The sequence below is a fragment of the Streptomyces sp. NBC_00370 genome (assembly GCF_036084755.1).
Lineage (GTDB): Bacteria > Actinomycetota > Actinomycetes > Streptomycetales > Streptomycetaceae > Streptomyces.
The window spans coordinates 1-57671 of record NZ_CP107968.1 but is presented as its reverse complement, the minus strand read 5'-3'; the positions used below and the strand labels follow the sequence as shown (position 1 = coordinate 57671).

Here is a 57671-nt window from a genome sequence, read left to right as displayed (position 1 = left end):
GCCGCGCAAAGCTTGATCACGGACCTCCAGCGCCGCCATACGCGCTGGACGCAGAAGTGGCTGCCACTGCAACTCCCACGCATGGTCTGCCGCAAGCTGTTGCTCGAAGTCCTCCTCATGCCCCTCACTGAACCTGAACTGATCCTTCGGGATCTGATCGGCCTTCTCCAGAAGCATGCCCAATGCCTTCGCCAGAACAGCCACGACAGCGATGCGCTCAGCGTCCTCGCGGGCCTGCTGAGCGTCAGCGAGCTGTCGATCGGCTACGGCCTTCGAGCCGCGAAGCCCGATGCCGCCACCGATGACCACACCAACAAGTCCCGTGACGGGTGAGAGCCAATCCATGTCCCTCAGTCTGCCGCTATCCCACCTGTGGGAGGCGCTCGATGACTCCCGAAAACCTGGCCTGCCGTCTCCAGATCCACCTACACCACTACGCAGACCAGCCCCGGCATAGCCGCAGTGCCCCTGTCCCGCGGCGCGCTGATTCCACGGGCACTGTCTGCTTGGCAGCAGCTCACCAGACCGAACCTTCAACGAGGCAGCCCCAGTGGTCCACTTCGGGATGACCATCCGCACTGACGCGCCGTCATGAACAAGGGCTCTTACCACTTCTAGGACGGCGACGGGTTGTGACACATGCAGGGGCAGTCGGCTCCCGGGCATGTTCCTGCGCGATAGGCGTGATCGACCGACCCTCGCTCCTGCAAGGCGAGGAGGAGTCTGCGCCCAATTTCGCCCAACGGCTATACCGAGCACCTTTGCGCACGCAGGTACGGGCTCGCCGCACTGCGAGGAGGGGGAGTACGCGGCGCCGGCCAACTTCCGTGTACGCAATGCCACCTCGGTGGCTCGATGGCCTCGCGTCAGCATCGTGTCAGACCCTCGGTACGAGTCCCAGACTTATGGGTGATTCTGGGCGGCGTTGAGGGTTTCCTCGACGGTGATGTCGATTGTCCGGTCGCGTTCGGCAGCGCTGAGCTGGGTTGCAGCGCTCTCGTGTTCGTTGATTTGAAGCCGGACGCGGCGGGTGATGGTGTCGGTGGAGGGGTTGGCGGCACCTCGGCCGCGAATGTCGTTGTACATCGTCCAGGCCAGGGTGGCGATGCTGACGATGAGGCCGGCAAGTGCTGTGGGATCTGTGTATTGACCCGGTCCTTGAGGCGTGTCGCGCGTTGCCAAAGTGGCTTCCACGTCCTCGACCAGTGAGGCGTGCACCGGTGAGGTCATGCGCTGGGCCGTGGCCCGGGCACTCTGCTCGATCGCGTCGTCCATGTGAGTGGCCTCCGTTGGTCCAGTCAGTCGGTGGTGAGGGCGTACTCGCGTACGGCGTCGGGCAGGCGGTTGCCGGTGGCGTGATGCCAGGCGTCTTCGAGGATCTGCACACCCAGCTGTGCGGTAAGGCGACGCAGCTGACGGTGGCCCGGTCCCGTGCTCGGGTGCGGGACTTCATCAAAGAGAGAAACACACCTGATCACCCACGTCAGCGCCTGCTCAGGGGCCGACCGTTTCTCCTCCAGCAGCCCCAATTGCGCATAACTTGACGTGGAGTCCACCGACACGTCCCAGTTGGCCGCTGCTCGTCGCCGCCGTCTCGCCCCTGCTGATGTGGTGGTTGGACATGGGCTGGGACGAGGTGATGACCGCCGACTTCGCCGCATACGGCCTCTTTCCGCTCGTGCCGGTGATCCTGTACTTCTGCGTCGACGCGGTACGCACCGTCTGCAAGGAGCAGCGGGAGGTCTCCGAGCGTGCCCTGGACCTGGTGGCGGCTGCCCACTCGGGCGACCCGTCGGATCTTCGCGCTCACGCACGCGACTTCGGCAACTCGCTGCTGCAGGCCAGGAGCGCGTTCAACACGCGTGTTCTTCCGCGGCAGGCCACTTTGCGCTTCGCTCGGGGAGTCCTGGGTGAGGCCGAAGCCGCTCGGCTCAGTGCCGCGTCCCTGGAGGCCGTCCGGGAGTTGGCCCGGATGAAGGCGTAGCCGCGCCAGCCTGTTTCGAGGCATCGGCGAGCCGGCGGCGTCCGAGAGGCCCGGTCTCCCGAGGCGTGCGCACGGCGGCGCCCGTTGCCGTCGGCCAGGCGGATCCCTCGAACGGGGCCGGCGGTGCGGCGTGGGGTGCCTTGGCGGTCAGGTGCCGGCCGCCGGGTTGACGGCGTTGCGGATGGCCATGTCAACGGCACGTTCGCTCGCGAGTTCGTAGTAGTAGCGGGCGCTGCCGGGATGCTCGCGCAGTACGCCGGCGAGGATCCGCGCGGCCTGGCCGTGCAGGCGGCGCAGCCAGTCCCGCGTCGCGATCTGCTGGTCGAACTCGTTGGACGCCTCGTCCCAGGTGCACATGCCGCGGGCGGCCTCCTCCAGGAGGTCCCACTGCTCCTCCTCGGCCGCGTGGCGGGCGACGCCGCGCAGCCAGGCGATGGCCCGCTTGGACTCGTTCCAGTGGGGCCAGCCGGTGCCGTCGCCCCGGACGTGACCGGTCATTGCCTCCACCAGGGTGCGGGCCTGCTCGGGGTGGTCCAGCAGGAGCGGCGCGGCCGTGTCCATGTCGAGGCCGGGCAGGACGTCCAGGTAGAGCTCGTAGTCGTCTCCGTGGTCGGCGGCCAGGGCCAGCAGCCGGCGGGCGGCGTCGGTGTCTCCCTCCTGGGCGGCCGCCAGGACCTGGTGGGCCCGCGCGACGGGCAGGTCGATCTGCGGTGCGGTCTCCTGCTCGACCAGGTCGAGGAAGTTGGCGATCGTCTGCGGGCGCTGGAGCGGATCGCGGTAGGTGCAGCGCCGTACGACGCCGCGCCAGGGCCCGGCCGGCAGCAGTGGGACATTCACCTCCGGGGGGAGGCCGGTGAGCAGCCATCCGATGACCTTGCCCAGGCTGTAGATGTCGCTGGCCGGGGTGGCGTTGTGCGGATCGACGGACAGTTCGGGGGCGCCGAACTCGGCGGTCCCGATCGTGGTGCCGGTGCGCTTGGGGTTGGTCGTCTGCCCGCGGGGACGGCGCACGATGCCCCAGTCGCCGAGAACCCAACGGCCGTCGAGGAGGAGGATGTTGGCGGGTTTGATGTCGCGGTGCAGGTAGTCCAGGCGGTGGGCGTCGGCCAGTGCGGAGGCGACCGCGTCGACCAGGGCCCGCAGCTGCGCGTCGTCGCGCTGCAGCTCGGGCTGGAGGCCTTCGGCGGTGTTCTGGGCCATCGGCATGACGAACCACTCGGCCCGGGGGCTGGAGTCGAGGACCGGCATCACGTGGCGGTTGGCGCCGAGCTTCTGCGCCACCTCGATCTCGCGCAGCATCCTCGCGGTCAGGTTCTCGCGCAGCGAGCGCGGCTTCTTGAACGCGACGACGGTTCCCGTCTCCTTGTGCACGGCCTCGTGGACGATGCCCATGCCGCCCTTGCCGTCGGGCAGGGGGAACTTCTGAAGCGCGTAGTCCTTTTTCACCCCGCGGGCCTGGCGGCGCACCGCGTCGTACGGATCGGCGGCCGGTGGTGGCGCAAGATCGTCGGGCGTGGGTGCGTCGGCGGGGTGGTGGCCGGTGATCTTCATGAGGACGGGGTGGACGGCGTTGACGTCGTTGGTCGGCAGGGACCCCAGCAGGTACGCAGGTCCGCCCGCCGGGCTCTGGAGGAGCCCGAGTACGTCGCCGAGCTGCACCTCGGCGACCGCGTTGCTGGTGCGGCCGGCCGCGTCGAGGGCGTGCACTTCCACACCGACCCCCGAGCCGGAGCGTCCGGCCACCAGGACGGTGTCGCCGCCGCTATGGGCCAGATGTCCCGGGTAGGACACCGGAGTCAGCATCCAGTCCTCGCGCCCCCGGGCGCTGGTGCTGACGGCGATGTCGACGACGGCGCTGTGTCCGCCGGCGGCGAGGAGGAAGCGCCGCTCGCCGAGCCAGGCGGCCGAGCGGACCGCCGCGTCGAAGTCGAGGGAGAACCGCTGCTGGTCGCCCACCTGCTCGGCGAGCCTCGTGAGCGCGAGGGTTGAGCCGGTGCCGGCGCCGAGGGCCGCGCCGGATCCGGACAGGACCCACACGCTCGCGTCGGGGCCGAGCAGCAGGTTGGCGTTGGCCTCGAAACCGCCGCCGGCCGCCTGCAGTACGCCCTCGCGCCACCTCACTACCGCCGGTCCGCACAGCACCCACACCGTGCCGTCGGGCAGCACCGCCGCATCGCCGTGGACGCCGGGAAGCGGCAGCCGCCACCTGGTTCCTCCCCGCTGCATGTCCACTTCGGCCAGACCGGCTTCGGTGGTGATCAGCGCACTGTCGGCGGACGCCCAGGCCATCCCGGTCGGCCGTAGCGGCCAGGACTCGCCCGCCATGACGACACCGACGTCGATGCCCGCCGCCGGCCGGGACGGCACGGTCGCCGTCCCGGCCGGGCGGGCCGCCAGCGCCAGCTCCGGGGCCTGTTCCGGAGGCTGTTCGAGCAGAAGCTCGTGCAGCAGGGTGTACGGCGGCCGCGGCGGTCGGAAGGCCGCGCGGATCAGGGACGCGAGGGAGGCGAGGTCGCACACGGCGGCCTCGAGATGGTCACGGTCCAGGAGAACGCTCTGCGCCGGCAGGGCGCTGCTCACGGCGTCGTCCATGTCCTGGCTCGCGGCCCTCGCGCAGAGCAGGATCCATCGCACACCCGGCCCGAGGTCTCGTTCGCGGGCGCGGACCGCGGCGCGGGCCGACTCGGCCGCGGCGCCGCCGGCCGCGGCCGACACGGTGATCGCGTAGTCGCGTCCGGCGAGTTCGAAGAACACGGCCAGCTCGTCGGGCGACCGGTGGGCGAGCGTCGCCTCGGGGTCGGTGCGCCGGATCAGCGCCGCCACCACCTCGACCAGGAGCCGGTGGCGGTCGTGCTCCAGCAGTTCGTCGCTGTGGACCTGGCCGTACTCGGCCAGCAGCTCCCGTACGTCCTCCATCGCCCCGCCCGTGCATCGTGCCGGCCCCGGGCTCCGTGCCCGCCGCGGACATTGTCCCGCACGGCAGGGTGCGACGTGCGCGATCACCGGGATCATCCAGCCGCCCGGGACGATGCCGCAGACCGCTCCGGTCCCCGCTCGCCCTCAGGATCCCGCTCCCCTGGCGCCGGTGCCGGGCGGTGAGGGCGCGGACAAGCGCGAGCACGTCCTCCCGCAGGCGGGCGAGTTCCTCGTTCTCCTCTACGACAACCCCCACGCCCTGCTGCTCTGCCGCTAGAAACGCGACCTGGCCATGTGCGAGCGCCCCACCGACAGCAACATTCCAGCCCGTCGCCCCCGACGGACCGAACGAAGCAGTGGGCAACTGCTGCCACGTGCAGCCTGACGTGGCCACGAAGTTGCCGACGCCGAACGTCGTCCCCCTTCGGCCGAAACGCATGTTTGACGATCAGCTGTGACTGAGCGCTTCACTCCCCTCCCACCAACTGACCGCGACGAGGGTGCTATTGGCTCGCCGTAGGCCTTTTGGGCAGACTAGCCGGATCGGCTGAGACCATCAGCCGTCGGGATCGGTCCGGGGTCGCGCAGACGGCCTCGCTGGACAAGGGGCGCGGGCATACGGTGGCGGATATCGGGCTGGCTGTAGCGATCGAGGAGCTAAGGCAGGAGCTGTACCTGGCCCAGAGCGCGGGAGCGGGGCAGCAGCTCGCCTTCGAGATCGAGGAGGCGCAGCTTGAGCTCTTGTTGGAGCTGCGCAATGAGGGCCGTGGTGGGGGGAAGCTGACGTTTGGCGTGGCCACTGTGGACGCAAGCGGCTCGGTGGGATCGACGCGCGCTCACAAGCTGACCCTCAAACTGAAAGTCAAGGACCGCGCCACCGGAGATGGGCAGGTCGACGTCGGGGTCGAGGAAGCCGGCTCCTGGGACGAGGACTAATTCGGGCAGGCGGAAGGCTGACCAGGGGATGGGCTGAGGCAACTCCGTGGACGAGCGCAGGTTGGCTGATGTCCGCTGCGATGGCAGGGGCCGCCGTAAGGCTGGATCTGGCTATCTCGTCGCTCCGCAGCTGGTGCTGACCGCCCGCCATGTCCTCGTCGACGAAGCCGGCGAGGTCTGGCCCAGGATCACCGTTCGGGTGGGTCACCCGCAGTCCGGGAGCGTGTACCGCCGGAAAGCCTCCGTCTGCTGGACCGGCTCCGACGGCCTGGATGTAGCCCTGCTGCGCTTGGACGCGCCCGTGCATATCCCGGGAACGGTGCGCTGGGGCCGACCGGTGGGCAGCGACGCCCTCCCGTATGCGGGTCTGGGGTACCCGCTTCAGACTAGGGCCACAGACGGGCACCGCCGGGTCGAGCACCTGCGTGGCATGCTCTCCCCCCTGGCTGGGGGCGAAGGCAGGCATGACCTGCACACCCTTGACCAGGATGCCGCCCCACGTCTGAGGACGGACCAGCGGCAAGCGTGGAGCGGGGTCTCCGGGGCAGCGGTCTTCTGTCAGGGCCACCTCGTGGGCGTCGTTCTGCAGGACGACGAGGAGCACGAGAACCGCCGCCTGCACGCGCTGCCAGTCCGCAAGTTCGCCACAGACTCTGCCTTCGTCGAACTGCTGAATTGTCACGGGGGCGTGGCGCCCGCTCTTGTGGGGGTAGGGGGACAGCCTGCGGTACCGAGCTCCGGATACCTTCTGGAGGTTCGTGAACTCGCCGCAGAGCGCTTCGAGGGCCGTGCGCAGGAGCTGGCCGCGATGGCTGCATTCTGCGCCGAGCCCCTTGAGTCGCCAAAGGGTGAAAGTGCCTACTGGCGGTGGCTGGCCGAGCCGTGGTCGGGCAAGACGGCGCTGATGGCCCAATTCGCGCTGCAGCCACCACCGGGTGTGAGCGTGCTCGCCTTCTTCATCACCCATCGCCACGGCGGAAATTCCGACCGCACTGCCTTCCTCTCCGCCATGGAGCGGCAACTGCGTGAATACCTGCACGACCGCGAGCTTGAGTGCAGGACCCAGGGACAGTTCCTGGTCGGGTTGCGGCGGGCGGCCAAGCATGCCGAGGAGAACGGCCACTGTTTGGTTCTGCTTGTCGACGGACTGGACGAGGACACCGGGGTCGTCAGCGCTGTATCCGGCCACAGTATTGCGGCCTTGCTGCCCCGACAGGTGCCCTCCGAGCTAAGGGTTCTCGTGGCGGGACGGCCCAACCCCCCGGTACCAGGTGACGTCTCGGCGGGCCATCCACTGCGGAGCCACGCGATCGACCACTGGCTGGAAAAGTCGTCAGTGGCCCAGGCTGTCCAAGAGGAGGCGGAGCGAAGCCTCGACGCACTGCTGGCTGGCGGGGGGCTCGGCGAGGAACTGGTTGCATTGACGGCGGCCGCCAGCGGAGGCCTGAGCGCTGCCGACCTCGCCGAACTCACGGGGATGTCAGCACGCAAGGTCGAGCTGGAACTCGGAGGGATTGCCGGCCGGGTGTTCCAACGTCGTGTCGCCCCCACGCCCGGCCTGGACAACGGCCTCTTCTCCTTCGCACACCAGCAGCTTCTCGCCAGCGCCCTTGAGTTGCTGGCCCCGGATGCCCTCAACGCTGCCCGAGACCGCATCCACGCTTTCGTCGCCCGCCATCGCCAGGATGGCTGGCCACTTCGCACGCCGGATTACGCGCTGCGCGGCTACTCTCAGATGCTGCGCGTACAAGGTGATACGGCTCGGCTGGTCGAGCTGGCTACCGATCCTCGGCGGCACGAGCGCCTGTGGCAGCGTAGCGGAGGACACCAGGCGGCACTGGAGGAGATTTCCTCAGCCTTCGACCTCCTGCTCGCGTCGGATGAGCAGACCACGGCGGTCGGGGCGGATGGCCCCGATCTGGCCGCCGCGCTACGCCTGGCAATGTGCCGGAACACCCTCCACGACAAGATCACAGAGGTGCCGTCGGGACTGCTGGATGTGTGGGCCAGGCTCGGGGCAACGGAGAAGGCTGTAGCGCTGGCGCAGAGCCACCCTGATCCAAAGACCAGAGCTAGGCAGCTGGCCGAACTCGCGGAGACCCTGATGTCCCACGGTCACGCAGGTGCGGCGCACCCCGTGCTGGTCGAAGCCGAAAAGGCAGCTAGGGAGGTTCCGGGCGACGATCTCCACTCCCACATGGCGCGCTTGTTCGCCCGCATTGGCGATGACGACCGTGCAATCGCTCTCGCGCAAGGCATCACCGATCCTGAGGCGCGGTCGTGGGCACTGTGCGGCGTCGCCCAGGCCTGGGCCATGATTGAGCGCTACCGGGAAGCGACCGACCTCGCTGGCATCATCCCCGACCGGGAGTCGCAAGATCATGCCCTGACCGGAGTTACGGAGGCACTCGCTTCCGCAGGCAGGCACCGGGAAGCGGCGGCCACTGCACAGCTCATAGGCATCCCCACGACACGTGCAGATGCGCTGGCCAACGTGGCGGGGAGCCTGACCAAGGCAGGTTGTCAACCGGACGCCCTGAACCTGCTGGCCAGCGTTACCGGCCCCGAGGAGCAGGTGCCGATACTGGCGGCCATGCTCCTGAGCTCGGTCGAGGCGGGCTGGTGTCAGCAGGCAGTCAACCTCGCAGGCCGACTCGCCGACGTGGCAGACACGACCTGTGACTTGAAGTGGGCGGATACCGCACTGCTCGAGGCTTCCCTCGGACTGGCACGCGCGAGCGACTACGCGCTCGCCGCTGAGATGGCCCGCCGCATTTCCGATCTCTTCCTCAGGGCCTCGGCCCTGGCCGATCTCGCTGATCATCTGGCTCACATGGGCGAGGGCCGAGCCTGTCTGGCCCACTCGGGCGAAAATCAATTCGCAACCCAGATCGCCACTGAGGCAGCAGAGGCCGCCCGTGATGTAGGCCCTCTCGGGCAGCGGGTGCGGATGCTCGCCGAGACCGCCCGTACTGCCGCCTGTACAGGCCAGGACGATCTGGCCGCCACCCTGGCCAAGGAGGCGGCTCTCGCGGTACAGGAGAGTACCGGTCGCCTCGAGGCAACCGACGTTTCCTCAGCAGTCGAGCACCTGGTCGAAGCTGGCCAGTACAAGCAGGCCCGTGCCATGGCCAGTGCTGAGCTGGCTGTCGAGAATCCGACTCTGCTGAAAACGCACCTCGTGCACGCCTTGGCCGCGGCAAGGCAAGAACACCTAGCAGTCGATCTGACGTTGACGATGGCCGCTCCCGAGGAGCGGGACGGCGCATTCGTGGGCATCATCGACATTTTGGCCATTGCCGGGCAGTTCGAGCTGGCGCTGGAGCTGGCCAGCAAGATCACGGACCCAGTGCGGCAGGCCAAGGCTCAGGGCTCCATCGCCAAGTTCGTGGCGGAAGCAGGTGAACACCGGCGGGCCGCCGACCTGGCCCTCACCATCACCGACCAAGAGGAGCAGGCCAATGCCCTCACCCACATCGCCGCCGCCTGGGCAGCCAGCGGAGCGTTTGAACCGGCTCTGGAGTTGGTCAGTAGCATCACGGACCCGGCAAGACAGGCCTGGGCACAGGCCTCCATCGCGGAGTCCATGGCAGAGGCAGGTGAACATCAACAGGCTGCCGACCTGGCCCTCACCATCACCGACCAAAAGGAACGGGCCGATGCCCTAGCCACCATCGCGGACGTCACAGTCCAGTCTGGTAAGCCGCAGCTCGGCGCCGACCTTGCCCAAGCCGCCGCAGCGGCCTCGCTGGGCATCACGAACACGGACCGACGCAGCGGCGAGCTAATGGCCCTGGCCGGCGCCTTGGCCGAAGCCGGAATGAGCGGATTGGCAGTCAGGATCGCCCAGATCGTTCCAGGCTCCTTCAACGAGCTGGGGGCGGAGCAGGTGGTGCAAGCGCTCGCCCGGGACCGGCACGAGACGCAGGCCCTTCACCTCGTACGCGATTCTGGCGCAGGCGAGCGGGAAATCGTCGAGGCAATGATCATCATCGCGGATATCATGGCCGAGGAGGGCAGACTTCCCGAAGCGAGCGAGGTGGCCCTGCAGGCCGTCGACCGGGCGCGTGCCTTCACCGACGCACGAGAGCGGGACCGTTCGCTGATCGAAATCGCGGAAGTTCTCACCTACGCACAGAAGGACCAGCAGGCAATCGAGCTCGCGCTGTCCATCGCCGACCCCGGCGAGCAGGAGGCTGCACTGGCCAAGGTGGCCGTATCCCTGACGCGGTCAGACCAGTACCAGAAGGCGGTCGACCTGGCGCACACTATCTCCTTTCCTGACCTCAGGGCGTGGATCTTCGCCTACCTCGCCCGTACCGTGGCTGAGCGGGGCCAGCTTCCCGAAGCGGCCGAGTTCAGCGCGCAAGCCCTCGAGGTGGTCGGCGCCGTCACCAGCGCCGATGAACGGGACAACGTTCTTGGGCAAGTGGCGATGGCGTGGTCTCACATTGGACGCCATCAGGAAGCCGCGGACCTCACTAGGAAGATCACCGATGTCGGCCACCGCCTGTGGGTAACGGCCGAGATCGCCGACATCCTCGCGCTGCAGGGCCAGCATGGCGAGGCCATCGGCCTGGCAGAACAGATCACTGATCTGGTGTCTACGGTTGTCGAGCCATACGACCGTGAACGTGTGCTTACCGCTCTGGCTCAAGTCTGGGTCCGTGCCGACCGCTGCCAGGAGGCCAAAAACATCACCACCACTATGTCTGACACGCACTCCCAGAAGTGGTTGGGACAGCGACAGGTCATTGGCTTTCTAACCGCTGCGGCCAAATACGAGGAGGCCGTCGACTTCGCCGCCTCCTTCAACGAGGAGCACCAGGCCGAGGCCCTGAGCGACATCGCACGCGCCCTAGCCCAGGCAGGACGGCACGAGCAAGCAGTCACTCTTGCCCGCACCATCACCAAACCGGAAGAGCGCGCCGGGGCCCTGGCCTCCATAGCCACCCGCGACGGGCTGTCGGAAAGCAAGCGTCGGCTGTTGCTCACCGAAGCCCTGACCGCCCCTACTTGGTTTCGTCCGGTACCCAGGTTCGGCGTAACGCCACTACTCAAGGCCGTCGGGCGCGTCGCGCCGCGTGCCCTTTCCGAGGCCGCGCAGCGAGTCCTCGGAGAACTCGTGTAGAAAATGCGACAGCGGCCCCCTGGAGCCGCCGTAAGGTCACCTGCCACTCAGCTCCGGCATACCGACTCAACACGCTGACTTGCCAAGGAAGATGAACGCGGCCGGGTAGAGCCGGTCTTCGGACGGGTCGTCGATGCCGGCAATGTGCAGACCGCGATAAGTGACGAATCCGCTGTCCGCCGCATCGTGCGTGCTGGGGATCCAGATCTGTTCGGCGGGGTGCATGGTGCCGTCGTCACCCTCGTGGGTCTCGATCTCGTACAGGGAAGTGGTGATCATGCGGCAGTCGCTCCTTGAAGCGTGCTTGGGGCTGTGCGGGACACGGTGATGCCGATCTCGAAATTTCCTCAGTGTCGCTCTTCGTCCCAGTTGGTTCACGAAGTGAATCAACTGGGGAATGTGGGGAGCGGAAAGCACAAGGACTCACCGATCGCCTGTCGGTGAGTCCTTGAGTGCGGGTGCGTCAGTGGGACGAGACGAACCCTGCTGACTGGTCGAGGTGGAAGGGTGAGCCGGGGCTTTCGGCCGTCCAGCCCTGGGTGAGAGCGGTGCGGATGGCGGCAGCCACCTGGGATGGCAGGACTGGGCTGCTTGGGGTTCCTAACCAGTTGCTCGGATGCGGCTGGTTGGTGGTGATCACCAGTGTGGTGCCTGGGTTGTCCGCATGCTCGACCGCGTAGGTGAGAGGCCAGTGGACGAGTCCCTGGTCGTAGGTCGGCCGTCCGCGCAGGCGCCATCGGTAGGTTGCGATCTCTCGGGTTTGGGGCAGTGGTGGTGAGAGACAGTTGGTTGTGGGGTTGTTGTTGCTGTTCAGAGGCTTCTTCGTGGACTGGTGGTGACTGTCTTTGTGAGTGAGAGGTTGGGGGTGGGGTGCTGTCTGGGGTGCGTTATCTGATGGGGGGTGATGCTGTCTCAGGTTCGAGGGTTCTCATGCGGTGGCAGTGGTGGCCGGGGGTGTGATGGGGGGATGGGCGAGCGGGTTCTGGGCACGGGGCGGGTGGGGTTGCCGAGGGGGTTGGTGGTGCGGCGTCTGCTGGAGCGGCAGCGGGCGGGGGAGTTGTCGACTCGGCATGTGGTTGCGGTTGCTGAGACGGTGGGTGTGTCCGAGCGGACGGTGTGGCGCTGGCTGGAGCAGGCGAAGGCGACCGGGCGGGTGGAGCCGGGGGGCCGGCAGGGGTACGCGGTGTCGGACGAGGTGTGGGAGGTGCTGGGCGAGGCGGGGGGAAACGTCTCGGAGTTGCGGCGCCGGCTGCTGGCCGGTGCGGGCGGGGACGGTTCGGTGCCGTCGATGTCGACGCTGAGCCGGGTGGTTGTTGGACGACTCTCTGCATGAACACGTGGGTGGGGGTTCGCGACGTTCGTGATGGACATGAGTGTTGATCTTGGTGGGCAGGGTGATCTCTGTTCGTGCACGACGACAGCGTGTGCACGGGGCGGAGGTGGGTGTGCTCGTCGTGGACACCGATGTCGTACGGGTGGAACAGCAGCTACTTCGGGGGGACTTGGAGTGTCCGGGGTGCGGGGCGGTGCTGGCGCCGTGGGGGCACGGGCGGCCTCGGGAGGTACGGGGTGATCTCGGGGCGAGGCTGTTTCTGCGGCCCCGCCGCAGCAGGTGTTCGGGGTGCCGGGTGACGCATGTCCTGCTCGCGCAGGCGGTGTTGCCGAGGCGGCTCGACGCGGCCTCGGTGATCCAGGCGGGGCTGGAGATAGCGGCCCGCGGGATGGGGCACCGCCCGATCGCGGGGGTGCTGGGGCTTGCGGAGGGGACGGTTCGCGGCTGGATTCGCCGGTTCGCCTTGCGGGCGGAGGACGTACGGCGGCATTTCACCGTGGTGCTGGTCGCGCTCGCCGACGAGCCGGTGGTCCCGGAGGCGTCCCGCTCGCCGCTGGCGGACGCGGTGAGCGCGGTGGTGGCCGCGCATCGGGCGGCCGGGATGAAGTGGGCGGGCGTGAACACCGTGTCGCGGTGGGAGTTCGCTGGCCGGGCGATAGGGGGGGGCCTTCTGGCCTGCGCTTGTGCACCGGGTTGAGCAACACGGGCCGCCCCTGGGCCCGGGAAAGGAGGACCGCGAATCTTGATCGTGTCGGCCGCACCGGTGCGGGCCGTTGATCGAGAGGCGAGGTGGAGTGCCGCATGTCATCGAGTGAGGACGAGGACCGCCGGCGGGCGGACAAGGCCCGGCAGGTGGGCCTATTCCGCTACGGCCTGATTCAGGACCTGATCGATTCGAAACTGACGACCCGCGAGCGCGGACGCCTGGCACGGGAGGTCGCGACGCGCGAGCACACCGACCCGTTCGGCCGGCAGGTGAAGGTCTCGCGGGGCACGATCGACCGCTGGACACGGGCCTACCGCCAGGGCGGTTTTGCCGCTCTGGCGCCCGAGCCGCGGCAGGTCGCCCCGCGCACGCCGGTGGAGGTGCTGGAGCTGGCCGCCGCGCTGAAGAGGGAGAACCCGGCGCGGACGGCCGCGCAGATCCAGCGGATCCTGCGCACGACGCAGGGCTGGTCACCGAGCGACCGCACCTTGCAGCGGCACTTCGTGAACGCCGGGCTCACCGGCGCCGGGGAGAACGGCCAGCGCAGTGTGTTCGGGCGGTTCGAGGCGGTCCGCGGCAACGAGCTGTGGACCGGGGACGCGCTGCACGGGCCGAAGATCGGCGGCCGGAAGACGTACCTGTTCGCGTTCATCGACGATCATTCGCGGGCGATCGTGGGGCACCGTTTCGGGTTCGCGGAGGACACCGTCCGCCTGGCTGTGGCCCTGCGGCCGGCGCTCGCCTCGCGCGGGGTTCCCGAGTCGGTCTATGTCGACAACGGGTCCGCGTTTGTGGACGCCTGGTTGCTGCGGGCCTGCGCGAGTCTGGCGATCAAGCTGACGCATTCGCGGCCCGGACGCCCGCAGGGCCGGGGCAAGATCGAGAGGTTCTTCCGCACGGTCCGTGACCAGTTCCTCGTCGAGCTCGACGAGGAGGGCGCCGGCCGGATCGAGTCGCTGGGTGAGCTGAACAGGCTGTTCACCGCCTGGGTGGAGACGGTATATCACCGCACGGTGCACTCCGAGACGGGGCAGCCGCCGATCGAGCGGTGGCTGGCGGCGATTCCCCAGCCGCTGCCGCTGCCTTCCCCGGCCGACCTGCGTGAAGCGTTCTTGTGGTCGGAGAAGCGCACGGTGACCAAGACCAGGACGGTCAGCCTGCACGGCAACACCTACGAGGTCGACCCGATGCTGGTCGGTATGCGCGTCGAGCTGGTCTTCGATCCGTTCGACCTCTCCGAGATCGAAGTACGCGCGCACAACCGGGTGCTGGGCAAGGCCCTGCCGCACCACGTCGGCCGCCACACCCACCCCAAGGCGAAGCCCGAGACCCCGGCCGAGCCCGCCCCGCGGACCGGCATCGACTACCTGAAGATTCTGGAGGTCAGCACGTGTCGGCGTACAAGTGAACGTGCACCACTTCGTACGGAGGAATGTGCACCGTTTTCGGTGTGGTGATGGGGTGGGAGCCGTGAGTCTGCTGCTGTCGGTTCGAGGTGGCAGGGAGGCGTCTGACGGTGGTGTTGGATCCACTTCGGTGGTTGGAGTTGAGGCGGTTTCGTCCGCTGTATGAGACCGGAGCGATCAGCCTGCGGGAGATCGCCAAGGAGACCGGTCTGAACCGTTGGACGGTCGGCAAGTAGTTGAAGAACCCCGCTTCGGCCGCACCGCCGGAACGGGGAGTGGCCGCTCAGCGGCAGAGGCGGGTGGTGGACGAGGTCGCGCCGTTGATCGACGCGATGCTCAGGTCCGAGGTCTTGCTCAAGGCGTCGGTGATCCATGAGCGCCTGGTCCAGGATTACGCGGTCGCCATCAACTATCAGCGGGTGAAGCTCTATCTGCAGGAAACCCGGCCACGGATCGCGGAGGAACTGGGCAGCGCTCCCGGCGAGCTGGCGGGTCTGCACCGGCGGTTCGAAGTCGTTCCAGGTGCTCAGGCCCAGTGTGACTGGGGTGACGAGGGGAAGATCCTCGCTCATGTCGGTGTCCCGAAGGTCTACTCGTTCCACATGACGCTGTCGTACTCGCGCGATCCGTTCTGCTGTTTCACCACCGGCCAGGATCTGGCGACTTTCTTCGAGTGCCACCGCCGCGCGTTCGCGCACTTCGGCGGGGTGCCGATGAGCGTCGTCTATGACCGGACCAAGACGGTCGTGCGCCGGCACGTCGCTCCGGGCGAGGCCGTTCCGTTGCACCCGGAGGCGGTCGCCTTCGCCGGGCACTACGACTTCGACATCGACGTGCTGGCCGCCTATCGTCCGCAGGGCAAGGGGCGTGTCGAGCGCCAGGTCGGCATCGTCCGGGACCATGTGCTCGCCGGACGGGCGTTCTCCTCCGTCGAGGAGCTGAACGCCGCCTTCACCGCGTGGGTGCCACTGCGCAGGGCGAAGGTCCATGGCACACACGGCGAGGTCATCGGGCACCGGGCCGCACGCGATCACGCGGCTCTCCGTCCGCTGCCCACGACTGCGTATGTGGTCTCCCAGCGGCATCTGCGGCATGTCGGCAAGGACTGCCTGGTCGCCTTCGACGCGAACCTCTACTCGGTTCCCGCCCGCAAGGTCCGCCCTCGCCAGCTGGTCGAGGTCCGCGCGACGAAGTCGCAGATCACACTCCATGCCACCGTCGCCGACGCGAGCGGCCAGACGTTGTTGGCCGCCCATCCGCGGGCGGTCGGCCGGGGCGCCCGCATCGTTGACGAGAAGCACTGGGACGGTCTGCCCACCGGCGCCGGCCGCCGCGTCACCACCGGCGACGATCTTCCCGCGATCCGCCGCAGCGAGCCTCTCGGGGCGGCGAACGGACCGCTGCAGGCTCTGCTGAACCGGGCCGCCGCCGCGAGCGTCGAGGTCGGCCGCAGGCCGCTGTCGGTCTATGACGAGCTGACCGGCACCCGCCCCTTCACGACCAACGCACCGAAGAGGGAAGCCCGTTGAGCGAGCTGACCAGCACCCGCATCCGCACCACCGCCGTCAAACTCGGCCTGCCGCATCTGGCCGAGGCTCTGAACCAGTACGTCCAGCGGGCCGACGAGGCCAAGATGGGCTACCTCGACCTGCTCGACCTGGTGCTCTCCGAGGAACTCGCGGTCCGCGAGGACCGGCGCTTCCGCAACGGGCTGCGACTGTCGAAGCTGCCGCATCACAAGGCGCTGGAGGACTACGACTTCTCCTTCCAGCCCGAGCTCGACCCACGCAAGGTCAAGGATCTGGCCACCCTCTCCTTCGTCGAGGACAAGGCCAACGTCGCTCTGCTCGGGCCGCCCGGAGTCGGCAAGATGCATCTCGCCGTCGCCCTGGCCGTCGCGGCCTGCCGGTCCGGCTACTCGATCTACTTCACCAGCCTCGACGACATGGTCCGCCACCTCAAAGCCGCCGAGGACCAGGGCCGACTGATGAGCAAGCTGACCAGCTACCTCCGTCCCGGCGTCCTCGTGGTCGACGAGGTGGGCTACCAGCCGCTGGAGCGGGCGGAGGCCAACCTGGTCTTCCAGGTCATCTCCAGGCGCTACGAGGAAGGCTCCATCATTCTGACCTCGAACAAGATCTTCAGCGAGTGGGGCCAGGTGTTCGGCGACGAGGTGCTGGCCACCGCGATCCTCGACCGTCTCCTGCACCACTGTGAAGTCGTCTCGATCAACGGCAACAGCTACCGGCTCAAGAACCGTCTCCAGGCGATCGAGCGGGACACCGACGTGGCCTAGGCAGTGGTGCACACAACTTCGTACGCGGTGGTGCACTCAAGCGAGTACGCGGACAGTTCATCTCGTTGACGACCGGACGTTGCGACTGCTCCTGCCGCTTCCGCGTCCACGGAATGGCTTCGATAAAGGGGTGCGCGGCATCCAGGAGCTCGGCCTGCCTCTCGGGCTCCCAGCCATTGCGCTCCCAGCGGTCCTCGTCACCATCCGGGACGGGAACGACAAGGCGGTCGTAGAGGACGAGATCCGCTACCAACGCGTTGGCCACGAGGTGATCGGCCACCGAGTAACAGCCCCACAGACGAGGTGGCACCACTTACCTCCACTCTCCAAGCCGGCTACCGAATACAGCCGGAAGCTGACGCTATCGCCCCCAATCTGCCGCACGTCGAAGGCGAAGCCGGCTCCGCGCCTGGGCGGATTGAAGGGTTGGGCACGACTGCCCCCCGGTACCTGACGAGCTTCGGTGCCTGGCCTGCCCTCCCCCGGGGAGGCGGGGAGGCGGGGAGGGACGGCCGGGGGTGACGGCAGCGCACTGGTTGCCGCGCCCCCGAACCTAGACCTGAAAGTCAGGGCGGGCGGCTACTTTCGACGACGCACCCCCGCGCGGGAGATCCCGAACGGGGGTGTGGAGTCGGCGGAGCGTCGGCTTCGAGGTGATGGGCCCCCGACATCATCCAGGATGGCAGCTGACCGTCCGTTGTCCTCGGAGCGGTCACGGACGCTGACCAAGGGTTCGCCGAGTCAGCAGGGTTTCACCCACCAGACGGGGGTCCAGTCGAGATATCCGTGCTGTCCTGAGTCAGCGAAACCGGAAGAACCACCGTCAGCTCCGTACCACCATGCCCGGGTTCCAGGAGTCTGGTTGTTGAAGAACTCTCCCGGTCCGGAGAGACCGATGGGCACCATGACGCCGCACTTGGAGACGTCGAAGCTGTGGCCGTAACCATCCACTCCGCAGAAGTGCCCATAAGCGCACGGGATGGTCGAGGGTTTCGCTTCGGATATTTGCGCCGTTCCGAGTGTCACCCCCGCGGTCATGAGGATCGTGGCGAGTACGAGGTTGATTTTTCTGCTGAGCTTCACGGCGACCTTTCGTCTTGATCTTGTCGGCGGAGTTGTTGACTGGGCAATCGCAGCCCGGGTTTCGATGAGCATCGATGAACCGTTACCGAGCCCGCGATCACCGCGCGACGTCCATCCGACGTCCTGTTCGCCCGGTTGGCTGCCGGCCCTGGACAGGTCTAGCAGCTGCGTGTTGTTTGCCTTCTGAAGCTGGCACTGAACAAACAGACACTGAACAATGACCCTGGACGTGAGAGGAATGCCCCCGTGGATCTCCACAGGACGAGGGCTGATCAAGGCAGAGGTTTCACCCAGGGAGCCAGACGTTCGCCGACCGCGAGACTCTCGCGCCAGTAGCGGAAGACGGTTCCCCGGACGATGTCGAGTTGCCCTGCCGCGACCAGGCCGGAAGCAGGACTCGTCCCGCCCGCATCGGCCTCGAAGGCAACGAGTACGCGAGGTGTCTCGCCGATCTGACGGCCAATGAGTCGCACCTCGTCAGGTGTCGGCGCACGAAACACTGGGTCCTGGAAGGCGGCCGGGCACGTGACAAAGACCGGGTCGCTGAACACCAGCTCCAGGCCGTGGGCGTAGGAGATGTCGTGCCCGGCTCCCAGACGCAACTGCCCGGGGGTCCAGGCGACAATGTCCCAGTCCCACCAAGACCCCTCAGGAAGCTCGATCATGTTTCGCTGACATCTCCTCAGCCGTTGGGGCGCCTCAGCAGCCCTGCGTGTGCGTCGAGCGCGTGCCCACGCCCTTCTGGGGAAGGGCGACCCCGACCGCTGAGAGTGTCACGTTCGACGCCCTGTGGCGCCCGGTATAACCTCGTCGGACCTCCCCAGAGGAGTGTGTACCTGAGGCAAGGGGCATCCGTTCAAAGCGACGGAGTCTAAGCACCTGCACTGGCACGTCACATGCCGGGGCGAGAGCTAAGCGGAGATTCGCGGCATGAACGGCGATGACGCCCCGGCCGCGATACGCCTGACGTCCTCCGTGACCGTCACGCCCAACGACCTCCCGAACGCCCGCCGCCTGACCCAGGCCCTCCGCGCCGAACAGCTCGGCCTGTACGGCTTCGCCGACGACCCGGACACCACCCCCGAGGCGGACTTCGACCCGCCCGGGCTGTTCCTCATCGCCCACTTCGGCGAAGACGCGGTCGGGTGCGGAGGCGTACGCTTCCTCGACGAGCACACCGCAGAGATCAAACACATGTACGTCTCCAGTGACGCCCGCAGCCATGGAATCGGCGGGTACCTCCTCGAACAACTCGAACGGCACGCCGTCGGCCGCGGGGCAACGCGGATCGTGCTGGAGACCGGGCGGCGCAACACCGCCGCCCTGGCCCTCTACCACCGCACCGGTTACCTGCCCCGCCCCTCTTACGTCGCCGGACGCGACCCCCGAGTCAACCGGGCCATGGCCAAGCCTCTGGGCAGCACCTCACCATGACTGCTGGAGGACCGCCCCGTATGACGCCGGCCTCCTGCCGAGGAGGCTGAAGTACTCCGTCGCGATGATCGGCTCCCGCTTCGCTGCGGGAAGCCGGGAGAGGATTCCGGGAAGAGACCGCTCCCGCGCGGCTTCGCTGCGGTGCGCCAAGATCGCGGCCAGCTTCCGGCCCATGCAGTCGCTCACGTCGACCGTCTCGGTGACGTGCTCGTCAGGCACGCTGAGCACCTTCTTGCCGACCCGCACCAACAGCACACCCAGTTCGCCCACCCCCGAATCCGGGTGCGTCGCGGCGTACAACGCATCGGGCTGCCACGGAGCCCCGGCCCGCGGGTAAAGGTGTTCCAGGCCCGCGGCGTGGAACGCCAGCACGGCCGCCTGGTGGGTGCGGAGGTGGTCCGGGTGGCCTGTGAGCTGGCCGTAGCCGTCGTGGGTGACGACGACCTGAGGCCGTACGGCGCGGATGTGTTCGACAATCAGTCCCACCACCTCCTCCAGCGGGGCGTCGCAGAGCCGGGGCCGGCCGGGCGCGGAGTCGGGAATGTGGGCATCGGCGAATCCCAGCATCCGCGGTTTCCCAGCCCCCAGGATGTCCAGGGCGTCCGCGAGTTCATCGGCACGGTTTCTGTCGGGCGACCAGGTGGCAGTGACCACGGCGGTCGCGGCGCCCGCGGCGGCATGCTGCGCGAGGACACCGCCAGCCAAGAGGGACTCGTCGTCCGGATGGCCGAAGACGCCCAGCAGGGACGGCCGGGACGCAGTAGAGGACAGAGGCACGGGTAAGGCCCTTTCTGTTGAGCGCCGTAGCGGAAGGTGGTCCGCGGCCGGGTTACCGGCTGGAGGCGGTGTACGGCTGGAAGTTGGCGGGCGGGTGATCGATTGGGAGGCTGGGTTTCCAGGCGGTCAGGCACTGGGCGCTAGGGACGAACAGTGGTTGGGGCAGCGCGTGCAGGGGCCAGAACCTCCATGACCCGATGGTTTCCTCCCGCTGATGCGGCGTGCCGGACCAGGTGGTCACGAGGACGGGTACCGTCACGCGGACGACGTCGCCCACCTGGTCGAGGAGCGTTCCCAGTACCCGCACGTCGCCGGGGTCCGCCAGCAGGCCGGCTTCCTCATTGAGCTCGCGGACGGCGGCCTCGGCGAAGGACTCGCCCGGCTCCACGGTCCCGCCGGCCAGTTCCCAGACACCACGCCGGTGACGGCCGAGAAGGACACCGTCGGCACCCTGGACGATCACCCCGACCCCCAGCGCCGCGTTAGGTGGCGGCAGCGAACTGCTGCGAGGCCGGCTCGGCACCCGCTCAGGACGGCACGCCTCGTACAGCCGGTAGGAGACGGCGTTGTCCGACTGAGGGAATTCAATGACCGTGACGGACTGCAGGACGAAGCCGTGCTCGCCGAGCAGGGTTGCCCACCGCTCCGGCGCAAGCACCCACATGTGCACGGTGTGGTCCTCGTTGGTACCGGGAAGTCGCAGAACCTCGGGCCGTGCGGCCATTTCGTCGGAGGGTCCGTGGCCGTCGGAGTTGGTGTGCAGTGCGGAGAAGATGAGTCGGCCGCCGGGCCGGATGCCGTTGGCCAGAGCGGGCAGCAGCCGCCGCGGGTCGTTGAACGGGAGCGCGCTGACGGAGTAGACCAGGTCATACGGCTCGGCGGAGCGCAGATGGTCCGCCGCGTCGGCGCACTCCAGGCGCAGACCGCGGGTGGCCGGGTAGCGGGCGGCGGCGCGCGCGTGTTGCGCGGGGGAAGAGTCCACGGCGGTGACCCGAGCGCCCAGGGCGGCCATGTACGCGGCGTGCCTGCCGAGCCCGCTGCCAAGGTCGAGCACGCGCATCCCCGACACGTCGCCGAATACCTTGATGCCGGGGCCTGCATCGGGGATGTCCCAGGTCCACCTGTCCAGCTCGGGCAGCTCGATGGCTCGGGCGAGTTGGTGGGCGCCGTACGTGGTCCATGCGGCTGTGTTCTGTGCGTTGACATCCGGCATGCAGTGTCCTTTCGTAGCGAGAGTGGTTGGTCAGGGGTGGAGCAGCGCATGACGTCGAGGTCGGCGGTGCAGACAGTGGACTGACCGGCCGTGAGGAGCCTGGCGTCCGCGGAGATGATGGTGCGCTCCGGGCAAGGTGGACGTGGCCGCAGTGGTGCTGTTCCAGCACCGCCAGGCTGGGAGCCGGGACTGTGCTGTTGTCGTGGGCAGTGGTGATCATGATGAGCATGGCGAATGTGGGGGCCGAGGGCCGGCGGGGCCACATCGGTTGGTGGCCCCGCCGGCGGTCGGTTGGCTGATCAGCGGTCCTGGGCGAGGGCGTGCAGCTCACCCAGGAGGCTTCCCTCGGTGGCGACGAGGGCGTTGAAGGTGCCTTCTTCGCGGATGCGTCCGTGATCAAGGACGATGACACGGTCGGCCATCCGCACATTGTCCAGGCGGTGGGTGACGACTACCGTGATCCGGCCGGGAGCCAGCTCGCGGAGCTTGCGGAAGATCAAGTGCTCACCGCGGGCGTCCATTTCGCTGGTGGGCTCGTCCAGGACGAGGACGGCCGGCTGCCGGTACATCGCTCGTGCGCAGGCCACGCGCTGCCACTGTCCGCCGGAGAGTTCGTGTCCGCCCCACACAGATCGGGCCAGCAGAGTGTCGAGATGGTCTGGGAGCCCTTGCAGTACTTCGCGCATGCCGACGTCGTCTGCGGCGTCCCAGATGCGTTGGTCGGTGTGCTCGTGGGGTTGGCCGAGGGTGATGTTCTCCCGGGCGCGCAGCGGCCAGTGGCCGTTTTTCTGTGGAACGAGTCCGACGTGTCTCCATACCGTTTCCGCGTCGGCGGTGGCGAGGTCGGTGTCGTCCCAGTGGACGGTTCCGCCGGTGGGTACGGTCAGGCCGGTGAGCATGCGGATCAGGGTCGACTTGCCGGCGCCGTTCTCGCCGACCAGGGCGACTACCTCGCCGCGGTTGAGGGTGAGGTTGATTGGGTGCAGGGCGGGGGCGTCCTTGTTGGGGTAGGTGAACTCGGCTTCGCGCAGGTGGATTTGCTGTGGCGCGTTGACTTGGGTGATGCCGCGGGCGGTGGTCGTGGCGCGGACTTCGTCGATGAAGGTGTAGTAGTCGCTGAGGTAGAGGCCGTGGTGGAACATGACCGCGCCGTAGCGCACGATCGAGTTCAGGGCGCGGCCGGCTGTCTGTGAGGCGACGATGGCGGTGCCGGCGATCGCGGTGGACATAGCACCGGAGAGGGCGAGTGCGGCCAGCGCTGCCCACATGCCGAGCGTGAACAGGCCTGCGAGGGAGGCCGCGAGGAGCGTCACGAACAGGTACGGGCGGGCTCCCTCGAGCTCACGTCCTTCGACCCGGTCGCACATCGCCCGGTACCAGGAGTACAGGTAGGGGCGCATGGTGTTGGCGCGAAGCTCGTCGGCGAGCTCGGGCGTGGTGAGCCACCATCGCATCATGCCGCGCACCGTTCGAGCGGAGACGGTGCGGTCATGGACCCGGTAGTCGATGCGCGCGGCGATCACTCCGCCCAGGCCCCGGGGGAGGACCGACAGGAGCAGCACGCCCAGGAGCAGGGGGTGGAGCGAGGTGAGGACGGTAGCGGCGGACGCCAGCTGGAGGAATCCGTTGGTAAGGGTCTTGGCGTCATCAGCCAGGTCGACCGCGCGCAGGGCTCCGATCTCCGCTGCCTGGCTGCGGTCGGTGAAGCCCTCGGTGTCGTATGCGGTCAGTTCGGCCTTCATATGGAGATCGACCAGGGTGAGGTCGGCGGCGGAGGCGATCTTGGGATTCAGGCGACGGGTGGCCCAGTCTGCGAGGATCCACAGGCCGGAGCCCAGCGACATCGCGATGACCGCGACGCTCAGCGCCGGCCAGGCCTGCCCGAGCCCCGTACGGGCGTCGGAGGTGGCGAGGTGAGGTAGGGCCTTGGAAACCGCGGTGAGCATGACGGCCGTGCCGAGCCCGGACAGTACCTGGCACAGAAGGATCGTGATCGTCATGCGCCGGTCGACGGACCAGGCCAGCTTGGCCGACTGGGCGAGCGCCGTCGGGATCCGACGGGCCATGTCCCACAAGCTGGCGTCGTCCATGGCCCGACGATGCGTGCGCCCGTTGTAGTCGAGTTCGGGCGGGGCAGTGGGTTGAGGGTCCGCCGAGCGCGCAGCAGGGACTGCGGCCGCGCCTTCCGAGCCGGACAGGGACGGCGAAGTGGTGGGCGCCCGCCGTTGGGCGGTGAGGCGGCGGGGGCGCTTCACGCGAACACCCCCGCCATGAGCCGGTCCAGGGTGCGCCGCCCACGCGCGGCGACGAGCGGGTCGTTGTGCGACTCGCCCCAGACCAGTGCGCTCACCGCGTCCAGGCCTGCGAGGCACATCAACGCGTGAGACTCCTCGGATGTCAGCTCACGTCCGTACCCGCTGAAACAGGCGGCGCGCAGCTGTGGTCTGTCAGCCCAGACTTCGCAGGCCAGTTGGACGAATTCCTGGGCCACGGGCGCGAACCGCGACCGTTCGAAGTCGAGCCACGCGGAGTGTCCCGACCAGATCAGATTCCTTGGCCAGGCGTCGCCATGGATGAACCCGAGCGGCAGCGGCCCGATCATGCACAGCTCGGCTGCCAGTCGGCCCACCAGCGTGCGCTCCGCGGGAGTCAGCCGGTCCCCGGCCTCCCGCAGGTGCCTCTCCGCGCCGTGTGCTGCCGCGCGCAGCGCGCCCTGCGCCTCGGTGCGCCAGTGGCCGGTCAGGTCGCCGGCCGCGTGCAGCCGGGCCAGGAGGAGACCTGCCTGCCGGTGCGCCTCATACTCCTCTGCCGCGCTGAGAGCGAGGCTCTTCACCGGGCGGCCGGGGACGGCTGTCGTGAGCAGCGACAGGTGCTCGGCGCTGGACGCGCGCAGCTGCGGTGCCCGGCCGGCTCCCAGCGCGGGTGCCGCGTGCCGCAGGGCGAACGTCTCCCTCTGGTACATCCGCGCGTTGGGCGAGATCTTCAGGTAGTACCGGCAGCCGTCGGCACGCACGAGCTCCCAGACCCGGGAGTTCTCCCGCGGATGTGAGGCGTCCCGGATGCTCTTGACGGGTCCGGTCTCTCGCTCGGCCCAGCCGCGCAGGGTGTCCGGAAGGGCTCTCGTGCCGCTCATGCACCCCACCTCGGTGACGGTCGTGACGCGGATGCGAACGGGGCACGGCGCGCGTCTGCGGGGCGCCAGAGCATGGTGGGCATGACGGGCTGCGCGGGAGGATTTTCGAATGCAGGGTGAGTGGCGTAAAGGGGACGCACAGGATTCACGGAAGTCTCCTCGGTAGGGGTTGGGCAGAGCAGCATCCGGACAACGTCGCTGATCACGGGGTCGATACGGGGCGGACCGGGCGACTGGTCGCGCGTAAGTTCTAACGGCTGGGCCGAGGGCAAGTGGCGTCGGCGCACCTGCCTGTTCGATTCAGTCGTCAAGGTGACAACGGCCATGAAGTAACCCGGGCGGGGGATTGCGCGGGGGCATCGAGAGCACCGGTCTCCTCGGTGGGACGTGGATGGGCTGAGGTACGAAACCTTCGGCCATGCCACTGACAATCAGGCGGGTGCGGTACAGGGATCCGGACATTCCCAGCGGCCCTTCCGGCCGCGCGTACCGGCCTCGGCGCGGCCTGCTGTCCTGGGACGAAGTCAGAAGGAAGGTTTCTCGAAGCGGAGTACAGATCCCCGAAGTTGAGCGGGCGACGAGATGGCTTGAACTGCTCACCCCCCGCTTTCGAAGGAAGCAGAGTCCGGAGAGGTTGCCGCGATCACACGACCTGGCGGCTAACATCGACGCCAGGATGTTCACGAGGGCGGACCTCCGCCCGACCCAGCGACGAAAATGTCGCGGAATCGAGCGGGGCGTGCGTCCGTGCCTGCCAACTGTGCTGGGCAGACCGCGCTGCTCATCGCCTGGGTGTCGTGCATTTCGTTCATCAACTGACAGAGGCAATCAGACGGGTGCGCCGCGTTCGGACGCATGCTGGCTCATTGCTGGATGGCCTGGTGAGCCAGATGACGAGCGACTGACGCGTCCTCCCGGAGACGCTCGCCGCCGCCGCGGGTATCGGCGAGTTCGGCCTGTCCGCCCTTCTCGCCAAGGGAGAATGTGCCTCCGTGGCCGCCCACGACCACTTCTTTGAGCGTCACTGATTGCCGTTCAGTGGGTCACCGCAGCCCCCGAGCGCACAGCGAAGCTCCCACAATGAGGCGAGCACCAATGTCCGAGCACGTCCCCCTCGGTGCTGCCGCGTTGGCGTTGTCACGGGGCCGGCGGAGGTTGGGTCTGGCCAGCGGCGTTCGTGGCCGTTCGGGCGCCGAGGGACACCGCTTTCGTATCGTCGGCGTCGCTTGGTGACCGCGTGGATGTGCGAGCGGCTGGGCGACACGTCATCGCCTCGGGGGTGCGCAGGATGGTGGAGGAAGTGGTTGGGATTCGGCGGTGGGTTGCTGAGTTGTGTGGTGCTCAGTCACGTTGGTGCTGGCCGTGACCGCGTCCAGGAGGTCTCTTCCCAGGAGCGCAGGGATGTGGCCTTGGGCGAGGCCGGCCGAGGCGACTGCGGTCGACAAGGACCGGCGCTCGTCGTGGCTCATCTCCTGACGGCACACGGGATGAGCCAGGAGATCACGCGCGACGTATCCGTCCCCGGACGTCGTTGCCTCGTGGGTGAGTCGGAGCAACGCTTCGGCCTGCCGCGCTTGTGGGGAGAGGTCGAGGACGGCCAGCCCGAGGCGGGAGCGGAAGACGGCTAGCTCGGGAGCCTCGTCGAGTTCCAGGTAGTGCTTGAGCATCTTCTGGACGGGGCCGACCGGGCGTCTTCCGGCGGCGGTGAGGCAGAGCACGGCGAGGCAGGCGGCGACCGGGTGTTCCCAGCGTTCTGCCAGGGTGGTCTTGTTCAGGAACTCCAGTGCTTCGAGGGGTTGGCCGCCGAGACAGCGGGCGAGCACTTCCACCTGACGCCCGTCGAGGAGACGTTGCCCCACGCCGCGGTGCTGCTCGGTGTGCGCTCGCGCACGGTCCCATTGGCCTGCTGCGACGAGCGCGCGAGTTCCCTCGCCGAGGAGGACGGCCCACAGCCACTGGCATACCTGTTGGTGATCTGCTGCCGATGTCGTGAGGTTCTGGAAGGAGGTGGTGCGGCCGTCGATGACCGCTTCCGTCTGGGATCTCACCGCCTGGTTCAAGGAGTCGAGCAGTTGATATGCGCCGGGCCCGTCGCCGTCGCGGATGCGTAGCCGGGCCAGGTTTACCAGGGGTTCCAGGGCGTATCGGGCTTCCTGCGCGCCCAGAGGTTGAGCGCGCAGGAAGACCTCGGCGTGACGCCAGCACAGTGCGCGAGCCAGGTCCGGCATGCCGCAGTCACTTGCGATCAGCGCCGCCTTGTTGAGGGCGACCGTCGCGGAGGTCACGTTGCCGTCGCGTTCGGCGGCGGCTGCGAGGTCGGTGATCTCGCGGACTCGTTCAGCGAGGGGCGGGCACGCTGGACGTGGACGGGCAACGAGCGGAAACCGCTTCGCTATCTGGCTGGCGTCCATGTCACTGCCATTCGATGACGATGCGGTTCAGCGAGTTGTCGAAGGCGAAACGGCCGGGCTTCGATGCGAGTGGGGCCGCGTCGAGCGGCTGGATTTCGAACCCGACGTCGAGCGCGCGGAAGTCTTGGTCCCAGGTGCGGATCTGGTCCGCGATGTCTCCGGCGAGGGCTTTGGCGTCGGGACCGTGGCCGATGACACCGAACTCGTACAGGGTGGCCCCGTCGGGGGCCTTCTTCGCGTACGGGCGCCGGGTGAGGTAGGTGAGCGTGCCGTCCTTGACGACCGCGGTCGAGGATGGGTAGGGCGCGGTGACCAGCCCCTTCTTGATGGCCTCGTCCGTGGCGGGCATCTGGCTCAGGCCGTTCGGCATGGCGCAGGTGAGCCACAGTTCCAGGTACTCCGCCGACTCCGGGCCGCGGAAGGTGATGTCCGTCCACGCCTCGGCGCGCGGCTGGCGGAAGATGTCGCTCAGGGCGTCCGGGTCGACCTTCTGGTCTGCGTTGGTGACGAGGGTGACGGTGTTGTCGGGGTCCAGGGGAACGAAAACGCGCGGGTCGTCGGCGATGCCCTGGCGCAACGGCATGAAGGTGTTCATCTGGCTGCCGACGCTGCGCCAGACTCCGTCCTGGTTCTCGAACGCGATGGAGCGGGAGACGCTGCCGCGCAGGCGTAGCGGTGTGAGGAGCCGTCCGCCGGGGACGAGCTGTTCGAGCCAGGCGTGCGGAACGCCGTGGGCGCCGACGGTGGCTTCGATCCGGTCGTACGGCGCGTTGGGGGCGTGGCCTACCGCTCCGTCTCCGAGGATCACTTCCACGTTGTGGATGTCGGCTGCGGCCAGTCCGGCACGGGCGCCGTCCACGATGTCCTCGTCCACGTCGATCGTGGTGACGTGCCCCTTCTCGCCGACGAGGTAGCCGAGGAGCCCGGCGTTGAAGCCGGTGCCGGCCCCCAGCTCCAAGATCTTCTGGCCAGGCTGGACGTCGAGCTGTTCCAGCATCATGCCGACGATGTCGGGCTGCGAGGCGCAGCTGATGGAAGCGCCGCTCTCGTCGAACTTGGTGTTCACGGGGGCGTTCCCGTACGCCTTCACCAGCGGGGCGTTCGGGACGAAGAGGTGGCGGGGCACCGTCCGCATGGCTTTCTCCACGTGGGGCGTGCGCACGGATCCCTCTTGGACGAGATGGTCGATCAGCTGGGCGCGCAGTCGGTCGGCTGAACTGGCTTCGATGGTGTCCCTGTTCACCCCGCTGACCGTAGTGCTCGACGCCCCCTCGGTTCGGGTGGACGCGGCGTTGTCGCTCGTTCCCATGACTACCTTTTTCGCGAGTGTTGACAAGGTGTGCTGGTCCTCCGCGGGGAGGCCCAAACGGTTCCAGTGGAAGATGCCGTGGTGGGCGATCACGGCCCGCAGTCCTCGCTCTAGGATGCCCTGGCGGTTGAGGTCTGCGAGCTGCTGGCCGACCCACTCGAAGGTGGCTATCCACTCGGCCAGCGGCGCGAGTCGGCCCTGGGTGACGCTGCGGCTGGTGGTGCTGATGTCGACCGTCATCAACCGGTGGACGGCGGCTCTGTGCCGTTGCGGATTGCGGATCTCGTCGCCGGGGCGTTCGGCCGCGATCCTCGCCCAGACGTCGCCCTGCTCGTACCGGTCGAGTCCCGCTGCACGCATCGCCACGCTCGGCAGGAGAACCGCCAGCTCGCGGCGCCCGAGCCCGGGGGCGCTCTCAGCCTGCTCGCGGGCCAACTCGTCCATCAGGTGGCGGCTGTCGTAGTGGAACAGGGTGTGCGCGATCCTCATGGCGGCCGGACCGCCGAAGGCGGTCTCTTCCGGCTCGTAGATGCCCCGCGTCCAGGAGGCGAGGACGCCGGCTTCGACCAGCTCGTCCAGGGCAGCGTCCAGGACCTTCGCGGAGTCCGGGCCCGCCGGGCGGTACCGCAAACGCCACCAGGGGAACTTCCGCAGGAACGACCACTGGGCCAGTTCCGACTCCTGGGCGGTCAGTACCGGGAGCAGATGCTCCACGGCGGCGGCCTCCGCACAGCTCCAGTCGGTGAACTGGATGAGGCGTTGCGGCCATTCGTCCGCTGCCATTTTCCCTCACTTCAAGGCTAGTTGGTCAAGAAACAGGTGTCCCACCCGGACACGGACGGTGTTCCGGTGTGGAAGGAGTGGAGGGCAAGGGCGGTGCCTGCGGCACCTTCGAGGAGCCCGATGTCCCCGCCGCCGGGAGGGCCGATCAGGGAGTCCGCCAGCGTGCCGGGCGCGGTGTTGGTGATTGGGGTTAGGAGCAGGGGCAGGCACTCGGTGAGGCCGGGGGTGAGGGCGTCGGCGGCGGCGAGTTGCGTGATGTGCGCCAGGCCCGCGAAGCCGTGGCACAGAGAGACGTCCACGGTCGCGTCGAGTTGGCCGGGGTCGGTCATGGCGCGCAGGAGGGCAAATTCGGCGGCTTGCTGGCGCGCCGGGTCCTTGATGGCCAGCGCGGCGAGCTGCTGGGCGCGGGCGAATCCTGCGGTGCCGTAGCACCAGGACGGCCGGGAGGGGCCGGGGCCGGTCGTGCCGGATCGTAGCTGCTCGCGGGTGATCCAGTACGGCCACCACGGTCCTTCGGGGCCGTCCTGCTGCCAGTGGTCGAGCCAGGTCAGGATGCGGGTGATCGCGTCGCGGTGGCCGTCGACGCTGATGCCGCGGCGGGCCGCGCGGGAGAGCACAGCGAGGGGGCCGCCGATGCCGTGGGCGACGCCGTTGTTGGCGTGCCCTTCCGGATACTGCGGGGAGGTCGTGCCAGAGGGGGTGAGGTGGCTCCACCAGCCGGGCAGGAGTTCCCCGTCGTGCTTGACCGGCTCGGTCAGCCGGACCAGGTAGGTCAGGATTTCCCGGAGGACGTCGGTGTGGGCGTCGCGGTGCAGCAGGAGCGCGCCCATCCCGCTCAGGCCGCGGACAGCGTCGAATTCGGCCAGCGCGGGCGTCTCGCCCCGGTCCATGCGCGCGTGGGCGTCCGCGAGCCGGTCCCGGATCGCCGTCGTGACGTACTGGTCGAGGGTGTCCAAGGCGCGGGCGTAGCGTCCGGGGCGGTCGGCGGCGGCGTGCAGGGCATAGGCGAGTGAGGGGGCGCCGTAGTAGAGGTGGCTGTCCGGGCCGCCGACGGCGGGTTCGGCTGCGGCGCAGGCGAGCCAGTCGTGGGCGCGCTGCCACGGCCCCTGATCGGTACGGGCCCGCTCGATGTGCAGCAGTGCGACACCGACCGCGCCGTGTGCGAGCGACTGCGGCCACCAGCCCTGACGGTGATGCAGCCCCTGTACGTTCTGCGGTGTGGCCAGCCGCTCGGCGATGGTGTCGGCGGCGGCTCGTGCGCTGTCACGCAGGTTCATGGTGATCTCCTCGGTGGGTCCAGGCCATTGCGGCGGCGTGGGCCAGCCGTACGCACATCCGCTCGTCGTCCTTGTCGATGCCGGCGGCGCGGATGTGGTGGGCGTGCAGCAGCGAGTCGAGGACGAGGTTCGGGTCGATGCCGCCGGACGCGTCCAGCTTCTGCCGGTAGCGGGCCAGGGTGTCGTCGCGCTCGCTCCAGGCGGCGGCGATGGCCGCGCCGCCGGGGGCTGCGCGCAGGGCCGCCCAGTTGTTGGTCGGATCGGCCAGGCGTACCGCCTGGCCGAGCACCGTCCGGTCTAGGGGGCGCGGGTCGCTGATCCGGCCGTGGGCGATCAGCCAGTTCATGCCGGCCGCGGTACTGCCGGTGAAGGCGGCAGTGAGGGAGACGAAGTTCGCTGCGGCGAGAGCCTGTCGGTGGGGGTGGGTGCTCTGGGCGAACTGGACGACCAGGGCTCGGGAGTCGGCGCCGAAGACGTCTTCGGCCAGGCTCATCAGTGGCCCGGCACCCCATCGGCCGGTCTCTGGGTAGGAGGTCGCGAACTGCATGTCGGTGAGGAGCCCGGCATGGCGCAGTCCGTTCGCCCAGGCACTGACGCGTTGCGCGGTGACCGTGAAGTCCTGTTCGCTGGGGACCGCGATGCGCAGGCGTAGGTGCCATCGAGGGTCGCGGTACCGCATGTACCACCAGGTCGGCTGCTCGGTCCACTGGCCGAGAAACGCGGGAAGGTGGTCGGCAAGGATCTCGGGCTGTCGTTCGACGTGCCCGTACAGCTTGATCAGCAGCCAGGAGGCGGTGCCCGGAAGGTGACCGTGGTCGCGCGTGACGATCTGGTCGGCGGTCACGGGCGGGACGGTCGGCCACTGCGGCGAGCGGACGGCCGTCATCGGGGCGATGACCTCGTGGGCCCGTCCGTCGAACCAGCCCCCGTCGGATTCCGCTTCGGTCAGGGCGGCCGATTCGTGGGTGTCCAGGTGGGCGCGCAGCAGCGCGAGGTGCGCGCGCTCGGAGAGGTCCAGCGGCAGGAGCTGGTCGCCTTCGGCCAGCGCGACTTCGTCCGGAACTCGGCGGCGGGTGCGCCACGCATCGGCGGCCTTGTGCCACTCCTCCCAGGAGACGCGGCGGTCGGGCAGTTCCGACCGGTCCAGTCGCCACCTCGCCGGGGAGAGGATCGCGCGCCCGTATCGCACGCGCGGCAGGTATGGCAGGGCTGTGGCAGACGCCCAGGGGAAGACGGTCAGGACGGCGGTTTGGGAGCGGCTGATCTCGGTGAGGAAGCGCGCGAGCGGCGGCGTGTGGCCGCGCAGGTCCAGAGCGTGCAGCGTCATGGGGTCCAGCGGGCACGCGCGGGAGATGGATACGAGGTAGAGCCTGCGGCGGTCGCAGCCTACGGCGAGGTCGTCGAGCGTGATGGTGCGCGCATCCACCGGGCGGTGCTCCGCCAGGCTGATGACGGCCGGCAGGAGTTCGGCAACACGGGTGACGTTGGTGTCGCCCCTGTCGAGTGGAGCGAAGGAGACCTGCGTGGGCACCGAGCCGGTCGCGTTGACCGGTAGCCCCTCCAGCATGACGGCCGCGCGGGCCTGATCGTCGGGTGTGAGCAGACAGAGGCTTCGGCCGATCGTGGTACCGATCCCGCGGGAGGGGGCGATGCCGTGGAGGGCGAAGTCTCCTCTTTCCAGGGCTTCTTGTGACGTGGCGCGGATCTGGAAGCGCAGCTCCGTGTGGGCCGGTACCTGCGGGGCCTCTCGGTCTCCGACCGTCAGTGTGCGGATCAGGTCCTCGTCCAGGCTGATTTCGTCGCGGCCGTCAAGGACAGCCGCTTGGGCGAGGGAGAGCAACCGCTGTTCACGGGAGGTCAGGGCCTCACGCAGTTCAGGTTCCGCGTCGCGGTAACCAACCGGGAACCCGAGTCCGATGTCCGGGTCCACCAAGTCCCGAAGCGGGACGAGCGAGTTGATGCCGTACCGCTCGAAGAACCGATTGTGGAAGTCCTTCCACGCGGGAGTGCCGAAAGGATACGCACTCAGCCGGGCCAGCACCGTGGCGGCCTCCTCCGCCTCGCGCGCAACTTGCGGGGGCAGAGTGAGGGAGCAGTCCATGCGCAGGTCCAGCGTGAGCGGCTGGGCCTTGACGGTGCTCAAGGTGGTCATCTTCTGACGCAAGGCGGTGCGCAGGCGCCGACCGTCCGCCGGGGCGAGTACCTGGTTGTGCTGGGCGATGGCGTCGCGGACCGCCCGTAGGTCGGCCACGAGGTCGGCAGTCGACGGCGCGCCGACAGCTTCGGCCTGCGCGACCAGGTGGCCCAGGGCATCGAGGGTGGCAGACGGCGCGTGCAGACTGCTGATGAGCACACCGCGCTCGACCAGGCTGCTGACGAGCCCTTCCACCCGGTCAGCGGGAACGTCGGGGAACTCGGTTCTCATCAGTTCGACCACCGCGTGGCCGGGGACGGGCGAGGCGGCGGCGTCGACGGCGATACGTACGGCACCGGTGTACCGGAGGGACACTTCGGCAGCCGGATTGTCCCCCGTGCGACGTGAGCGGGGCGGATAGGGCACGATCAGCCGATCACCCCGTACGAAGACGGTGTTGTTGGCCATCACATCCAGGTGTCGCAGGAGTTCAGGGTCTGCTTCCAGGAGGGCAATCAGGTCCGCGATCCAGTCGCCATCGGCACGTACGGCGGGACGGTGCCACTCACCCCAGGACCATCCCGGCCGCTCCCCAAACGAGGCGTGCGCGATGCCGGCGAACAGACCGTTCGGGGTCGCTCGGCCTGTCATCCGCAGCATGTACCGCATGACCGAGACCACTGCGCGGCGGAGCTGACGGGGCTCGGGGCTGGCCGCCGAGCACAGGGTCTCGACCTGCTGCGCGAGCAGGGGGCTGGCCTGCTCGATGGAGTCGGCGGCCTCGGGCAGCGACCAGATGGCGCGCAGCCACGTCTGCCACCGCAGCTTTTGGGCCGGGGTGTCGTCGGTGAGGTCCGGCCACGCGGGAAGCGGCAGCCTGGAGTAACGGGCGGCGCGCACCAGCGCAGCGTCCGCACACCGGTACAGCGGGCCGTCCTTCCTGGAATCCATGCACCCTCCCTGGTTGTGGCGTGTTTGGGGGCCAGCCCGCGCGGCGGAAGGCCGCGCGGGCTGGCAGATCGGCGCGCCGGGGTCAGGCCACGTTGGTGGCGCAGGACCCCTGGCAGCTCGGCTTGCAGCCGTCGTCCGTCAGGTTGATCACCGTGGCGGACCCGTCGCCGGACTCCAGGACGCTGATGTCCAGGTCGAATGCGTCACCGTCCGCCATGGCGTTCGGGGGCTGCATCTGGCTCTTGATGGTGTTAGCGCTCATGCGGATCTCTCCCTACTCGTGTTGGGGGGAAGATGTTCAGGCCACGTTGGTGGCGCACGGGCTGGAGCAGGTGCTGCCGCAGCCGTCGTCGGTGAGGTTGATCAGCGTGGCCTGTCCGTCGCCGGACTCCAGGACGCTGATGTCCAGGTCGAACTCGTCGTTTTCCATCTGCTGTCTTCCTCCATAGGTGTGCGCGGCTCCGGTCGAGCCGCGGGGTACGTGCCGCGTGGGCGGCGCCGGCACGGCATGGGCGCCGTGCTGGTGGTCTGGTGTGGTCAGGAGCCGTTGGATATGCAGGTGTTGCCGCCGCACGTAGACCCGCAGCCGCCATCGGACGCGATGCTCGTTACGAGCATCCCGCCGGACTCGATGATGGTGATGTCGAGGTCGAACGGGTCCTGCCGGGCCTTGGCTACGGTGGTGCTCGCGAGCTGTTCGGTCACCCTGGGAGTCACGGCCGTACCTCCAGATGGCTGAGGTGTTACCTGCTTGGTGTTGCTGGCGGCCGAGACATTCCGGGGCGGACCATAGGCAGCCACCCCTCTCAGCTCGTTCTCTACGATTCCCCAGTCCGGTTAGACAGGCTGGGCGTTGTACGGCTCGTGGTGCCGGGACCTCGGTCGACCGGCCTCCTAAGCGCCCTCGTCGAGGTCGGTTCTGCGGTGTATGGCGGCGGGCGCCCGCCGTCGCCTCAGCGCAGTGACGGCGGCTCGAACACGCTCCTGCAGGCGCTGCCGTCCGGCGCTGGTGCGCTTCGGCTCCCCGTCGAGGTGCGGAGCCGTCGCCTGCCGGCACCAGGCGGCAGGGCATCGGGGCGACGAGTGCGGCCCGACGTTCGTGGAGTAGGGGCGCCTCATGCCTCCGCCGCCTCTCCCATGAGGTCGAGCAAGGTGAGAACCGCGTTCGCGAAACGCACGAGATGGCCGGGTCCGGCTGTTCAGGTAGGGGGACGGTCGGCGTGGTCGTTGACTGCGTTCATGAGCGCGGCGGCCAGTACGCGGGTGTCGGTGTGCAGGTGGCCGGAGTTGGGGGTGATGAGCCAGTACGGTCCGGGCGGGGACTGTTTGCTGTGCGGGGGGAGGATGACGAAGGTGCTCTCGCTGAGTGGTGAGGACTGCGGGCAGGTCCAGTGTGCGGTGCTGCCTGGGGGGACAAGGAAGTACAGGGCCCGGTCGGTGGGCTCGACCATGACGGCGCCGGGTTTCGGCAGGGCGTGCAGGACCTGCAGGCCGACGAATCGTGGGATTTTGACCGCGTCCCATTCGAGGCCGGCGGCTGCGATTCGGGTGTGGCCGGCCGGCGCGTGGTGGGGCCTGTCCATGGTCCGCCTCTTCCGTGTGCCGGGTAGATGCGAGGACAGTACGGCTGCACAGAGGTCAGGACCCGGACTGAGAGACCGGGTGGTCCCCCAGTACGGGTATCGGTGTGAGGGCCGCCAGGCTGGTTGAACCAGCCGGGGTCACAGAAGATGGAGCCGTTCGGCCAGCTCGGTTGCCTGACGCCGGTAGGTGGGGCGTCCTCGTTCCACCAAGGACACGACCAGCGTGCGGGCGAGCGGACTGCGCTGAAGGTCCTCCGGCGCGAACTCCTCGAGTTCCAGGAGGTGGATCAGCACCGCCGCGTCCTCACGGCGCAGGCTGTAACACTGGGCAACCGACAACGCGAACGTGAACTGCCGCTCCCTCGACGGAAGCCGAGCGGTCTCGACCTTGTCCGCTACGCGCAGCGCCTCCACGGCGTTGCCGTCGAGCATTTCCGCCGAGACGGCGTGCAGGAAGGCGTTGGTGGGGCCGAACGCCCTCCGCGCATCGCGCTGCTCCCCGCGCTCGCAGGGACGGACCCTCGATGGCGCCAACCTGCGTCAGGGTGAACGGCTGCTCCCGCATGACGCGGGTCGCAGAGTCGTGGTTGCCGTCCTTGCTCAGCGGCGGGGCGGACGGCCGGCACCGCCGAACGGGGGCTGCTCATTCAGTCCGCGCGCCGCCCGCGTCGCTTCCCGGCCCCACGCCTGGTAACGCCTGTTATCATGAGGGTATGGCGAAGACACAGCTAGGCGCGCGCGTCGACAGCGAGATCAAGCAACTGGCGGAGGCCCGGGCCAGGGACCGCGGCCTGAGCCTCGGCGAATACATCGCTGTCCTCGTGCACGAAGACAGCGAAGGGCTACGGCAGCGGGGCTTGGCCGCCGCAGAGCGGTTCCTCGCCGAGCACCAGAACGTCTTCGACGAAGCCGAAGACGTTGACTGCCGCCCCCCCGGAGCGCACGCCGCCTGATGGACCTGCACATTGATGTTCCCTGGATCTTGCAGGTCGCGGAGATCGCGGGGGCGGCTGATCCCGCCCCCGACGACTATGGGGTTCCGGTGGCTGCCGTCGCCGCTCACCGGGCCGAGTTGCTGGATCAGCCCATTTACGGCGGCCCCTACGCCTGCGCTGCCGCCCTGATTCACATCCTCGGCCGCTGCCGGTGGCTGGAGCGCTCCAACTTGGCCGTGGCCGCTGCAACGGGCGTGATGTATCTGGAGGCTGCCGGGATCCCCGTCAAGCCCGCTAAGGAGGACGCCATCGCCCTGCGCGACCTGCTGCGAGACCCCGCCTGCACCGCAGCGAGGATCGCCGCCCTGCTGCGCGACTGGCCTAGGCCCACCTGATCTCCCAGCCGGGCTCACCTACTGGCCAGGCCGGTTGCAGGGAGAGCGTGTTGTTGGTCGGCCTTGCCCGGTTGGCCGCTCTCGAAGGAAGCCGAGGCACGCCGCCCCGGTCAATCCTGCTGACGGGCTGGACTAGAAGAGGAACGGGTCGTCTTGGTCCCCGTGCTCCTGGTCCTCGCCGAACAGGCCGATCTGCCGGGCGCGTGCAGCGGCACGAGGTCCAACGATCAGGGGCAGGACACCAAAGAGCCGGGGTGCTCCCGGCGCATCCCTGGCTCGTCATGTCGAAAAACCCGCCCCATGCCCAGCCGTCCGGCAACCGGACCCGCGGCGATGAGCCGGTGACAGAACGGGCATTCCACGCGCGGCATCATGCCCACCAGTCACCCCGCTGCTGGCGGGCCGTTGCCGAGCCGGGTTGGGTTTTGCCTCCCCATGCCCACGCCACGAGGGCGGCACACAAGCGCAGTCGTCTGCCGCACGGTTCATTCATCTCCGCGGATGACCGGAACCTGTCGGGCCGCACAACCCCTCGGAACGCAGTCGCTGACCCACTCTTCGTGTCGGCCGCCGGGCGCGACGCCGGGTTCTTCGGATCGGCACGCCGATTCCTGGCCTTCATCTGCTTCTTCGCGGCTCGCTCGACGGCGCCTCCTGCGGGTTCGGTCAGGAGCGTTCGACCGGCGGAGGTGAACCGGTGAGTGAGAACTCGCTGCTGGACGCCGGAGCGTTCTCTCCGCGCGGGTGAGGTTGAACCGGCCCCGGTGCGATGGCTGGCGGGTCATCTGGGCGTGGGATGGGGATGGGATCCTCGCGTAGCTGCGTTCGTCGGTCGGGGGTTTCGTTCTCAGGGGCGTGGTGTGTACTGTCCGCGTCGCGACGGCGGTGCCCGGGGCCGACCATTGCGGCCCGACCGCGAGTCCGACCATGGCCGTCACCGCCCCGACCGTGGAGTGGTGACCGGTCAAGGTGCTGCGGATGATGTCTTGGGCGGTGTCGTGGAGCGAGGGTGCCGGGAGGACGGAATCGCGGATGTGTGTGGTTCACGGCGGAGCTCGGTCCGGCTGGCTGTTCTGGCTGAGAAGGCAGGCGCGCGGGGGTGTCGTGTCTTTGCGTACGTGGGCAAGGCCGCATTCTGCGTACCGACCGCTCAGTACCGGCAGCCCGCCCCGGCCAATGGGCGGCCAGGGGGTCTCGCGGGAAGAGACTGCGCGTCGATCGATGACCGTTGCGCATCGTGCTGGCGTGACTCCGGCCTGTGCGCAGTCGGGATATGGGCGGCTGACCTGGGATGCGCAATCGATGCGCAGGGAGGGATTGTCAGTGCGCACCGACGGGCAGTGCGCACCGACGGGCAGTGCGCATCGTGCTGGCGTGACTCCGGCGGCCTGTGCGCAGTCGGGATGCGGGCGTCTGACCTGGGATGCGCAATCGATGCGCAGCTCCCATACCGGGTGTGTGCATCCGGTTGCATCAGGGTGCGTGCACCGCACCTTGTAATCTGCGCACCACCGTATGGCCGGTGTGCCGGCTGCGCAGGGCACGGGGCCCCGGGAGCGGACGGGGAGCCATTCGTGGGGCCTCTGCTACGGAGACTGCGCAGCGAGTGCCACGTGTCCGGGATGGCCCCGAGCAGTTCGGCGGCCAGGCGTGAGCCGATGTCCTGCGACTGCCTGGACGGCCTGACGGCGAGTTCGCACAGTCCCATGAGGCGGACACCGTCGGCACGAGCGGGACCGGGGGTGTCCAACAGTAGGTCGGGGCCCTACCAGTACTCGGGTGTGCAGAGGACGTGTAGCCGAAGCCGCTCATCGTGCCGCATGGGTACCCGGCGACCAGCGTGAAGCCTCCGAATCGGAGGCGGTTGGTCATCTGCGGGCCCGGCCGCACTTCCTCTGCCTGACCAGGGTGGGGCGCTCGTGCAGCGGCGCCAGTACTGTGCCGGATACTCGACCGGCTGAGCGCGTAGCGAGTCGGGACCAGCGACGCCCGCACTTCGTGGGACTGGTCGCTGACCGAGACGACGGCGGCCGTCGGGTCCGGATCAGATCCGTCACACCGCCGACTTCGCCCGGCCCGCCCGGTGTTGGGTGGCCGGCAGTGACGGGAAGCCGCCGCGGGCGTCGACCGCGTACGAGCGGGCCCGGGTCGCGTGCCGCGCCGTCCGGGACGCGATCCGCACGGTCCGCGCAGCGGTGACCGTGCCCGACACCGTCGACGATCCCGACCATGAGTCCGACCACGGGGCCGACCACAGCCGTCACCACCCCGACCATGAGTCCGACCACGGGCCCGACCACAGCCGTCACCACCCCGACCAAGAGTCCGACCACGGCCAGGGCCAAGATGTGGTGCCGGGGCAAAGGGATGCGCCCGCCGCGTAGAGCGCCGCAGAAGCCTCGGACGATGCCGTGGTACGTGGCGCGGGGGAGGACAGGGCGACGGATCCCGCGACGTGGATGCGCTCCCGGAGAGCCTTGCCCGGTTGGCCGCTTTCGCGAAGGAAGCCGACGCGCGTCGCGGCGCGCGGGCAGCAGAGCCCACCCGGCGCACCGACGGATCCCCAGCAACGCCAGCCCAGCCCCGGCCAAGGGTCCGCACCAGGAGTGCGCAGGTAGGGGGTGCCGGTGCGCACCGACGACCGTGCGCACCGGCAGGGATGACCCGGGCAGAACGTGCGCATTCGAGACTTCGGTGTCTGACCCGGGATGCGCACCCAGGTGCGCAGTCACCGCACCGGGGTGCGCGCGCCGCCCCTCCTGATGCGCGCACCACCGCATCGCCGTGCGCACCGGCGGTGCACGGCGCGGAGCTTCTGGAAGGGCGGCGCCATGGAACGAGGTGCCGGGGGGAGTACACGCCGTGTTCCTCAACTCCGTTTCTCGCGGGCTGGTTTGTACCTAGAGTCGTTGAGAGCTGTGCTGACCGAGTTGTCCGATCTCATCACCCGGGGGAAATGCTCATGCGTACTATCGTTCGTGTGTCCGCTGGCCTGCTGGCTGCCGCCGCGCTCACGGTTGGGTTCATGCCCGGCGCTTCCGCTGCAGAGTCCACCGGTACCACCCAGTTCACCACCCTCTGCGTGGGCGGCTGCGCCCAGTAGGACGCTCCGCACCGAATAGTCACCTGAGGGAACTGAGGGGCCCGGGTTCGCTGCAGCACCGCGCGCACTGGATATTTCCGGCCACCGCCTGCCGCTCTCGCCGTGCCGGCGGTGGCGCCATAGCCTGATGAGTCTCGGGGCCTGACGTGGAGGTCAGCTATGCCCCTCACCGTCACGGACAGCTCGATCAGCCGCTCCCAAAATCGCGCGATCTCCGCCTTCGGTTCCTCGGTGTAGCGGGGGCTGTCGGGGAATTCGGGCCGGTAGTGGTCGCTGTAGAGCTTCTTGTCGCCGCTCCAGCCGGGGGCGGGGTTCGTCCGAAGAACACCCCGGGGTTCATCGTGCTGCCCCGGCGCCCGGGTATTTCCAGCGCGGGACGTTAAGGTCCTGGCTGTGCCCACAGGTGGAGGCGTGCACCGACAGGTTAGGCCGTATTGAGGTGAGAAAGCCTTGCTAAGCTGGGGGGCGACGGAGAACGTATCGTGAGGAGTCATAGACGTGGTGGGTGACGACGACATCTCCGGGTGAGACCCGGATCTGACGGCCACCGGCTGGCGCTTGGAAGCGTTGCTGAGGTGGTCGGCTTCGTCGTACCCCCTTTTCCACGTCTGCCCGAGGCAGAGGTCTCTCGCTCTGTTCTCAGTACCTTTGAGGTCACTCCTATGTCTGACGCCGCTCTCGTCTGCTCGAATGTCTCTTTCGCCTGGCCCGACGACACCTCCGTTTTCCACGAGCTGTCCTTCTCCATGCTGCCCGGCCGTACGGGTCTGGTCGCGCCCAACGGCTCGGGCAAGAGCACCCTGCTCAAGCTGATCGCCGGTGAGCTGAAGCCCGCCACTGGCTCGGTGTCGGTGAACGGCACACTCGGTTACCTCCCGCAGACCCTGCCCTTGACCAGCGACCTCACCGTCGCCGAGGTGCTCGGCGTCGCCGCGATCATCCGGGCCATCGACGCGGTGGAGTCCGGCGATGTCGACGAGAAGCATTTCGTGACCATCGGTGAGGACTGGGACATCGAGGAGCGCACCCGCGCTCAGCTCGAGCGCCTGGGCCTGGCGGACCTCGCCCTGGACCGCAACCTGGGCACGCTCAGCGGCGGCCAGGTGGTCTCCCTGGGCCTGGCTGCCCAGTTGCTCAAGCTCCCCGACGTCCTCCTGCTCGACGAGCCGACCAACAACCTCGACGTCCAGGCCCGCCACAGGCTCTACGACGTACTGTCGGACTTCAATGGCTGTCTGCTCCTGGTCAGCCACGACCGTGCGCTGCTTGACCGCATGGGGCGCATCGCCGAACTCGGCAGCGACGAACTGCGCCTGCACGGCGGTAACTTCACCGAGTACGAGGAGGCCGTCCGCGCCGAGCAGGAGGTCGCCGAGAAGAACGTCCGCAACGCCGAGCAGGAACTGAAGCGGGAAAAGCGCGAGTTGCAGCAGGCCCGCGAGCGCGCCGAGCGGCGCGCGAGCAATGCGGCCAAGAACTTGAAGAACGCAGGGCTACCCAAGATTTTCGCCGGCACCATGAAGCGCGGCGCGCAGGAGGCCGCAGGCAGGTCGGGCACGGTGCACGCCTCCCGGGTCACTGATGCCAAGGCCCGTCTCGACGAAGCGGGCCGGGCCATGCGCGAGGAGCTTCGGCTCACGCTGGAGCTGCCCGACACTCAGGTGCCCGGCGGCCGCAACCTGGTTTTCGGTGAGGGCATGCAGGTCCGCCTCGGGGGCAAGGACGTGTTCGCGCCCGGCGGCGTCGACCTGAGCATCCGGGGCCCCGAGCGCATCGCGCTGACCGGGCCCAACGGCGCCGGCAAGTCCACCCTGATGCGGCTGGTCAGCGGCGAACTCGCTCCCAGCAGCGGGGAGATCACGCGCAATGAGGGGAGGATCGCGTACCTCTCGCAGCGTCTGGACCTGCTGCATCTGGACTGCACGGTGGCGGAGAACTTCGCCGCGTTCGCGCCCGAGCGGCCCGAGGCGGAGCGGATGAACCTGCTTGCCCGGTTCCTCTTCCGGGGCGCGCGGGCCCATCTGCCGGTGGGTGTGCTTTCCGGCGGCGAGCGGCTGCGCGCCACTCTCGCCTGCGTGCTGTGCGGGGAGCCGGCTCCGCATCTGCTGCTGCTCGATGAGCCCACCAACAACCTCGACCTGGTCAGCGCCGGCCAGTTGGAGAGCGCGCTCAACTCCTACCAAGGCGCTTTCATGGTGGTCAGCCACGACGAGCGGTTCCTCGCCGAGATCGGGATCGGCCGGTGGCTGCGGCTGGCTGAAGGAGTACTGAAGGAGACGGCCGCGCCGGCGGAGTGAACCGCCGACGTGTGACCTGGCCCGCGCACGAGGCCATGCGCCCGGCGGGCCCACCACCGATTAGGCCAGGACGGTATCCCGTGCCCCAGCCCGCTCTGCTCGCCCACGACCTTGTCCGCGTCCTCGGCGGACGTCGCGTCATCGACGGCGTCTCGCTCACCGCATCCCCGGGTCACCGCATCGGCCTGATCGGGGAGAACGGCGTCGGCAAGTCCACCCTCCTGCGGTTGCTCGCAGGCTTGGACGAACCCGACGCGGGAAGCGTCACCCGCCCCCGCGAGCTCGGCTTCCTCCACCAGGAAATGGCGTTCGACGCGAACTTGACCCTCGCCGCCGTACTGGACGAGGCGCTGCGCGAGACACGTGAGGATCTCGCCGAGCTGGACCGGCTCGGCGAGGAGTTGGCCGGCGTCCCCGAGGACGACCCCGGCCACCAGGAACTCCTCGATTCCTACGGCAGATGTCTCGAACGAGCCCAGGACCGGGAGTCATGGGACGCCGACCGCCGTGCCGCGCTTGTCCTGGACGGCCTCGGCCTCGGCGCCTTCGGCCACGACCGGCGCCTCGGCTCGCTGTCCGGGGGGCAGCGCGGCCGGCTGGCCCTGGCCGCGCTGCTGGTCCGGCGGCCCTTCGCGCTGCTCCTGGACGAGCCGACCAACCACCTCGACGACGAGGCCGCCGCCTTTCTTGAGGGGCAGGTCCGGTCACTGCCCGGCACCGTGGTGCTCGCGAGCCACGACCGGGCGTTTCTCGACGCCGTCAGCACCGACCTGATCGACCTCGACCCGGCATTGGACGGACCTGTCCGCTACGGCGGCAACTACAGCGCGTACCTGTCCGCGAAGCACGCCGAGCGGCAGCGCTGGGAGCGGCGGTACGCCGAGGAGCAGGAGGAACTTGAAAAACTGCGCGAGTCGGCAGGAGTGTCCGCCCACCGGGTGGCCCCGGACCGGGGCCGCGTCGACAACGAGAAGATGGGGTACGGCCACCGTGCCGGCCGAGTGCAGCAGACGGTCTCCCGCCGGGTGCGCAACGCTGTCCGGCGGTTGGAGGAGCTGGAGCGCACCCGGGTCGCCGAGCCGCCTCGCCCCCTGCGATTCGTCGCCGGGGACCTCGCGAGGGGAGCCGAGGAAAGCACAGAACCGCTGGTGGGACTGCGAAACGTACGGGTGCCGGGCCGGTTGGCGCTGGACAGCCTCAATGTGATGGCGGCCGATCGGCTCTTGGTCACCGGCGGCAACGGGGCTGGCAAATCGACGCTGCTCGCCGTCCTCGCCGGACGGCTCCCCGCCGAGGGCGAGGTGTACATGCGGCGGTTCCTGACGGTGGGGCTCCTCACCCAGGACACGGTGTTCGAACGGCCGGGGCGTACGGTTCGCGACACCTACGAACTGTCGCTCGGGCAGGCGCGGGCGCAGAGCGTGCCGCTGGCTTCGCTCGGCCTGATGCAGGAGACGGACCTGGACAAGCCGGTCGGCCAGTTGTCCGTGGGGCAGCGGCGCCGCTTGGCGCTGTCGCTCCTGGTGGCCCACCCGCCCCACGTGCTGTTGCTCGACGAGCCCACGAACCACCTCTCCCCCCGCCTGTGCGACGAACTGGAAGAAGCGCTCGGCACCGGACCAGGCGCCATTGTGGTCGCCAGCCACGACCGCTGGCTGCGCCGGCGGTGGCAGGGCCGAGAAGTACGACTGGATTCTGAGCCGGGCCGGCGGACGAGCAACGTCCGAACTCGCTGACGGTCGATGCGGACAACAACGGCTGCAACACCCAGGCACTTAGCGCAGCGGCATCAGATCTGGGCGAGGCCGCCGTCGACGGGCAGGTCGGAGCCGGTTGTGTAGGCGGAGTCGGGACCGGCGAGGTAGAGGGCGGCGCGGGCGGCTTCGTCGGCGGTGCCCATACGGCGCATCGGCACGGTGGCGGTGACGTAGTCCTCCATGGCTTGGGCCATGGCGGGATCAGCCATCGTCGTCAGCGGGGTGCGGATGGGCCCGGGGCTGAGGGAGTTGACGCGGATACCGCGGGCGAGGAGGTCGGGGTCCGCCGCGAAGGTGCGGGCCATGCTGGTCACGGCCGCCTTGGTCAGGGTGTAGAGGGGGTCGCCGAGGGTGCCGCGGCTGTGGGCGGCGGATGAGGTGAGAACGACCGAGGCGTTGTCGTGGAGCAGATCCAGGAACCTGGCGACGGTGAAGAAGGTGCTCTTGACGTTCGTGTTGATGTACTGGTCGAAGGCTTTCTCGTCGGTCTCGCGTAGCTCGGGAGTGTGCGCGGCGCCGGCGTTGGCGAAGACCACGTCGAGGTAGCCGTGCCGGTCCTCGACCGCCTGCACGAGGCGGTCGATGCCGTTGAGTGTGGACAGGTCAGCGGTCACCGTCAGGGCGCCGGGCAGAGCGGCCGCCGCCCGCTGGAGTTTTGCGCTGTCGCGGGCAGCCAGGACGAGCTGGGCACCGTGCCGGTGGAAGAGGTGGGCGGTCGCGAGGCCGATGCCGCTGCTGCCGCCGGTGATGAGAGCGACCTTGCCGTCGAGTTTGCGCTGCTCGTTCATGAGGAGCCTCCTACTGGTGTCGCGGATGGATGATTGGCTGTGGTGGAGGGCGCTCGGCGGCCCCGCACGAAGGCCGGCCGGCGAAAACGGATTCGGCGCTACCGCCGCCGCCGATGATGCGGGTCGCATCGATCAGGCCTTGTTTCTCTTGGCACGGGTGGATCCGCCGCTCGTGTCGGGCAGTTGCTGTGCGCGCCGCAGGGCGTCAGTCGGAGTCCGGCCTCGGGGGTGCGGCGGCGTAGGCGGTACGGAGGTGGGCAGCGATCAGCTCCAGGGAGCGCCGTGCCACGTCGGCCGGTTTGCCGTGGGTGAATCCGTGGTCGCTCTCGGGGAAGCTCTCGTGGGTGACGGCGACTCCACTGGCGGCCAATCGCCGGGCGAAGCAGTCGCTCTCCGGGGCCATCGCGTCGAGCGTGCCCGTCATGACGAGGGTCGGGGGAAAGCCGGCCAGGTCGTCGTCAAGGGCGGGAGAGGCCAGTGGTTCGCGTCGGGCGGCCGGATCGGCGAAGTAGGTGTTGTACATGAGCCGGATGAGCCAGGGGGCCACGGCCGGGTGCTTGGCCGGCGAGGTGCGGTGGCCGGGAGGCAGGGTCATGTCGGTGGCGCCGTAACCGCTGACCAGGGCCACCGGCAGGGGAGTGCCCGCATCCCGGGCCTGCTGGCAGATGTTGACGGCGAGTTTCGAGCCGGCGCTCAGGCCCCCGACGGCCAGGCGTGCGCTGTCCCAGCCGAAGTCCTTGCCGTGCAGGCGAATCCACTCCGCGATGTCGTAGGCCTGGTGTTCGGCGACCGGATACCGGACGGCGGGCGCCGTGTCGTAGTTGACGCTGACCACGACGGCATGCGCGGCGTCGGCGACGAAGCGGCACACGTGGTCGTCCTGCTCCGGTGCGCGCACGATGAACGCGCCGCCGTGGAAGTGCACGTACACCGGTGGCGGGACGAGCTGGTCCGCGGTGGGGGGCCGGTAGACCAGGCACGTTACGGAGCCGTGCCGGCTGGGGACCTGGATCTGAGTGGGTGCGCCGCCCGCGGGCGCGAGGGCCTGGATTTCCCTCGGTGCGGCTCCGAACAGCGGGAAGGCTGTCCGGAGCAGGCGGGCTCCGGCTCGGGCGCCGGGTGTGACCGGGACGGTGGGCATGGGCGGTTCTCCTTCGTGAGCGGATGGCGCCGACGGGTGGTCCCGGAGGGCTGAGGGCGGGGCGTCGGTGCCGGGGGGCGTCCGCAAGGTCGTTTCTCCCGCCCGGAGGGCCGGGCGCGGCCTCGCGGATACGGCCTCTAGTACTCGGGGGCCTCGATCGTGCCTTCGGCGACTTGGACCATCTCTTCGGACAGCGGCTTCTCGTGCATCGCGATGGAGAGGACGAAGGCCAGTGCCATGAAGGGGACGGTCCACAGGAAGACGGTGTGGAAGGCGTGGACCGTATGGGCGAGGCCGGTGCCGTGGCTGAGCTGGGCGGTGAGGATCGCGCCGAAGAGCGCTCCGCCGAAGGCTCCGCCGATGCTTTTGAAGAAGTTCAGCGCGCCGGTGGCGACGCCGAGGTACTTGTAGTCGACGGCGTTCTGGCCGGCGAGCAGGGACACCTGGACGAAGAGGCCGATGCCGGCGCCGGCGAAGAACAGCGGGACGATCAGAGCCAGTGCGCCGGTGTTCTGGTCGGCTCCGCTGATGAACCACATCGCGACGCCGGTCAGTACGGCTCCGATGACGGGGTAGATCTTGTAGCGCCCGGTCTTGGAGATGGCGGGGCCGGAGACCATGGCTGCGATGACGAGGCCCACGAGCAGCGGGATCACGAACAGGCCGGCGGTGAAGGCGGACCGGTGCTGGACGGACTGCAGGAACATGGGCACGTAGAGCATGCCGACGAAGAGCACCAGCGTGGCGATGAGGAACTGCGCCGAGGCGAGGTTGAAGACGCTGGAGCGGAAGAGGTGCAGCGGCGTGATGGGCTCGGCGGCCCGGCGCTCGACGAGCACGTACACGGCCAGGGACACCACGCTCAGCGCGATCAGGCCGATGATCGTCGGCGAGCCCCATGCGTACTGGCTGCCACCCCAGTTGGTGAAGAGCAGCACAGCGGTGGTGAAGACAGCGGCGAGAAGGCCGCCCACGATGTCGACGCGGCCGGTGGACCGGGGCCGGGGCAGGTGGAGCTTGGCGGCGACCGCGGCGAACGCGGCCACCCCGATCGGCAGGTTGATGTAGAAGATCCATCGCCACGACAGGGCGTCGGAGAAGAGGCCGCCGAGCAGGGGGCCGGCGATCAGGGCCAGGGTGGCGACCATGCCCGTCACGGCCTGGTACTTGGCGCGCTGCCGTGCCGGCACCAGGTCGCCGGTGATCGCCATGACCAGCGAGTTGAGGCCGCCGCCACCGATGCCCTGCAGCGCGCGGAAGAAGATCAGCAAGGTCAGGTTCCCGGCGGCGCCGCACAGCAGTGAGCCGATGAGGAACACCGCGATGGAGAACTGGAAGATTTTCTTGCGGCCGTACATGTCGCCGAGCTTGCCGAAGATCAGCGTGGTGATCGCGCTGGTCAGCAGATAGGCGGTGACGATCCACGAGGAGCCCGACAGGTTGTGCAGGTCCCGGCCGATGCTGGGCAGCGCGGTCGCCACGATCGTCTGGTCCAGGTTCGAGATGAAGAGGACCAGCATCAGCGGAACCATCAGCAGCAGCACACCGCGGCCGGCCTTGCCGGTCCTGGTCCGGGTGCCATCGGCGTCCTTGGGAGCAGTCCTGAGGGACATGACCCACCTCCTGGAATGAGTAGTAAGTTACTCGCAAAGGTAAGTCAGTCACTTTATCGAGTCAAGTGCAGAGGTGCGTGATGCGCTTTTTAGGGTCGCGTTCGGATCTGTTCCTGTCGGCGCCACCGGCCGGCCGACTGCTGCGTACCCGGGAGCGGTCCACCGACTGGGAAGTGAGGAGAGGGTGCCGGTTGAGCTGACTGCTGAGCCGCAGGCGCGGCGGCTTAGCGTGCGCGAGGCCCCTTCGACGGCGATGCCGTTCCGCGGTGCTCGTACGGAGGTGCCTTCCGCCGATGCGGCGCAAGAGCGGATGCCCGGTCCACCGGTGTGGGCGGGGCGAGGAGGCTGGCGTCCGCGCTCGCAGTCGCGGTCTCCGGATCAGCCGGATCGGTGGGCGGCACAACGCCCTGTACGGCCGGGGGGTTGCGGCACGGGGGAGGCCGCAGGCGAAGGCTTGCCCAGCGCGGACAGTGCGGCACCTGGGGGAGGGGTGCGACGCGTGAGTCTCACCTGCGCCGCCGTTCGTACGGGGCAAAGAGGTGCGACGCAACCGGACGGGGCGCCCCCTCCTCAATGGGCGGGGCCTTCCGACGTCTCCCTGAGGGCTTCTTCGAGATCGATCCGCCTCATGACCGTGCGCACCGCCTGACCGTCCGCGTGCCCTTTTGCTATCGCATCCACGAGGCTCGAGCGCTGGGCGTCGAGATCGCGGCGTGGGCCGGCCGCCGTGTCCGCGGCGTGCGCGATGGCCAGCGCCCGGTCGACGGCCTCGGCCTCCTGCCGCTCGTCCGCCGTGGTGTCGATGCGGAGGAGCCGCGTCATCACGCGCAAGGTGGAGCCCTGGAGCAGAAGCGTCCCCGTGACGACGATGAACGCGACGAACTGGATCACGGCCCGGTGGGGGAACGGGCTTCCGTCGTGCGTGGTGAGCGGAATGCCGGACGCTGCCGCGAGAGTGACGATCCCTCTCATGCCCGTCCAGCCTACGAGCAGGGTCTCCCGGGCACCGAGGGCCTCAGTGCTTTGGAGGGGCTCCCGTTTCTGCCGGTGCCGCCGACCGCGCATGCGCGGAAAGAGATGGCCGGTGATGTCCCGGCCGATTCGCTGTACGCGTACTTCCAGCGCCCAGCGTGCGAAGAGCAGCGACACCCAGACCAGACGTACGGCGATGACGACGAACAGCAGCGCCAGGCCGAGCACGGCAACGCTGGACATGGACTGACCCGAATGATCCAGGTCCTCCAAGGTGAAACGCAGCCGGAACCCGATGTATCCGAAGACGAGGGCTTCCAGCAGCGTGTCCAACACCGGCCAGACGTCGTGCTCCAGCAAGCGCACATGATGGGCGATGTTGGTTCCGGAGTTGCGGAGCGCGTAGTCGGTGCGGGCGCTGACTGTGAAGCCGGCGAAGACGACGGCCAGAACGCCGGAAGCGTGGAACTGCTCGGCCGCTGCGTAAGCGGCGAACGGCAGGGTGACCCCAAAGGCCGCAGACAGGGTCGAGTCCAACAGTCGGGCTCTGATCCAGCTCATAGCCAGGCCGAGCAGGATGCCGGTGGAGACTCCCGCCACGACCGCGTAGCCGAAGAGCAGGACGGGATTACTGATGAAAGTCTCGTCGTGCCCCACCGCAGCGACGGCGCTCGCCAGGACCGCCAGGGAAGCAGCGTCATTGATCAGGCTCTCACCGGTGAGGATGTCGATCACCCGTCGGGGCAGCCCCATCGCGCGCCCGTGGGCGACGGCCGTGACCGTGTCGGGCGGGGAAACGACGGCTGCGAGGACCAAGGCGGACGCAAGGCCCAGGGAGGGGAGCAGCCACGAGGCGGTGACGCCCGCGACGAGCGTAGTGACGGCCACGAGACCGACTCCCAGTCCCAGGATCGGACGCAGGTTGCGGACAAAGGTGAAGAAGGAAAACCTGACGGACGCCGAGTACAGCAGCGGCGGCACGACCAGGCCCAGGATCAGTTCAGGCGCCAGGTCGACCTCGGGAATGCCGGGCAGGAACGAGGCGCCGCCGGCCACCGCCACGACCACGAGGTTGGCTTGGAAGTCGCGTCCCCGGGTGACGCTCGACATCACCAGGAGGGCGCCCATGGCCAGCAGAACGATGTCAATGCCACTCATCAAGGACCTTTGTGGTTGACCCGGGGATGAGCGGTCCGGGTCGCGGCAGCGGGCGGCGGCGGGGTACTCAGTCTCCCGTGGGCTCTGGGCGTATCGCGTAGTCGGCAAGACCCTGGCCGAGATGCTCGGCGGCTTCGCCGATCCAGCGGATTAGTGTGTCGGTGCGTTCGGCTTCAGGACTCGCCTTCACGCGTTCGAGGATCTCGGGTGAGGTGATCAGACGCAGCAGGCCGATGAGCTGCGTGGCTGCGAGCCGTGCCCGCGGGTCGCCCGGTGCCACGCCGGTCTCCTCCGCGAGGACCGGGGCCAGCGCGATCTCGTACCGCTCGAAGAGTAGGAGCAGGCGGGCGTGGAGCGACGCGACCCGCCCGACGGCCTGGTGGTAGCCCTCCAGCCCCGAGCCGCCGTCCTGTCGGGCGAGATCCTGGAGGAAGTCACGTACGGCCGCCAGGGCCGACTGGCCGGGCAGCCGCACGCGGATCGCGTCGATGAGCGCGTCGCGCAGCAGATGCTCGTCCGCGAAGACAAGATCTTCTTTGGAGTCGAAATACGTGAAGAGGGTCTTGACCGACACGTTGGCCGCATCTGCGATCTGGGCCACGGTCACACCGTCGAATCCGCGCTCCTCGAACAGTCGTTCAGACGCGTCGAGGATCGCCTGTCGCGTGAGCCGCTTCTTCCGCTCACGCAGACCGACCTGCGGGGGAGTGGTTGCGTGCTGCATACCAATACCTTATTGCAAGCGAGGCAAAAAGCAACTTACTTACGATTTATAGTCGGGAGAATCCTACATAGCAACCCGAGACCGCGGACGAGCCTGCGCAGTCGTGGCACACCAGGGACGGGTGAGAGCGAATCCTGCGCCGTCGAGCACCGCACGGCCATGTCGAGACCTTCCCCGCGTGGGCGGGAACTGGTCGACTACCAGGGTGCTGGGGGACAAGAGGAGGGAGATAGCCGGCGTCAACTCCGAGCTGATCAGCTGGTCGCCCACTCGCCGCGAGCGGATCGTCGCGGCGGGTGGAGGGCATAACCGACGCCTACGCGACCAAGCACGGGCACCTGCCCGGCGAGTAGGCCAAGCCCATATTCGAACAGACATACTATCCGGGTGTGGCGACGAACGACATCCCTCAAGACCTCCTGGACGCGCAGCGCGAGGAGCCGAGGCGCCACCCGCGTCAATCGGGTGACCTGTGGCGCAGAGCCCGGAGCTGGCATGGTGGGGTGGGACGGAGGCGGATGTTCCGCCAAGGGGTGGCGGGGCCTGGGGGCGGTGGGGATGGGTATGCGAGTAGCTGTTCGCACGCTGTCCCGTACTGACCGGGGGTCCAGGGGGCGGACAGGATTCGTGGAGCAGATGCCGGTGGAGGAGCCCGAGGGACAGTGCCCGACCTTCATCCTGTCCCTGTGCATCAGGCGGGCCTAGCTCTCGATGGGGAACCCGGGATGATCGCGGCGGCCCGCCATTTCACCGCCGATTTCCTGGCGCAGCTGCTCGTGGGAGGGCCTGTGGTGTCCGCCAGGGTGAGTGGGGCGGCGGCGCTGGTGGTGAGTGATGTATGCGTTTCATGAGCGGGTATCGGCGTGCCCGCTCTCACGGCGCGGACAGCTCGGCGGAGGGAAACGATCAGGTGATGGGGCGGGTCAGGGCAGTTGGGCTAGGAGCTCGGCCGTGGTGCCGGTTTCGCCCAGGTGGGGGAAGACGTGGGTGAGGCTGTGGTCATGGTGGGCGGCGTCGCGGTCGGCCATGGCGTCGGTGATCAGGCTGACGTGGTAGCCGTGGGCGTGGGCGGTGCGTGCGGTTGATTCCACGCCCATCGTGGTGGCTATGCCAGTGAATACGAGCTGGGTGATGCCGAGATCGCGCAGGAGCGTGTGTAGGCCGGTCTCGGCGAAGGCGTCCCAGGACTGCTTGGTGATGAGGTGGTGGGCATCCGCAGTGAGGGCCGCGTCCAGAGTGTCCCATCCTTCGGGTGGGGTGCCGTGGCTGTTTTGGTTGCGGTTGTGCTCGGTGCGTCCGTGGGGCTGGCCGGTGGTGCGTACGAGGATGACGGGCAGTTCGCGGGCGCGGAAGGCATCGGCTACGTGTGTGGTGCGGGCCAGGACTTCGCCGGTCGTATGGGGCTGGGTGCCGATGCTCATGACGAGCTGCTGGAGGTCGATGACGACCAGGGCGGCGCGGGCATCGAGGGTGGTGAGGCTCATGCGGTGGGGGCCTTTCGGGCGTGGGGCTTTCGCAGGTTGGGGTCGAGCAAGGTAAGCGCGGCGAAGACGACGGCCAATGTCAACAGGACCAGGGCGATGTCGTGCATGCCGGTGGTGGAGGCCCTGTCGCCGAGCAGGGCTCCGTTGGCGGCGGAGGAGATGATGGCGCCGAAGTAGAGGAAGGTGCGCAGCAGTCCGGCGGAGCTGGCGGTGCGGTCGGCGGGTGCGGTCTGGTAAAGGGCGTTCTGGTTGGCGAGGTTGATCAGGCCGTTGGGTATGCCGACGGCGAGGGAGACCACGATGAGAAGCCAGATCGAGCTGTCAGGTCCGCACAGCAGCATCAGCCCCGCGGCCACCAGTTGGGTGACGCCGCCGACAGCGAGCTTGCCGCGGATCTGTGGGGACCTGCCGGTGAGCAGCGTCAGTGCCAGGGCGAGGACGGACATGGGCATCAGCAGCAGCCCGGCGTGGGAGGCGGACAGCTGCGCGCCTTCCTGGAGCCACTGGGTGAACCCGTACAGGAACGAGTACTGGAAGATGCCGGAGATCAGCGCGCGGGCGTAGACGAGTGACAAGCCCGGGGTGGCGTGGAGCAGCCGCACGTCGATGAACGGATCGTGCGCGCGCAGCTCCCGGAGGGTAAACGCGGTCGCGGCGACGGCGGCAACTGCCGGCAGGTAGGCGCGACTGGTGCTGGGCTCGACGAAGAACCACAGGAGGGTCACGACGGTGACGGCGAAGCTGGCGATGCCGACGAGATCGAGGTCCAGCGCCCTGCTGCGGGTGGTGTTCTCCTTGGGCAAGATGAGCGCGCCCAGGATGAGGCAGGCCAGTGCCAGGGGGACGTTGATGGCGAAGACCGCACGCCAGCCGCCCAGGCCGACCAGGAGTCCACCGATGGTGGGGCCCAGCACGACGGTGGTCTGCCCCGCGAGGGACAACACGGAAAGTGCTGCGGCGGGGGTTTCCAGGCCCTTGCGGTCGGCCTCGTAGCGGATCAGGTGCATGGAGGCCGGATAGCCCGCGCACGTGGCCAGGCCCAGGACGATGCGGACGGCGATCAGCATGCCGAGGTTCGGAGCGAATGCGCCCAGCAGTCCGGCCAGGCCAGCGAGCGAGGTCGCGATCAAGAAGACGCGGCGAGCCCCGAAAGTGTCGACCAGGCGGCCCACGACAGGCTGGCCGATCGAGGTGGCCAGGTACAGGCCGGATACCAGCCAGGCCGTGGCTGATGGGCCGACACCGAAGTAGCGGCCGATCGGCGCCAGCGTCACGGCGATCATCGTCGACGTGATCGGATTCAGGACTGAGCCGAGCACCAGGGGCGCGTACAGACGACGGTTGAAACGAGCCTGATCAGCCCTGGGGGGAGTGGTGGCGGGGGCAGACATGTATAGGGGCCGCCTCCTTTCCTGAAGAAGGGGCGTATTCAGTCCTCGAAGAGGCGGTCAAGGAGGGCGAATGCCTCGCGCAGGCGGGTGCGCTCCTCGTCGCTGTAGCGGTCCTGGAGGGCCTCGGCCAGCCACTCGCGGCGCGCAGATCGGTCCCCCTCAACCTGTTGGCGGCCCGTCTCGGTCAGATCGATGACCCGACGGCGCCCGTCCGTAGGATGCGGCCGACGCTCGATCAGACCCTGCTCCTCCAGCGCCGACAGCTTCGTCGCCATTGACTGAGTGCGGATCTTCTCCGCAGCCGCCAGGGCCGACGCCGTAGTCGGGCCTTCCCTTTCCAGGCGCAGCATCACCGACAGCAGGCCGGGCGCGATGTCCTCGGCCGAGCGCAACTCACGCAACCGGCGCCGCAGACGACCGACCAGGCTACGCAACTCACTGGAGGCCCGGACCGCGTCCAGCGAAGTCCCTGAAGTCATGTCATGACTGTAGATCTAGTCAGCTAAAACTTGCAAGTTTTAGCTGACTAGATCTACAGTCATGTGCACTCTTCGACCGCCTTGATCGGGGAGACATGCCCTAGCTGAGGCTGCCCCGGGCCCCTGGCCGACCTGCGGCAGCGGGTTGCACCATGCGGTGCACCACCGGTTTCATCATGCGTTGCACCCCGCGACCGGCCGGTCCTGCATTCCCGCAGGTCACCACACGGTTTTCTGTGGTGAGGTCGCAGACTTCCCCCGTAGCGACCGCTTTTTTCCTCTGTGAGTTGAGGAGAGGGAGGGATGTGGTTGGCGGGCGCGGCCGGGGAACGAAGCCGCTCGCCGCTGGGGCTCCCCTGGGGCGAGCCGCCGCGCTGAGCCGGCGACGAAACGGTGGGGCATGGTCAGGGGGGCGGGGGCGTGGTCGAAGCCGCGCACCCCCCGCCATCCGCTGTCCAGGACGTCGGCCCGCCATGATTCTCGCGTCGCCGAGAGGCAGACCGTCTGCGGCTTTCCTGTTGTGCACGAGGTTGCGCTGGAAGTTGCGCCAAGGTGTTGCGGCTTGAAGTTGCACGAGGGGTTGCGCTGGGAGTTGCGCGCCGCTGCGTGCTCTCTGGATGTCCGCGGAGGTCAGCACGTGTTCTGGGTGTGGTCGGGGTGCTGACATTCCCGTTGCGGCCGCTTGTGCCCATGTACCTGTGTGAGTAGAGGAAGAGAAGGGCGGGGTGGGCGGGGCGAACCGCTGCCGGGAACCGGGCCGCACAGCGTTGTTGCGCGGCGGCGGGGCCGCCGCGCCGTCGCCGGGCGCCGATCCCCGGCAGCAGCGGGGCGGTGGGAAAAGTGTGGCCCAGTGGGCCACACGTTTGCGCCGGCAGCACGGAGCCCCGGACGCCGTCGTCCGGGGCGTCATGCACTTCGCCTGACGCCAGGTCCAACGACCAACGGCGAGCAGCGTCACGCCCAGTCCATGCCGAGTTCGGCGAGGGCGGCGAGCTGTTCGGCGGTGAGTTTGTCCCGTCTCTGTTTGGCGTTGCTCAGAAATACGCCCAGTCGTACGGGCACCGGTTCCGTCTCGCCGTCGACCGTGATCTCCAGGACGGTTCCGCGGGGTACGGGCCGCCTGCCCTCCCGTTCGACCCACTGGGCAAGGGCTGCCAGACCCCGCTGGAACGCAGCCTGCGCCTTGCTCTGGCCCTTGCCCGACCCTTTGGCAGCAGAGGTGCCTGTCGGTGCGGGAGGCGGCGCCTGGGCGGGCCTCACGCCCAGGCCGGTCAGTCGTTCCTGCTGCTCGGTCGACAACTGGGCCCAGGTGCCCGGCTTTTCCTGTCGGGCGAGCCAGCGTCCGAGGTCGTCGCCCTCGAAGCGCACGCCCGGCTCGATAGCCGGCAGGACACCGTCGGCGTCGACCAGATCCGCGAGGACCCGATAGTGGCGTTGCCAGTCCAGCGGCCAGGGGCAGCACCAGTCCGGGTCGATCGCCGCCAGCTGCTCCGCGCGCGCCGCTGCCCGCTCCGGGTCCTTTCCGAGGCCGCCTTTGCGGCGGAGGTTCGCCAGGTGCTGCCCTACCGGTACCCCCACCTCACCCGCGCTCTCACTCCCACCGTCACTCCCGCGCTCGCCCCAGACGGCGTCCTGACGGGGGGCAAGGTGTCCCATGGCCCGCCGGTAGGACCGCAGCGCGGCCAGTTTGTTCTCCCAAGCTTCGTCGCCCGGCTCCCAAACCATGCCGGCTTCCGGGGCGTCCAGCAGTTCCTTGCGCCGCGCCTCGAGCTCCCCGGCCCGCAGCGCCTTGCGCTGTGTGTGCACCCATCTGCCGAGCGGGAAATTCTTCGTCACGCCGACCTGGGTCTCGGTGTCGTAGGGGACGGCGTGAAGCCCGGTGATCTCGTTCTGTGCACGCCAGCGCAGGAGTGCCTGGTAGCCCTCCAGCCACACCAGAGACTCCGGCCGGTAGACCCGGGTGCGCAGAAAAGCCGCGATGGTCGCCGCGTCGCGGGGGCTGGAGAAGTGCAGCAGCGCCGACTCGGCAGCAGCCTGAGTGTCGTCCTGCTCCTGGTCCTCGCCGTCGCCCTCCCCGGCGACGCCGACGACCTGTCCGTCCGAGTCCCGCTTCAGGTGCGCCGTGCGCTGCCGGCTGCTACGGGACAGGGCACGGGAGGCGAGCTGCTCGACAAGGCGTTCATCATGACTGCGCAGCCCGTTCAATACAGCTACAAGGGGTGCATACGCGGCACTGGCGACCATGTCGGTGGGGTCTTCGTCGGGCTCGAGGAAGACGGGCACGATGATCCTGGCGGTCTTCTGCGTGCCGTCCGGGTTGGGCCGGAGCGCCCGGCCGATGTTCTGCACGATCTCCACCTGGGACCCACGGGTGTCGGCGAAACAGATGGCCTCCACACCTCGCTCGCCGACGATGTCGACGCCCTCGCCCAGGACTCGAACCGACGCGAGGAACGCCCGGTGCACCCGCTTGCCGTTGGCGTCGATGCCGTTGGCGAACTGGCGGATCGTCTCCCGGCGTTCGGACACGAGGTGGTCGCCGCACAGCCACGCGGACCACACCCGCTCCGGGGGCACGTGCCGGCCGGCTTCTAGTTCGTACAGTTCCGCGTCGATCGACGACGCAGGGAGCGCCTCCGCTTTCGTCAGGTCGTCGTCGGACGCCTCGGTGACGTACAGCTCCGCGGCCGTCTGAGGCAGCTTCTCCGAGAACGCGGCCGCCTCTTCAACTCTCTGGTGGAACGTCATGATTGTTTTCAGGTTCCGCGCGGCCGCGTGCTCCAGGAGTGCGGTCTGCAACAGCGCCAGGCGCCGGCCGCGCCGGGCCTCTTCCGACTCCCCGAGAACGGGGGAGGGGTCGCGGATCTCCAGGACGTCGATCTCGAACCCGGCGAGGATCTCGCGCTCGATCGCCTCGCTCAGGCCGAGTTCGGCCAGCCATGCGCCGTACGTGCCCTCCGTGTCGTCGGCCATGGTCGCGATCTCCAGCGGCTGGCCGTCCTTGCCTCTCTGCGGCCGGGGTGCGGCGAGGATGCGTGGGGTGGCGGTGAGGTAGAGCCGGAAGTCCGCCGGGATGCGGGTGTTGTCGTGAATTGCTGCCCACGGCCGCCCAAGATCACCGGCGGTTCCGTGGGCCTCATCCACGACTGCGAGGTCGAAGCCGGCCATCCGCTGCCCGTACAGCCGCTCCCCGCCCGCCAGGGCGGTCTCCAGCGGCCCGCGAACCCTCTGCTGACCCAGTGATGCATCGGGGTCTTCGCGGTCCACGAGCGAGGCGTACGTGGCGAACACGACCACTGGTCCCGATCCTGCCCACAGTGCGAGCTGGATCGGGTTGGTAGTGGTGCGCACTCCGAGCTCGTTCAGGACCGTGTCGTTCTCCAGCGAGCACACAGCGGCCATGGGAGAGCGGTGCCCCACCCACCGCCATACCTGGGCTGTTTGTACGAGCAGGTCCAGAGTCGGGACCGTCACGAGGATCCGGCCGCTCGGGAAGCATTCCAGTGCGCTGGCGGCAGCCGTGATCGTCTTACCGGACCCGGTCGCGGACACAATCGTGCCCCGTGCGCCCCGGGAGCCCGCAGTAGATCTTGCAGGGAATCCTGTCCACCTACGAATGCTCGACTTTTGGTCCAGTTGATGTGGCCGAAGAGTGATCCGGTCGTGCCCGGTATTAAACATCGCCGTTTCCTTCCTGCCGGAAAACTCCCCCTGCTTGCCACGACGGCGCATTTGAGGAGAGACCTGGGGTGGTTACGAGTTTCGCCAAAACTACATGTAGCCCCCACCGAGAGGCACCTGCAAGGACGCCGTCAGAAAATCTCAGACGACTTTCAAAGTGTCCCCCAGTCGATCACCCCAGAACATTTTTCGATTTGCTACAGAGGCCGTTCTATCCGCTACAGAGCGTGTTGACAGCGTCCTGAACTGGACCTTAAGATAATGAGAGTAAGGGCGAGCGACAACCGAGTCTCTCGCAAGCTCAAGAACCCAAGAAGAGGTGCTTGAATTATGGAATTTATTAGAGAGAGAGAAATAAATAAATGCTTGACAAGTCTTATGCAATTACTGCCGCAATCTTCACGGTCGTAGGACTGGTGTTCAATATTGTAGGTGTTTCTGGTTCAATTCCAGTTTGTTTTGATGTAATTTCGCTTGCTTTGGATGTATACCTTTTCTTTCGTATGACCAAGAAAAAGTAAAGGACTCGGAGATGGTATCACCGCGACAGGGTGGCACCATCTCCGGGACGATTGTGAGGGTGCCCCACATTTTCGCCAATGATACATGTGCATCAGATCGGTGTACGCAAGATGCCGAAACTGACACGACCAGGCAACCTCCCCTCCTAGCCAGCCTGGCCCGCGTCAGCGGGGCCCAAGACCCTGGAGACGTAATCGGAAAGGCCGTCAGGCGGGGGAGCGAAGCGGACTCGCCCAACCAGGCCGGAGCGAAGCGGAAGCCTGGTAGCGGGACGAAGTCCCGCCAGTCCGAGAGCGAAGCGAACGGACTGTCAACCGTGGTGCGCAGCACCAGGGTTGCGCGGGTGGCGAAGCCACCCGTAAGCGCTCTCGCGGAGCGGGAGCGCAACCCCCGCGCGCAGCGCGGGGGTTCGCTTGCACATCGCGCAGCGATGTG

At 68.4% G+C, this 57671-nt stretch carries 43 protein-coding genes (1 of these 43 running past the window's edge); 14 read left to right on the top strand and 29 right to left on the bottom strand.

Annotated features, from left to right (window positions below; all coding sequences use genetic code 11):
• The 3 genes from OHS57_RS00215 to OHS57_RS00205 all read right to left on the bottom strand — a co-directional run.
• Nucleotides 1-345: the 5' portion of a hypothetical protein gene (locus OHS57_RS00215; RefSeq protein WP_328580462.1), read on the bottom strand. 294 nt of this gene lie to the left of the window's left edge; only the first 345 of its 639 coding nucleotides appear in the window; it begins with the start codon at nucleotides 343-345; its stop codon lies off the left edge, out of view.
• Nucleotides 346-903: 558 nt separating this feature from the next.
• On the bottom strand, nucleotides 904-1275 hold the full coding sequence (locus OHS57_RS00210; RefSeq protein ID WP_328580461.1) for a hypothetical protein: 372 nt from the start codon (nucleotides 1273-1275) through the stop codon (nucleotides 904-906).
• 23 nt (nucleotides 1276-1298) lie between these two features.
• Nucleotides 1299-1556 carry a hypothetical protein gene (locus OHS57_RS00205; RefSeq protein ID WP_328580460.1) on the bottom strand — a complete coding sequence of 86 codons (258 nt, stop codon included), beginning with the start codon at nucleotides 1554-1556 and terminating at the stop codon, nucleotides 1299-1301.
• On the opposite strand from OHS57_RS00205, the gene OHS57_RS00200 reads away from it, so the two are divergent.
• Entirely contained in the window at nucleotides 1541-1984 is a 444-nt protein-coding gene (locus tag OHS57_RS00200; protein WP_328580459.1) for a hypothetical protein, read from the top strand. The genes OHS57_RS00205 and OHS57_RS00200 overlap by 16 nt on opposite strands.
• Before the next feature lie 147 nt (nucleotides 1985-2131).
• On the opposite strand, the gene OHS57_RS00195 is transcribed toward OHS57_RS00200, so the two are convergent.
• Entirely contained in the window at nucleotides 2132-4900 is a 2769-nt protein-coding gene (locus tag OHS57_RS00195; RefSeq protein ID WP_328580458.1) for a serine/threonine-protein kinase, read from the bottom strand.
• A 621-nt stretch (nucleotides 4901-5521) separates the two neighbouring features.
• Here OHS57_RS00195 and OHS57_RS00190 point away from each other — a divergent pair.
• Nucleotides 5522-5836 (top strand): trypco2 family protein, encoded by a 315-nt coding sequence (locus OHS57_RS00190; protein WP_269246235.1) that lies wholly within the window; start codon nucleotides 5522-5524, stop codon nucleotides 5834-5836.
• 46 nt (nucleotides 5837-5882) lie between these two features.
• Nucleotides 5883-10967, top strand: a complete 5085-nt coding sequence (locus tag OHS57_RS00185; protein WP_328580457.1) for a serine protease — start codon at nucleotides 5883-5885, stop codon at nucleotides 10965-10967.
• 66 nt (nucleotides 10968-11033) lie between these two features.
• Here OHS57_RS00185 and OHS57_RS00180 read toward each other — a convergent pair whose 3' ends face one another.
• Nucleotides 11034-11246 carry a hypothetical protein gene (locus OHS57_RS00180; protein WP_328580456.1) on the bottom strand — a complete coding sequence of 71 codons (213 nt, stop codon included), beginning with the start codon at nucleotides 11244-11246 and terminating at the stop codon, nucleotides 11034-11036.
• A gap of 820 nt (nucleotides 11247-12066) precedes the next feature.
• Between OHS57_RS00180 and OHS57_RS00175 the strand changes: the two genes are divergently transcribed.
• The 5 genes from OHS57_RS00175 to istB all read left to right on the top strand — a co-directional run bounded on the left by OHS57_RS00175 (nucleotide 12067) and on the right by istB (nucleotide 16708).
• On the top strand, nucleotides 12067-12300 hold the full coding sequence (locus OHS57_RS00175; protein WP_328580455.1) for a hypothetical protein: 234 nt from the start codon (nucleotides 12067-12069) through the stop codon (nucleotides 12298-12300).
• 40 nt (nucleotides 12301-12340) lie between these two features.
• A complete protein-coding gene (locus OHS57_RS00170) occupies nucleotides 12341-12997 on the top strand; it encodes a DUF6431 domain-containing protein (protein ID WP_328580454.1) in 657 nt (218 codons plus the stop codon).
• A gap of 104 nt (nucleotides 12998-13101) precedes the next feature.
• Entirely contained in the window at nucleotides 13102-14463 is a 1362-nt protein-coding gene (locus tag OHS57_RS00165; protein ID WP_328580453.1) for a DDE-type integrase/transposase/recombinase, read from the top strand.
• A gap of 224 nt (nucleotides 14464-14687) precedes the next feature.
• Complete coding sequence (istA, locus tag OHS57_RS00160; RefSeq protein ID WP_443042815.1) at nucleotides 14688-15941, top strand: IS21 family transposase; 1254 nt, start codon at nucleotides 14688-14690, stop codon at nucleotides 15939-15941.
• Complete coding sequence (gene istB / locus OHS57_RS00155) at nucleotides 15938-16708, top strand: IS21-like element helper ATPase IstB (protein WP_328580451.1); 771 nt, start codon at nucleotides 15938-15940, stop codon at nucleotides 16706-16708. The genes istA and istB overlap by 4 nt, the downstream gene beginning before the upstream one ends.
• Nucleotides 16709-17449: 741 nt before the next feature.
• Here the strand turns inward: istB and OHS57_RS00150 are convergent.
• Both OHS57_RS00150 and OHS57_RS00145 read right to left on the bottom strand, forming a co-directional pair.
• Nucleotides 17450-17863, bottom strand: a complete 414-nt coding sequence (locus tag OHS57_RS00150) for a hypothetical protein (protein WP_328580450.1) — start codon at nucleotides 17861-17863, stop codon at nucleotides 17450-17452.
• Nucleotides 17864-18063: 200 nt separating this feature from the next.
• A complete protein-coding gene (locus tag OHS57_RS00145) occupies nucleotides 18064-18456 on the bottom strand; it encodes a hypothetical protein (RefSeq protein ID WP_328580449.1) in 393 nt (130 codons plus the stop codon).
• Nucleotides 18457-18721: 265 nt separating this feature from the next.
• On the opposite strand from OHS57_RS00145, the gene OHS57_RS00140 reads away from it, so the two are divergent.
• Complete coding sequence (locus OHS57_RS00140; RefSeq protein WP_328580448.1) at nucleotides 18722-19225, top strand: GNAT family N-acetyltransferase; 504 nt, start codon at nucleotides 18722-18724, stop codon at nucleotides 19223-19225.
• Here the strand turns inward: OHS57_RS00140 and OHS57_RS00135 are convergent.
• The 13 genes from OHS57_RS00135 to OHS57_RS00075 form a co-directional block, all read right to left on the bottom strand.
• Complete coding sequence (locus tag OHS57_RS00135) at nucleotides 19217-20002, bottom strand: PIG-L deacetylase family protein (RefSeq protein WP_328580447.1); 786 nt, start codon at nucleotides 20000-20002, stop codon at nucleotides 19217-19219. The genes OHS57_RS00140 and OHS57_RS00135 overlap by 9 nt on opposite strands.
• A gap of 52 nt (nucleotides 20003-20054) precedes the next feature.
• Nucleotides 20055-21215, bottom strand: coding sequence for a bifunctional class I SAM-dependent methyltransferase/NUDIX hydrolase (locus OHS57_RS00130; RefSeq protein ID WP_328580446.1), 1161 nt, complete (start codon nucleotides 21213-21215; stop codon nucleotides 20055-20057).
• A gap of 299 nt (nucleotides 21216-21514) precedes the next feature.
• Nucleotides 21515-23305, bottom strand: coding sequence for an ABC transporter ATP-binding protein (locus OHS57_RS00125; RefSeq protein WP_328580445.1), 1791 nt, complete (start codon nucleotides 23303-23305; stop codon nucleotides 21515-21517).
• A gap of 161 nt (nucleotides 23306-23466) precedes the next feature.
• A complete protein-coding gene (locus OHS57_RS00120; RefSeq protein WP_328580444.1) occupies nucleotides 23467-24348 on the bottom strand; it encodes an aminoglycoside phosphotransferase family protein in 882 nt (293 codons plus the stop codon).
• Between the two features lie 1265 nt (nucleotides 24349-25613).
• On the bottom strand, nucleotides 25614-26759 hold the full coding sequence (locus OHS57_RS00115; protein ID WP_328580443.1) for a hypothetical protein: 1146 nt from the start codon (nucleotides 26757-26759) through the stop codon (nucleotides 25614-25616).
• Nucleotide 26760: 1 nt separating this feature from the next.
• On the bottom strand, nucleotides 26761-28851 hold the full coding sequence (gene fxlM / locus OHS57_RS00110; protein ID WP_328580442.1) for a methyltransferase, FxLD system: 2091 nt from the start codon (nucleotides 28849-28851) through the stop codon (nucleotides 26761-26763).
• A gap of 17 nt (nucleotides 28852-28868) precedes the next feature.
• Complete coding sequence (locus tag OHS57_RS00105; RefSeq protein ID WP_328580441.1) at nucleotides 28869-30128, bottom strand: lanthionine synthetase C family protein; 1260 nt, start codon at nucleotides 30126-30128, stop codon at nucleotides 28869-28871.
• Nucleotides 30115-33213: a lantibiotic dehydratase gene (locus tag OHS57_RS00100; RefSeq protein ID WP_328580440.1), complete on the bottom strand. Its 3099-nt coding sequence runs from the start codon at nucleotides 33211-33213 to the stop codon at nucleotides 30115-30117. Before OHS57_RS00100 ends, OHS57_RS00105 begins: the two co-directional genes overlap by 14 nt.
• Before the next feature lie 82 nt (nucleotides 33214-33295).
• Entirely contained in the window at nucleotides 33296-33475 is a 180-nt protein-coding gene (locus OHS57_RS00095) for an FxLD family lanthipeptide (RefSeq protein ID WP_328580439.1), read from the bottom strand.
• 36 nt (nucleotides 33476-33511) lie between these two features.
• Nucleotides 33512-33643 (bottom strand): FxLD family lanthipeptide, encoded by a 132-nt coding sequence (locus OHS57_RS00090; RefSeq protein ID WP_159528270.1) that lies wholly within the window; start codon nucleotides 33641-33643, stop codon nucleotides 33512-33514.
• Between the two features lie 107 nt (nucleotides 33644-33750).
• Entirely contained in the window at nucleotides 33751-33930 is a 180-nt protein-coding gene (locus OHS57_RS00085; protein WP_328580438.1) for an FxLD family lanthipeptide, read from the bottom strand.
• 482 nt (nucleotides 33931-34412) lie between these two features.
• On the bottom strand, nucleotides 34413-34796 hold the full coding sequence (locus tag OHS57_RS00080; protein ID WP_328580437.1) for a hypothetical protein: 384 nt from the start codon (nucleotides 34794-34796) through the stop codon (nucleotides 34413-34415).
• Between the two features lie 138 nt (nucleotides 34797-34934).
• Nucleotides 34935-35330: a hypothetical protein gene (locus OHS57_RS00075; protein WP_328580436.1), complete on the bottom strand. Its 396-nt coding sequence runs from the start codon at nucleotides 35328-35330 to the stop codon at nucleotides 34935-34937.
• A 179-nt stretch (nucleotides 35331-35509) separates the two neighbouring features.
• On the opposite strand from OHS57_RS00075, the gene OHS57_RS00070 reads away from it, so the two are divergent.
• The 5 genes from OHS57_RS00070 to OHS57_RS00050 all read left to right on the top strand — a co-directional run bounded on the left by OHS57_RS00070 (nucleotide 35510) and on the right by OHS57_RS00050 (nucleotide 43262).
• The gene (locus OHS57_RS00070; RefSeq protein ID WP_328580435.1) at nucleotides 35510-35749 is read left to right on the top strand and encodes a hypothetical protein; all 240 of its coding nucleotides are present in this window, start codon (nucleotides 35510-35512) and stop codon (nucleotides 35747-35749) included.
• Nucleotides 35749-36126, top strand: a complete 378-nt coding sequence (locus OHS57_RS00065) for a fic family toxin-antitoxin system, toxin component (RefSeq protein WP_328580434.1) — start codon at nucleotides 35749-35751, stop codon at nucleotides 36124-36126. The genes OHS57_RS00070 and OHS57_RS00065 overlap by 1 nt, the downstream gene beginning before the upstream one ends.
• 2090 nt (nucleotides 36127-38216) lie before the next feature.
• The gene (locus tag OHS57_RS00060; protein WP_328580433.1) at nucleotides 38217-38510 is read left to right on the top strand and encodes a hypothetical protein; all 294 of its coding nucleotides are present in this window, start codon (nucleotides 38217-38219) and stop codon (nucleotides 38508-38510) included.
• A gap of 1381 nt (nucleotides 38511-39891) precedes the next feature.
• Nucleotides 39892-41526 (top strand): ABC-F family ATP-binding cassette domain-containing protein, encoded by a 1635-nt coding sequence (locus OHS57_RS00055; protein WP_328580432.1) that lies wholly within the window; start codon nucleotides 39892-39894, stop codon nucleotides 41524-41526.
• An 80-nt stretch (nucleotides 41527-41606) separates the two neighbouring features.
• Complete coding sequence (locus tag OHS57_RS00050) at nucleotides 41607-43262, top strand: ABC-F family ATP-binding cassette domain-containing protein (protein ID WP_328580431.1); 1656 nt, start codon at nucleotides 41607-41609, stop codon at nucleotides 43260-43262.
• A 53-nt stretch (nucleotides 43263-43315) separates the two neighbouring features.
• Here OHS57_RS00050 and OHS57_RS00045 read toward each other — a convergent pair whose 3' ends face one another.
• The 9 genes from OHS57_RS00045 to OHS57_RS00005 all read right to left on the bottom strand — a co-directional run bounded on the left by OHS57_RS00045 (nucleotide 43316) and on the right by OHS57_RS00005 (nucleotide 56714).
• Nucleotides 43316-44071: an SDR family NAD(P)-dependent oxidoreductase gene (locus OHS57_RS00045; RefSeq protein ID WP_328580430.1), complete on the bottom strand. Its 756-nt coding sequence runs from the start codon at nucleotides 44069-44071 to the stop codon at nucleotides 43316-43318.
• A 205-nt stretch (nucleotides 44072-44276) separates the two neighbouring features.
• The gene (locus OHS57_RS00040; RefSeq protein WP_328580429.1) at nucleotides 44277-45212 is read right to left on the bottom strand and encodes an alpha/beta hydrolase fold domain-containing protein; all 936 of its coding nucleotides are present in this window, start codon (nucleotides 45210-45212) and stop codon (nucleotides 44277-44279) included.
• Nucleotides 45213-45349: 137 nt separating this feature from the next.
• Nucleotides 45350-46825 carry an MDR family MFS transporter gene (locus OHS57_RS00035; protein ID WP_328580428.1) on the bottom strand — a complete coding sequence of 492 codons (1476 nt, stop codon included), beginning with the start codon at nucleotides 46823-46825 and terminating at the stop codon, nucleotides 45350-45352.
• Between the two features lie 570 nt (nucleotides 46826-47395).
• A complete protein-coding gene (locus tag OHS57_RS00030; RefSeq protein WP_328580427.1) occupies nucleotides 47396-48925 on the bottom strand; it encodes a cation:proton antiporter in 1530 nt (509 codons plus the stop codon).
• Between the two features lie 97 nt (nucleotides 48926-49022).
• A complete protein-coding gene (locus OHS57_RS00025; RefSeq protein ID WP_328580426.1) occupies nucleotides 49023-49679 on the bottom strand; it encodes a TetR/AcrR family transcriptional regulator in 657 nt (218 codons plus the stop codon).
• A gap of 923 nt (nucleotides 49680-50602) precedes the next feature.
• The gene (locus OHS57_RS00020; RefSeq protein ID WP_328580425.1) at nucleotides 50603-51163 is read right to left on the bottom strand and encodes an isochorismatase family protein; all 561 of its coding nucleotides are present in this window, start codon (nucleotides 51161-51163) and stop codon (nucleotides 50603-50605) included.
• A complete protein-coding gene (locus OHS57_RS00015; protein ID WP_328580424.1) occupies nucleotides 51160-52482 on the bottom strand; it encodes an MFS transporter in 1323 nt (440 codons plus the stop codon). Before OHS57_RS00015 ends, OHS57_RS00020 begins: the two co-directional genes overlap by 4 nt.
• A 110-nt stretch (nucleotides 52483-52592) precedes the next feature.
• Nucleotides 52593-53033 (bottom strand): MarR family transcriptional regulator, encoded by a 441-nt coding sequence (locus tag OHS57_RS00010; RefSeq protein WP_328580423.1) that lies wholly within the window; start codon nucleotides 53031-53033, stop codon nucleotides 52593-52595.
• Nucleotides 53034-53987: 954 nt separating this feature from the next.
• Nucleotides 53988-56714, bottom strand: coding sequence for a DEAD/DEAH box helicase (locus tag OHS57_RS00005; protein WP_328584977.1), 2727 nt, complete (start codon nucleotides 56712-56714; stop codon nucleotides 53988-53990).
• Nucleotides 56715-57671 lie beyond the last annotated feature (957 nt).

Excerpts from the sequence above, each read along its gene's own strand:
- OHS57_RS00070 (WP_328580435.1), top strand. The coding sequence starts at position 35,510 with ATGGCGAAGACACAGCTAGGCGCGCGCGTCGACAGCGAGATCAAGCAA.
- OHS57_RS00120 (WP_328580444.1), bottom strand. The coding sequence starts at position 24,348 with ATGAGCGGCACGAGAGCCCTTCCGGACACCCTGCGCGGCTGGGCCGAG.
- OHS57_RS00020 (WP_328580425.1), bottom strand. The coding sequence starts at position 51,163 with ATGAGCCTCACCACCCTCGATGCCCGCGCCGCCCTGGTCGTCATCGAC.
- OHS57_RS00025 (WP_328580426.1), bottom strand. The coding sequence starts at position 49,679 with ATGCAGCACGCAACCACTCCCCCGCAGGTCGGTCTGCGTGAGCGGAAG.
- fxlM (WP_328580442.1), bottom strand. The coding sequence starts at position 28,851 with ATGGCAGCGGACGAATGGCCGCAACGCCTCATCCAGTTCACCGACTGG.
- OHS57_RS00140 (WP_328580448.1), top strand. The coding sequence starts at position 18,722 with ATGAACGGCGATGACGCCCCGGCCGCGATACGCCTGACGTCCTCCGTG.
- OHS57_RS00195 (WP_328580458.1), bottom strand. The coding sequence starts at position 4,900 with ATGGAGGACGTACGGGAGCTGCTGGCCGAGTACGGCCAGGTCCACAGC.
- OHS57_RS00210 (WP_328580461.1), bottom strand. The coding sequence starts at position 1,275 with ATGGACGACGCGATCGAGCAGAGTGCCCGGGCCACGGCCCAGCGCATG.
- OHS57_RS00005 (WP_328584977.1), bottom strand. The coding sequence starts at position 56,714 with ATGTTTAATACCGGGCACGACCGGATCACTCTTCGGCCACATCAACTG.
- OHS57_RS00125 (WP_328580445.1), bottom strand. The coding sequence starts at position 23,305 with ATGGACGACGCCAGCTTGTGGGACATGGCCCGTCGGATCCCGACGGCG.
- OHS57_RS00065 (WP_328580434.1), top strand. The coding sequence starts at position 35,749 with ATGGACCTGCACATTGATGTTCCCTGGATCTTGCAGGTCGCGGAGATC.
- OHS57_RS00130 (WP_328580446.1), bottom strand. The coding sequence starts at position 21,215 with ATGCCGGATGTCAACGCACAGAACACAGCCGCATGGACCACGTACGGC.
- OHS57_RS00055 (WP_328580432.1), top strand. The coding sequence starts at position 39,892 with ATGTCTGACGCCGCTCTCGTCTGCTCGAATGTCTCTTTCGCCTGGCCC.
- OHS57_RS00165 (WP_328580453.1), top strand. The coding sequence starts at position 13,102 with ATGTCATCGAGTGAGGACGAGGACCGCCGGCGGGCGGACAAGGCCCGG.
- OHS57_RS00080 (WP_328580437.1), bottom strand. The coding sequence starts at position 34,796 with ATGGACAGGCCCCACCACGCGCCGGCCGGCCACACCCGAATCGCAGCC.
- OHS57_RS00030 (WP_328580427.1), bottom strand. The coding sequence starts at position 48,925 with ATGGGCGCCCTCCTGGTGATGTCGAGCGTCACCCGGGGACGCGACTTC.
- OHS57_RS00010 (WP_328580423.1), bottom strand. The coding sequence starts at position 53,033 with ATGACTTCAGGGACTTCGCTGGACGCGGTCCGGGCCTCCAGTGAGTTG.
- OHS57_RS00150 (WP_328580450.1), bottom strand. The coding sequence starts at position 17,863 with ATGCTCATCGAAACCCGGGCTGCGATTGCCCAGTCAACAACTCCGCCG.
- OHS57_RS00105 (WP_328580441.1), bottom strand. The coding sequence starts at position 30,128 with ATGAACCTGCGTGACAGCGCACGAGCCGCCGCCGACACCATCGCCGAG.
- OHS57_RS00095 (WP_328580439.1), bottom strand. The coding sequence starts at position 33,475 with ATGAGCGCTAACACCATCAAGAGCCAGATGCAGCCCCCGAACGCCATG.
- OHS57_RS00115 (WP_328580443.1), bottom strand. The coding sequence starts at position 26,759 with ATGGACGCCAGCCAGATAGCGAAGCGGTTTCCGCTCGTTGCCCGTCCA.
- OHS57_RS00100 (WP_328580440.1), bottom strand. The coding sequence starts at position 33,213 with ATGGATTCCAGGAAGGACGGCCCGCTGTACCGGTGTGCGGACGCTGCG.
- OHS57_RS00035 (WP_328580428.1), bottom strand. The coding sequence starts at position 46,825 with ATGTCCCTCAGGACTGCTCCCAAGGACGCCGATGGCACCCGGACCAGG.
- OHS57_RS00040 (WP_328580429.1), bottom strand. The coding sequence starts at position 45,212 with ATGCCCACCGTCCCGGTCACACCCGGCGCCCGAGCCGGAGCCCGCCTG.
- OHS57_RS00090 (WP_159528270.1), bottom strand. The coding sequence starts at position 33,643 with ATGGAAAACGACGAGTTCGACCTGGACATCAGCGTCCTGGAGTCCGGC.
- OHS57_RS00045 (WP_328580430.1), bottom strand. The coding sequence starts at position 44,071 with ATGAACGAGCAGCGCAAACTCGACGGCAAGGTCGCTCTCATCACCGGC.
- OHS57_RS00145 (WP_328580449.1), bottom strand. The coding sequence starts at position 18,456 with ATGATCGAGCTTCCTGAGGGGTCTTGGTGGGACTGGGACATTGTCGCC.
- OHS57_RS00180 (WP_328580456.1), bottom strand. The coding sequence starts at position 11,246 with ATGATCACCACTTCCCTGTACGAGATCGAGACCCACGAGGGTGACGAC.